The organism is Streptococcus sp. HMSC034E12 (assembly GCF_001835915.1).
GTDB lineage: Bacteria > Bacillota > Bacilli > Lactobacillales > Streptococcaceae > Streptococcus > Streptococcus vaginalis.
The window spans coordinates 1-42,111 of record NZ_KV826433.1; the positions used below are offsets into that span (position 1 = coordinate 1).

Annotated in this window: 37 protein-coding genes and 4 pseudogenes; 35 read left to right on the forward strand and 6 right to left on the reverse strand. The window is 37.6% G+C overall.

Annotated features, from left to right (window positions below; translation table 11 throughout):
- Both HMPREF2574_RS02940 and HMPREF2574_RS02945 read left to right on the forward strand, forming a co-directional pair.
- The coding region (locus HMPREF2574_RS02940) for an LPXTG cell wall anchor domain-containing protein (protein WP_257374151.1) at positions 1 to 221 on the forward strand (221 nt) is incomplete at its 5' end.
- A 111-nt stretch (positions 222 to 332) separates the two neighbouring features.
- Positions 333 to 1,916 (forward strand): annotated as a pseudogene (locus HMPREF2574_RS02945) (heavy metal translocating P-type ATPase); the annotation flags it as partial.
- Positions 1,917 to 2,190: 274 nt separating this feature from the next.
- On the opposite strand, the pseudogene HMPREF2574_RS02950 reads toward HMPREF2574_RS02945, so the two are convergent.
- A pseudogene (locus tag HMPREF2574_RS02950) lies at positions 2,191 to 2,628 on the reverse strand (IS3 family transposase); the annotation flags it as partial.
- A gap of 718 nt (positions 2,629 to 3,346) precedes the next feature.
- Between HMPREF2574_RS02950 and HMPREF2574_RS02955 the strand changes: the two are divergent.
- The 15 genes from HMPREF2574_RS02955 (at position 3,347) to HMPREF2574_RS03025 (ending at position 17,310) form a co-directional block, all read left to right on the forward strand.
- Positions 3,347 to 3,709: an SAG1252 family conjugative relaxosome accessory protein gene (locus HMPREF2574_RS02955; RefSeq protein ID WP_000527641.1), complete on the forward strand. Its 363-nt coding sequence runs from the start codon at positions 3,347 to 3,349 to the stop codon at positions 3,707 to 3,709.
- Between the two features lie 6 nt (positions 3,710 to 3,715).
- The gene (locus tag HMPREF2574_RS02960; RefSeq protein ID WP_000431642.1) at positions 3,716 to 4,081 is read left to right on the forward strand and encodes a MobC family plasmid mobilization relaxosome protein; all 366 of its coding nucleotides are present in this window, start codon (positions 3,716 to 3,718) and stop codon (positions 4,079 to 4,081) included.
- Positions 4,068 to 5,933, forward strand: coding sequence for an SAG1250 family conjugative relaxase (locus HMPREF2574_RS02965; RefSeq protein WP_057485401.1), 1,866 nt, complete (start codon positions 4,068 to 4,070; stop codon positions 5,931 to 5,933). The genes HMPREF2574_RS02960 and HMPREF2574_RS02965 overlap by 14 nt, the downstream gene beginning before the upstream one ends.
- A 180-nt stretch (positions 5,934 to 6,113) precedes the next feature.
- A complete protein-coding gene (locus tag HMPREF2574_RS02970) occupies positions 6,114 to 6,338 on the forward strand; it encodes a helix-turn-helix domain-containing protein (protein ID WP_000286254.1) in 225 nt (74 codons plus the stop codon).
- A 278-nt stretch (positions 6,339 to 6,616) separates the two neighbouring features.
- On the forward strand, positions 6,617 to 6,844 hold the full coding sequence (locus tag HMPREF2574_RS02975) for a DUF3173 domain-containing protein (RefSeq protein ID WP_001258319.1): 228 nt from the start codon (positions 6,617 to 6,619) through the stop codon (positions 6,842 to 6,844).
- Positions 6,845 to 6,866: 22 nt separating this feature from the next.
- Positions 6,867 to 8,066, forward strand: a complete 1,200-nt coding sequence (locus HMPREF2574_RS02980; RefSeq protein WP_000201988.1) for a tyrosine-type recombinase/integrase — start codon at positions 6,867 to 6,869, stop codon at positions 8,064 to 8,066.
- 255 nt (positions 8,067 to 8,321) lie between these two features.
- Positions 8,322 to 8,840: a ribosome maturation factor RimM gene (gene rimM, locus HMPREF2574_RS02985; RefSeq protein WP_024053092.1), complete on the forward strand. Its 519-nt coding sequence runs from the start codon at positions 8,322 to 8,324 to the stop codon at positions 8,838 to 8,840.
- Positions 8,830 to 9,564, forward strand: a complete 735-nt coding sequence (gene trmD / locus HMPREF2574_RS02990; protein WP_024053093.1) for a tRNA (guanosine(37)-N1)-methyltransferase TrmD — start codon at positions 8,830 to 8,832, stop codon at positions 9,562 to 9,564. The genes rimM and trmD overlap by 11 nt, the downstream gene beginning before the upstream one ends.
- A gap of 131 nt (positions 9,565 to 9,695) precedes the next feature.
- On the forward strand, positions 9,696 to 10,619 hold the full coding sequence (locus HMPREF2574_RS02995; protein WP_024053094.1) for a metal ABC transporter solute-binding protein, Zn/Mn family: 924 nt from the start codon (positions 9,696 to 9,698) through the stop codon (positions 10,617 to 10,619).
- 8 nt (positions 10,620 to 10,627) lie between these two features.
- Complete coding sequence (locus HMPREF2574_RS03000; protein WP_070812177.1) at positions 10,628 to 13,189, forward strand: pneumococcal-type histidine triad protein; 2,562 nt, start codon at positions 10,628 to 10,630, stop codon at positions 13,187 to 13,189.
- Positions 13,190 to 13,578: 389 nt separating this feature from the next.
- Positions 13,579 to 14,202, forward strand: a complete 624-nt coding sequence (locus tag HMPREF2574_RS03005; protein ID WP_070812182.1) for an SAP domain-containing protein — start codon at positions 13,579 to 13,581, stop codon at positions 14,200 to 14,202.
- A gap of 65 nt (positions 14,203 to 14,267) precedes the next feature.
- The gene (locus HMPREF2574_RS03010) at positions 14,268 to 14,765 is read left to right on the forward strand and encodes a GAF domain-containing protein (protein ID WP_042754202.1); all 498 of its coding nucleotides are present in this window, start codon (positions 14,268 to 14,270) and stop codon (positions 14,763 to 14,765) included.
- Positions 14,765 to 16,429 carry a DNA polymerase III subunit gamma/tau gene (gene dnaX, locus HMPREF2574_RS03015; protein ID WP_024053098.1) on the forward strand — a complete coding sequence of 555 codons (1,665 nt, stop codon included), beginning with the start codon at positions 14,765 to 14,767 and terminating at the stop codon, positions 16,427 to 16,429. The genes HMPREF2574_RS03010 and dnaX overlap by 1 nt, the downstream gene beginning before the upstream one ends.
- A 38-nt stretch (positions 16,430 to 16,467) precedes the next feature.
- Positions 16,468 to 16,662, forward strand: a complete 195-nt coding sequence (locus tag HMPREF2574_RS03020) for a DUF3272 family protein (protein ID WP_003024260.1) — start codon at positions 16,468 to 16,470, stop codon at positions 16,660 to 16,662.
- A gap of 231 nt (positions 16,663 to 16,893) precedes the next feature.
- Positions 16,894 to 17,310 carry a YjdF family protein gene (locus HMPREF2574_RS03025; RefSeq protein ID WP_024053099.1) on the forward strand — a complete coding sequence of 139 codons (417 nt, stop codon included), beginning with the start codon at positions 16,894 to 16,896 and terminating at the stop codon, positions 17,308 to 17,310.
- A gap of 61 nt (positions 17,311 to 17,371) precedes the next feature.
- On the opposite strand, the gene birA is transcribed toward HMPREF2574_RS03025, so the two are convergent.
- Positions 17,372 to 18,307 carry a bifunctional biotin--[acetyl-CoA-carboxylase] ligase/biotin operon repressor BirA gene (gene birA / locus HMPREF2574_RS03030; RefSeq protein WP_070812178.1) on the reverse strand — a complete coding sequence of 312 codons (936 nt, stop codon included), beginning with the start codon at positions 18,305 to 18,307 and terminating at the stop codon, positions 17,372 to 17,374.
- Between the two features lie 2 nt (positions 18,308 to 18,309).
- Positions 18,310 to 19,311, reverse strand: coding sequence for a LacI family DNA-binding transcriptional regulator (locus HMPREF2574_RS03035; RefSeq protein WP_070812179.1), 1,002 nt, complete (start codon positions 19,309 to 19,311; stop codon positions 18,310 to 18,312).
- A gap of 237 nt (positions 19,312 to 19,548) precedes the next feature.
- Between HMPREF2574_RS03035 and HMPREF2574_RS03040 the strand changes: the two genes are divergently transcribed.
- From HMPREF2574_RS03040 to HMPREF2574_RS10375, 5 genes are all read left to right on the forward strand, one after another.
- Entirely contained in the window at positions 19,549 to 20,727 is a 1,179-nt protein-coding gene (locus HMPREF2574_RS03040; protein ID WP_070812180.1) for a galactokinase, read from the forward strand.
- A 72-nt stretch (positions 20,728 to 20,799) separates the two neighbouring features.
- Positions 20,800 to 22,281 carry a UDP-glucose--hexose-1-phosphate uridylyltransferase gene (galT, locus tag HMPREF2574_RS03045; RefSeq protein WP_070812181.1) on the forward strand — a complete coding sequence of 494 codons (1,482 nt, stop codon included), beginning with the start codon at positions 20,800 to 20,802 and terminating at the stop codon, positions 22,279 to 22,281.
- Between the two features lie 230 nt (positions 22,282 to 22,511).
- A complete protein-coding gene (locus HMPREF2574_RS03050; protein ID WP_003024272.1) occupies positions 22,512 to 22,646 on the forward strand; it encodes a DUF4044 domain-containing protein in 135 nt (44 codons plus the stop codon).
- A 57-nt stretch (positions 22,647 to 22,703) separates the two neighbouring features.
- The gene (obgE, locus tag HMPREF2574_RS03055) at positions 22,704 to 24,014 is read left to right on the forward strand and encodes a GTPase ObgE (RefSeq protein ID WP_024053106.1); all 1,311 of its coding nucleotides are present in this window, start codon (positions 22,704 to 22,706) and stop codon (positions 24,012 to 24,014) included.
- A gap of 14 nt (positions 24,015 to 24,028) precedes the next feature.
- A complete protein-coding gene (locus HMPREF2574_RS10375) occupies positions 24,029 to 24,190 on the forward strand; it encodes a hypothetical protein (protein WP_003033070.1) in 162 nt (53 codons plus the stop codon).
- Between the two features lie 32 nt (positions 24,191 to 24,222).
- On the opposite strand, the gene HMPREF2574_RS03060 is transcribed toward HMPREF2574_RS10375, so the two are convergent.
- Positions 24,223 to 25,173: a polysaccharide deacetylase family protein gene (locus HMPREF2574_RS03060; protein WP_070241705.1), complete on the reverse strand. Its 951-nt coding sequence runs from the start codon at positions 25,171 to 25,173 to the stop codon at positions 24,223 to 24,225.
- A gap of 178 nt (positions 25,174 to 25,351) precedes the next feature.
- On the opposite strand from HMPREF2574_RS03060, the gene HMPREF2574_RS03065 reads away from it, so the two are divergent.
- The 5 genes and pseudogenes from HMPREF2574_RS03065 (at position 25,352) to HMPREF2574_RS03085 (ending at position 30,979) form a co-directional block, all read left to right on the forward strand.
- Positions 25,352 to 26,638: a homoserine dehydrogenase gene (locus tag HMPREF2574_RS03065; protein ID WP_024053108.1), complete on the forward strand. Its 1,287-nt coding sequence runs from the start codon at positions 25,352 to 25,354 to the stop codon at positions 26,636 to 26,638.
- A 1-nt stretch (position 26,639) separates the two neighbouring features.
- Positions 26,640 to 27,506: a homoserine kinase gene (thrB, locus tag HMPREF2574_RS03070; RefSeq protein WP_024053109.1), complete on the forward strand. Its 867-nt coding sequence runs from the start codon at positions 26,640 to 26,642 to the stop codon at positions 27,504 to 27,506.
- A 316-nt stretch (positions 27,507 to 27,822) separates the two neighbouring features.
- Positions 27,823 to 29,092 (forward strand): annotated as a pseudogene (locus HMPREF2574_RS03075) (PTS sugar transporter subunit IIC).
- Positions 29,085 to 29,927: an alpha/beta hydrolase gene (locus HMPREF2574_RS03080; RefSeq protein WP_024053112.1), complete on the forward strand. Its 843-nt coding sequence runs from the start codon at positions 29,085 to 29,087 to the stop codon at positions 29,925 to 29,927. Before HMPREF2574_RS03075 ends, HMPREF2574_RS03080 begins: the two are co-directional and overlap by 8 nt.
- 263 nt (positions 29,928 to 30,190) lie before the next feature.
- Positions 30,191 to 30,979, forward strand: a complete 789-nt coding sequence (locus tag HMPREF2574_RS03085) for an aldo/keto reductase (protein WP_224783667.1) — start codon at positions 30,191 to 30,193, stop codon at positions 30,977 to 30,979.
- A gap of 509 nt (positions 30,980 to 31,488) precedes the next feature.
- Here the strand turns inward: HMPREF2574_RS03085 and HMPREF2574_RS10080 are convergent.
- A complete protein-coding gene (locus HMPREF2574_RS10080; RefSeq protein ID WP_081333914.1) occupies positions 31,489 to 32,280 on the reverse strand; it encodes a LysR family transcriptional regulator in 792 nt (263 codons plus the stop codon).
- A 422-nt stretch (positions 32,281 to 32,702) separates the two neighbouring features.
- On the opposite strand from HMPREF2574_RS10080, the gene HMPREF2574_RS03100 reads away from it, so the two are divergent.
- The 6 genes and pseudogenes from HMPREF2574_RS03100 (at position 32,703) to HMPREF2574_RS03125 (ending at position 38,984) form a co-directional block, all read left to right on the forward strand.
- Entirely contained in the window at positions 32,703 to 33,941 is a 1,239-nt protein-coding gene (locus HMPREF2574_RS03100) for an MFS transporter (RefSeq protein ID WP_070241702.1), read from the forward strand.
- A gap of 186 nt (positions 33,942 to 34,127) precedes the next feature.
- Positions 34,128 to 34,250 carry a helix-turn-helix domain-containing protein gene (locus tag HMPREF2574_RS10805; RefSeq protein WP_003042193.1) on the forward strand — a complete coding sequence of 41 codons (123 nt, stop codon included), beginning with the start codon at positions 34,128 to 34,130 and terminating at the stop codon, positions 34,248 to 34,250.
- Positions 34,244 to 34,450 (forward strand): type 2 periplasmic-binding domain-containing protein, encoded by a 207-nt coding sequence (locus HMPREF2574_RS10810; RefSeq protein ID WP_024053117.1) that lies wholly within the window; start codon positions 34,244 to 34,246, stop codon positions 34,448 to 34,450. Before HMPREF2574_RS10805 ends, HMPREF2574_RS10810 begins: the two co-directional genes overlap by 7 nt.
- 143 nt (positions 34,451 to 34,593) lie before the next feature.
- Entirely contained in the window at positions 34,594 to 37,893 is a 3,300-nt protein-coding gene (locus HMPREF2574_RS10525; protein ID WP_180363982.1) for a Cna B-type domain-containing protein, read from the forward strand.
- Between the two features lie 383 nt (positions 37,894 to 38,276).
- Positions 38,277 to 38,483 (forward strand): annotated as a pseudogene (locus HMPREF2574_RS03120) (cupin domain-containing protein); the annotation flags it as partial.
- A gap of 15 nt (positions 38,484 to 38,498) precedes the next feature.
- Entirely contained in the window at positions 38,499 to 38,984 is a 486-nt protein-coding gene (locus HMPREF2574_RS03125) for an NAD(P)H-binding protein (protein WP_070584475.1), read from the forward strand.
- 236 nt (positions 38,985 to 39,220) lie between these two features.
- Here HMPREF2574_RS03125 and HMPREF2574_RS03130 read toward each other — a convergent pair whose 3' ends face one another.
- Entirely contained in the window at positions 39,221 to 40,129 is a 909-nt protein-coding gene (locus HMPREF2574_RS03130; RefSeq protein WP_004224921.1) for a LysR family transcriptional regulator, read from the reverse strand.
- 194 nt (positions 40,130 to 40,323) lie between these two features.
- Here HMPREF2574_RS03130 and HMPREF2574_RS03135 point away from each other — a divergent pair, with 194 nt between their 5' ends.
- Both HMPREF2574_RS03135 and HMPREF2574_RS03140 read left to right on the forward strand, forming a co-directional pair.
- On the forward strand, positions 40,324 to 41,130 hold the full coding sequence (locus HMPREF2574_RS03135; RefSeq protein WP_024051633.1) for a dihydroorotate dehydrogenase electron transfer subunit: 807 nt from the start codon (positions 40,324 to 40,326) through the stop codon (positions 41,128 to 41,130).
- 9 nt (positions 41,131 to 41,139) lie between these two features.
- Positions 41,140 to 42,078, forward strand: coding sequence for a dihydroorotate dehydrogenase (locus HMPREF2574_RS03140; protein WP_024051632.1), 939 nt, complete (start codon positions 41,140 to 41,142; stop codon positions 42,076 to 42,078).
- Positions 42,079 to 42,111 lie beyond the last annotated feature (33 nt).

A 42,111-nucleotide genomic window follows, 5' to 3' on the forward strand; every position in this document is an offset into this window, starting at 1 on the left:
GAAAAGACAAAGCTAAAGCAGCAGTAGATGCAGCTACTACTCAAGCAGCATCTAATGCTAGCCAAACAGTATCAGCACAAGCAAATGCGCGTAAAGCAGCTAAAGAATTGCCAAATACAGGTACAGTGGATTCTACTGTGGCTATGGTAGCAGCAGCTGCAAGTGCATTACTTGGTCTCGGTCTTGCAGGACGTCGTCGTAAAGAAGACGAAGAAGCTTAATTGGTAGATTGTTTGATAAACATCAGATGATAAATCCGATTTTCAAAGCTTAAGCAAGTACCTCTCGTAAAAAATCTCCTAGCAGGTTTTCCTGCTAGGAGATTTTTGATATTAGAGCGTTATTCAATGGATAAAGCACGTCAATCTATTGAATCTTTAATGGATATTGCCCCAAAAGAAGCGTTAATTCGACGAGGCAATGAAGAAATGATGATTCATGTTGATGAGATTCAAGTTGGAGACATCATGATAGTTAAGCCCGGTCAAAAGTTAGCAATGGATGGAATAGTGGTTAAAGGTACATCGACATTAAATCAGGCTGCGATTACAGGTGAAAGTGTTCCAGTAACGAAAATCACAAATGATGAAGTATTTGCAGGAACCTTGAATGAAGAAGGGTTACTTGAGGTTAAAGTAACAAAACGAGTTGAAGATACCACTCTTTCAAAAATCATTCACTTGGTAGAAGAAGCCCAAGCAGAACGGGCCCCCTCTCAAGCGTTTGTCGATAAATTTGCAAAATACTATACACCAGCTATTGTCATACTAGCTCTTTTAATTGCAGTAGTTCCACCATTATTTGGCGGAGACTGGAGCCAATGGATTTATCAAGGATTAGCTGTATTAGTGGTTGGTTGTCCTTGTTCCTTAGTAGTCTCAACTCCAGTTGCTGTGGTTACAGCAATAGGAAATGCAGCGAAAAATGGTGTATTAATTAAAGGTGGTATCCATTTAGAAGCAGCAGGACACTTAAAAGCGATAGCCTTTGATAAAACAGGAACATTAACCAAAGGGATTCCAGCTGTAACAGACATTGTGACATATGGTAGAAATGAAAATGAATTAATAACCATAACATCAGCCATTGAAAAAGGATCGCAGCACCCTCTTGCTTCAGCGATTATGCGAAAAGCAGAAGAAAATGGATTAAAATTCAATGAAGTAACAGTAGAGGATTTTCAATCCATTACAGGTAAAGGCGTTAAAGCCAAAATAAATAATGAAATGTATTATGTGGGAAGTCAAAATCTTTTTGAGAAATTACACGGAAGCATTTCAAGCGATAAAAAAGAAAAAATTGCCGATATGCAAACTCAAGGTAAAACGGTGATGGTGTTAGGAACAGAAAAAGAAATTCTTTCGTTTATTGCCGTAGCCGATGAAATGAGGGAATCGTCTAAAGAAGTTATCGGCAAGTTGAACAATATGGGAATCGAAACAGTGATGCTAACAGGCGATAACCAAATAACGGCAACAGCCATCGGAAAACAAGTTGGTGTTTCGGATATTAAAGCTGACTTACTTCCAGAAGATAAGCTTAATTTTATTAAAGAACTTCGAGAAAAACATCAAAGTGTGGGGATGGTCGGAGATGGCGTGAATGATGCTCCAGCCCTTGCGGCATCTACCGTTGGTGTAGCAATGGGTGGTGCTGGAACTGATACAGCTTTAGAAACGGCTGACATCGCCTTAATGTCTGATGATTTGAGTAAATTGCCATATACAATAAAATTAAGCCGTAAGGCTTTAGCAATCATCAAGCAAAACATTACCTTCTCTTTGGCGGTTAAATTAGTGGCATTACTTTTGGTCATGCCCGGTTGGTTAACACTTTGGATAGCGATATTTGCTGATATGGGAGCAACTTTACTTGTAACATTAAACAGTTTACGCTTATTGAAAATCAAAGAATAGGTTCTAAAATGGGTGTCAACAATTGGGTGCGATCATTGAAAACAATGTTATGCTTCAAAAGGGATATTAACAGGAAATATACAACTAAAGGACGCTTTAACTGAGCAACGGAAAAAGCCAAATTTCTCAATTGATGTTGAGAAATTTGGAGAATGTTTATACGATTAGTAAAGTTGGCTAAAATAATAAAGTTATTAATCTCATGGAGTATTTGAACTTGCAAAAAAATATTTATGAGTCATTGTACTGACCCCAAAAAGTTAGACAAAAAATATTATTGAAAGGATTTAATTCTATACTGAACAGGACTAAGTCCTTTTAGTTTTTCTTTAATGCATTTATTGTTGTAGTAAAAAATATACTCGGTGATAGCTTGCTCCAGTTGATCCAGAGACTTGAAAGTCTTCTCAAAGCCATAAAACATCTCTTTCTTCAAGACACCAAAGAAGGATTCCATCATACCATTATCCGTGCTGGTCCCTTTGCGAGACATGGAAGGATGTATGCCTTTACTTGCAAGAAAGCGGTGATAGACTTCATGTTGGTATTGCCAACCTTGGTCACTATGGAGAATGGTATTTGGGTAAGTTTCCTCAGGGAAGACCTTCTCAAGCATGGTCTTGACTTGTATGAGGTTTGGAGAGCGGGATAAGGTAAAATCAATAATTTCGCTATTATAGCCATCCAGAACAGGAGCAAGATATCTTCTTTTTTCTTAATTCTTTTTTTCTTGTCACTAGCTGGCAATACGTTCTTAATGACTTTTGGTGTTAGTGAAGCATAAGTGACAGTAGGACTAACGTCTTTCGAGTACACTACAAAGTAGAGCACACCACCTTCAGTTAGATAATGCTCCAAATTAATCCTGCTTAGAGGGTATCCAACATTTTCGTTATAATAATCATCACAACCTTTAAACTGAACAGGAATTCGCTCCAAAAAATCAATATTTCGTCTTTCTATATTTTTGTAAAAGTATATGTGACCATCCCAGATTGGTTATTTATCTCCCTCAGAAATTTCTCTGTTAATATGTTTTGATTTTTTTAACGCCATTTTTAAATAATCGACAGCATCTTCTTCAATTTGTTTAGATGATTTGGACATAATGCACCTCTTTGAAAATATTCCTATAAAAGTATTATATCAATTTTGTGATACCTTTTCCAAATCATCCCTGTTATCCTAATACCATTCCTAAGAAAATCAATCCTTGATTTTTCACTGGGGGTTTGGGGGGCGGAGCCACCAAGTTATCTTATCGTTGGCTGTCAAAACTGGAAGGTTTTGGTCAGCTGGCGATATGATTTTTGGGATATTGTGGACACAATATCTGAGCTCGCAAAGACCTGAAAGGAAGATATTATGCAGTGCCGTGTCTAATACGAGGGCGGGGATATACCGATATTAAAGAATGAGGAGGATACAGGATGGGAAATCTAGTTAGAGAGATACGTAAGGAAGTCAATTTCTCAATAGAAGAGTATCAACAGATACAAAATTTTATGGAACAGGAGGGATATGAACAATTTTCCCCTTTTGCTAGAGGTAAATTATTGAAAATAGACCACCAACCATCTCAGCAGCTTGAAGAATGGATAAAATATTTACAGCACCAAAAAGTAGAACAGATTTACCGGGATGTACATGAAATACTTGTTCTGGCAAAGTTGTCTCAATCAGTTACTATGGAACATCTTGAAATCATCCTGACTTGTATCAAAGACTTGATGAAGGAAATTGAGGTAACTATTCCATTAAGCTATTCATTCAAAGACAAGTACATGGGGTAAGTTATTATGGAAAATCGTTATCGAACCAATTTGAAAAAGGTGTATTTGAGTGATCAAGAATTAATTATCCTCAATAAAAATCTTGCTCAGAGTCAGTGTCCAAACTTTTCGCATTATGCCAGAAAAACCTTACTCAATCCTCGTATGAATTTTATCACAATCGATACAAGAGGTTTTCAAGACCTGATTTTTGAAATTCGTAGGATTGGAAATAATATAAACCAGATTGCACGTTCGGTAAATCAAAGCCACCTACTTAGTCTTCAACAAGTCAAAGAATTGCAGCTCGGTATAGCAGAGTTAGAAACACAGTTACAACAAGATTTTGACATAAAGTGTCAGCGATTGAGAGAATTTTATGGTCATCACTAAGCATTATGCTGTTCATGGGAAAAAATACCGCCGTCAATTGATTAAGTATATTCTTGATCCTAAGAAAACCAGGAATTTATCATTGATTTCAGATTTTGGGATGAGTAATTATCTTGATTTTCCTGACTATATAGAGCTAGTAAAGATGTATCAAAATAATTTCCTATCAAATGACCAACTATACGATTCACGGTTTGATAGACAAGAGAAAAAGCAACAGAAAATACATGCTCATCATATCATTCAGTCTTTCTCACCTGAAGATAAATTAAGCCCAGAGGGAATCAATCGTATTGGCTATGAAACGATAAAAGAGTTGATAGGTGGTCAATATAAATTCATTGTTGCCACTCATGTTGATCAGGACCATTGTCATAATCACATTATTATCAACTCAATCAATAGCCAATCTCAAAAAAAGTTGAAGTGGGACTACGCTCTTGAAAGAAATTTACAAATGATTTCGGATAGAATTTCTAAAGTAGCGGGTGCTAAAATCATTCCACCTAAACGTTATTCTCATAGAGATTATGAGGTCTATCGACGTTCTAATCACAAATACGAATTGAAGCAGCGGTTATTTTTTCTCATGGAACATTCAATTGATTTCAATGATTTTATGCAAAAAGCTGAGCAACTAAATGTCAAAATAGATTTCTCAAGGAAACATAGCCGATTTTTTATGACAGATAGAAATATGAAGCAAGTCATCCAAGGAGATAAGCTGAATAAGAGAGAACCCTATTCAAAAGAATATTTTCAACGTTACTTTGCCAAGAAAAAGATTGAACTGATTTTAGAATTTTTATTGCTAAGATCCAACTCATTTGATGATTTAGTTGAGAAAGCTCGGTTACTGGGATTAGAATTGAAGAGCAAGAAAAAAACGATAGATTTTGTTCTTTCTGATGGAAAAAGCTGCATTTCCATACCAAATAAGTCATTAAGAAAGAAAAATCTTTATGATACTACGTATTTTGATAGTTATTTCAAGGAACATGATGTGTTTGAAGTGCTTCATAATAATGAAGTAAAAATAGAATTTGAAAAGTTTGAGACACAACAGCTTTCAGAAATATTGACTGTAGAAGAAATAACCGAAGCTTATGAAACGTATAAAACTAAGAGAGATGCTGTACATGAGTTTGAAGTTGAGATCACGGAGGAGCAAATTGAAAAAATTGTGCTAGATGGTCTATTTGTTAAAGTTTGGATGGGTATTGGACAAGAAGGACTAATCTTCATTCCAAATCATCAACTTAATATCTTAGAACAAGAAAATAAGAAGCAGTATCAGGTGTTTATTCGAGAAACATCTTCTTATTTCATTTATCATAAAGAGGACTCAGAAATGAATCGATTTATGAAAGGAAGGGACTTGATTCGCCAACTAACGTTTGACAATAAGTCTTTACCTTATAAGAGACGAATAAGTCTGGTCAGTCTTCAACAAAAAATTGAAGAAATCAATTTATTGATGACATTAAACATTCAAAATAAATCCTTTCTAGAATTAAAAGATGAATTGGTTGGAGACATCGCACAGCTAGATATTGAATTGACAAATCTTCAAGACAAAAACACCACCTTAAACAAGATGGCAGAAGTAGTTGTTAACCTACAAAGTGATAATCAAGATACCAAGCAATTAGCTAAGTATGAATGTTCCAAGATGAATTTATCGCAGAATGTAACAATTGGACAGATTGAATCTGAGATTGAAATGATACAGAATCAGCTAGACAATAAAATCGAAGAATACGAAAATGCGGTTAGAAAGTTGGATGAATATGTAAGAGTTTTAAATATGGATAAATACAAGACAGACGATTTTTCCATTCATATTGAATAAATGTTCAAATTTCCAACATATTCTTGTTTATTTTTGTATAATGTATAATAAAGCTACTCTCAAACCGTCTAATTTGTAAAGAAATAAACGGTTTGGGAGTTTTATTTCTATTGTCCAATTAGGACAATATATCAAATTTCTCCTAGTTATCCTCTATACTTTTCCTTAGGAGAAAGATTGATGTACCGACGTTTAAGGGATTTGAGAGAAGACAATGATTTCACTCAAAAATACGTTGCCGAAAAGCTTTCGTTTACCCACTCTGCTTATTCAAAAATTGAGAGAGGAGAACGTATTTTATCGGCAGATGTAATAATAAAACTTTCAAATCTATATAACGTTAGTACAGATTATTTGTTGGGGCAAACTGACTTTCCCCACCGAATAAAGAATAATTTAAAATAGTCCCTCCTGATTTGTTCATTGACAATTGAATAATTCTAGGTGGGACTTTATTTATTTGTTGAGCAATAGAATGTAATGCGCCAGGAAATGAGCGAAAATCATTTATTCAAAAATAGGATGGTGACCTATCTGCCATAACACAAATAATGATAATGATACTTCTGACCGTTCAGGCTGCCATCGAAAAAGGACAGCGGGTGAAATTCCCATGATTGAACTAACCATTCAAATCCCATCTAGCGTGTAAAATAACTTAGTGATTTGAAGGAGGAAAGTGTATGAGAACTGCTACATATAAAGATTTAATGAACTTAGGATTTCCTGAACATACCTCTAGAGACATTATTCGTGAAGCTAAAAAAATTGCTGTAAAAAAGTTTGAAGAAGCTCGCAAAGTTGACCATAATGCGGTACAATTAAGTAAATCGCCCTTTGACAATCGAAGACTAGGTATCGCACCAGCAGAAATTGTGGAACAATTAATAGGGATTCCACTATCTAAATAACATTTAGAAAGTGAGAATCCAAATGGCAACAAAAAGTAGTAAAAAATACAAAGGTGTTTATTGTGATAATAAGGGAAAGATATTTTATCAGATTGATCTTGGAATCGACCCAGTAACTGGCAAAAGGGTACAAAAGAAAGCTAGAAAAAATCAATATGGTAAAACCTTTGAAACAATGAAAGAAGCATATGACGAATTAGTTCGTATAAAATATGAATTTGCCAACAAAGTCAGTTTAGAAAATTACAATATGACTTTTGAAAACTATATGAACAAAATTTATTTAAGAGCATATAAGCAAAAGGTTCAGTCTGTGACATATAAGACGGCTCTTCCTCATCATAAACTTTTTATTCAATATTTTGGTTTAAAGCCATTAAAAGCAATAACTCCTAGAGATTGCGAAGCTTTTAGATTGCATATCATAGAGAATTATTCTGAAAACTATGCGAAAAATTTATGGTCAAGGTTTAAAGCTTGTATGGGTTATGCAGAAAGACTTGGCTATATTTCAAATATGCCTTGTAAAGCATTAGATAATCCTAGAGGTAAACATCCAGAAACTCCATTTTGGACCTATGCGGAGTTTCAGACATTTATCAAATCATTTGACTTACATGATTATGAAGAATTGCAACGATTTACTGCCATCTGGTTATATTATATGACAGGTGTACGAGTGAGCGAAGGTTTATCTTTATGTTGGGAGGATATTGATTTTGATAAAAAATTTCTAAAGGTACATACAACCTTAGAGAAAGATGAAAATGGTAATTGGTATCGTAAAGACCAAACAAAGACTCCAGCAGGTGAACGACTTATTGAATTGGATGATATTACTATTGAAGTACTTCAAGTTTGGCGAAAAAATCAGTTTGCAAATCAAGATACAGATTTTATCATTTCAAGATTTGGAGATCCTTTTTGCAAATCAACCATTTGTCGCATCATCAAACGGAAAGCTCAACAGGTAGGAGTTCCAGTAATTACAGGAAAAGGTCTCAGACATAGCCATGCATCCTATCTAATCAATGTCTTGAAAAAAGATATTTTATATGTAGCCAGACGTATGGGACATGCCGATAAATCAACAACTTTGAATACTTACAGTCACTGGTTTAATGCTTTAGATAAAACAGTTTCTGAAGAAATCACACAAAATATCAAAAGTGCAGGATTGGATTCAATTTTATGCCAAAATTCCTGCCAAACTTCAAATTAAGAACTCAAACCCCTTGATATTGCACATTTAACAGGTTGTGCAATTGTTACTCTTAAATAATAGAGTATCGCAAGAAATTGCGGAAGCCTAATAAATCAAGGTTTTAGAGTTGCTTAAGGCGATTTAAAATCAGAGGAATGATGTCATTCCCCAATTACCCCACTAAGGATTTATCTTGGTGGGGTTTTTGTTTTCTTGAGAATTCCCTTTATTCATGATAGAATAGATAGAATAATGCTAGTATTTGGAGAGAAAATGAACTATTATAATGTTGGAAAAATTGTGAATACGCAAGGTTTGCAGGGTGAAATGCGTGTTATGTCTGTGACGGATTTTGCAGAGGAGCGTTTCAAAAAAGGAAGTGTTTTAGCTCTTTTTGACAAGAAGGATAATTTTGTCATGAATGTGGAAATTGCCAGTCATCGCAAGATGAAAAATTTTGATATTGTCAAATTCAAAGGAATGTATCATATCAATGACATTGAAAAATATCGTGATTTTACCTTGAAAGTGGCTGAGAAAGACTTATCGGATTTAGATGAGGGCGAATTTTATTATCATGAAATCATCGGCATGAATGTTTATGAACAGGATGTTTTGATTGGAGCTATTAAAGAAATTTTGCAACCGGGTGCCAACGATGTTTGGGTGGTAAAGCGAAAAGGCAAGCGTGATTTACTGTTACCTTATATTCCGCCTGTTGTGTTGAATATTGATCTTGAAAATAGTCGAGTAGATGTGGAAATTCCGGAAGGACTGGATGATGAAGATTGATATTTTAACATTATTTCCGGAGATGTTTGCTCCGCTGGAGCATTCAATAGTTGGCAAGGCGCGTGAAAAAGGATTGTTAGAGATTCACTATCATAACTTTCGGGAAAATGCAGAGAAATCACGACATGTTGATGATGAGCCTTATGGAGGCGGTCAAGGAATGTTGCTCAGAGCGCAACCAATTTTTGATGCTTATGATGCGATTGAAAAAAAACAGCCACGGGTTATTTTGTTAGATCCCGCTGGTCGAACGTTTAATCAAGCCTATGCGGAAGAACTTTCTCAAGAAGAAGAATTAATCTTTATCTGCGGGCATTATGAAGGTTATGATGAGCGGATTAAAAGTTTGGTGACAGACGAGGTTTCTCTTGGAGATTATGTTTTGACCGGTGGAGAGTTGCCTGCTATGACGATGATCGATGCAACAGTACGACTGATTCCTGAAGTTCTTGGTAAGGAAGTTAGTCATACTGATGACAGTTTTTCATCAGGTCTTTTAGAATATCCTCAATATACTCGTCCTTATGATTTTCGTGGAATGGTTGTGCCAGATATTTTGATGAGCGGTCATCATGAAAATATTCGAAAATGGCGTCTGTATGAGAGTTTGAAAAAGACTTATGAACGTCGTCCAGATTTATTAGAAAAATATGAATTAACAGCCGAAGAAGCAGGAATGCTAGAAGAGATTCGTAGAGAAAAGAGCAATGATATAAAAGATTAAAAGTTTTCTAATTTAGAGGACTTTTTCTTATTGTTAAAAAAATAGATAAAAAATTCTTGACAGTTAATTTCTATCGTGGTATCATATTAACCAGTTAATAAACTGGTTAAACACTAGTTGAGGAGTGATATATGAAATTAAAGAAATATATATTTTCTATTTTTGTGGTAGGGTTGACTTTGTTGTTGACAGCGTGTGGAACAAGTACAAAAAAACAGAGTAAAGGTCTGAAAATTGTAACAAGTTTTTATCCGATTTATGCTATGGTCAAAGAAGTATCAGGCGATTTAAATGATGTTCGGATGATTCAGTCAAGTAGCGGTATTCATTCTTTTGAACCATCAGCCAACGATGTAGCAGCTATCTATGATGCAGATGTCTTTGTTTATCATTCTCATACCTTGGAGTCGTGGGCAGGAAAACTAGATCCAAACTTGAAAAAATCCAAAGTAAAAGTTCTTGAAGCGTCAGAAGGTATGAAGCTGGAGCGTGTGCCGGGATTAGAAGATGTTGCTGCTGGTGAGGGAGTGGATGAAAAAACTCTATACGATCCGCATACTTGGTTAGATCCAGAAAAAGTGGCAGAAGAAGCGCAAATTATCGCGGATAAACTTTCGAAGATTGATAGTAAAAATAAAGAAACCTATCAAAAAAATGTGAAAGAGCTGGTAGCTAAGGCAAAAGAGTTGACTAAAAAATATCAACCGATTTTTAAAGCGGCGAAACAAAAAACATTTGTGACGCAGCATACGGCCTTTTCTTACTTAGCGAAACGATTTGGTTTAACTCAGTTGGGAATTGCTGGGATTTCACCAGAGCAAGAGCCTAGTCCACGTCAGCTGACGGAAATTGAAGAGTTTGTGAAACAATACAAGGTCAAGACAATTTTTGTGGAAAGCAATGCTTCTTCAAAAGTTGCTAAAACCTTGGTCAAATCTACAGGAGTGAAATTAAAAGAATTGAATCCTTTGGAGGCTGACCCACAAAATAATAAAACTTATCTTGAAAATCTAGACGCCAATTTAGCGGTATTGGCAAAAGAATTAAAAAAATGAGGAGAAATATGAAGAAAAAATATATCATTGGTTCTATTGCAGTTCTTGCATTGAGTATTTGTGCGTATGAGCTGGGGCGTTATCAGAGTGTTTCTAGCAAAGCAGACAATCGTGTGGCTTATGTTGATAGTAAGTCCAAAGAAAAAGGGAAAAAGGCTGAGAATTTAACTCCAGATGAAATAAGTGCCAAAGAAGGAATCAATGCAGAGCAGATTGTCGTTAAGATTACAGACCAAGGCTATGTAACTTCTCACGGGGATCATTATCACTATTACAATGGGAAAGTTCCTTACGATGCCATTATCAGTGAAGAACTGATCATGCGCGATCCAAACTACACTTTGCAGCAGTCTGATATTGTCAACGAAGTAAAAGACGGTTACATTATCAAGGTGAATGGCAAGTATTATCTTTATCTGAAAGATCCAAATCATACCAGCAATGTTCGGACAAAAGAAGAAATTGCTCGTCAAAGGGAAGAATACAGTAGGAAAGGGCATAAGGGCTCAAAAGGAACTGTAACAACAGCTGTCAAAGAAGCTCGTGCGCAAGGTCGTTATACGACAGACGATGGCTATGTCTTCAATCCAACTGATGTCATTGAGGATACAGGTGATGCTTTTATCGTGCCGCATGGCAATCATTTCCACTACATTCCAAAGAGCGATTTGTCTCCTAGTGAGTTAGCTGCTGCTCAAAACTATTGGGACAATAAAACAGGCAAAAGTCGTCCACAATATCCGTCCAATTCAGGTCAAATTCCTCGGTCAAACAGAGGAATGAACCATCCATCGTTGGACTATCGTCCTGCTAATCTGGGAACGTCTAATCATATAGGAAATCAGCAAACTCAGCCTTCTCAACCAGCTCCAAAACAAACTGAAACGAAGCGCGGAAATAAAGCTGAAATCATTAAATTACTGCGGCAATTGTATGCGACTCCTTTGAGTTATCGGCATGTAGAATCAGACGGTCTGGTATTTGACCCAGCACAGATTACAAAGCGGACTTCTAATGGAGTGGCTGTTCCGCACGGCAATCATTATCATTTTATCTATTACAATAAAATGTCTGACTTGGAACGAAAGATTGCGCAGATGATAACGCCGGGTGCGGATTATTCTGAAGCTAAGCAGTCGGATCAAGCGCAACAAGATCATCAAGCAACACCAGATAAAAATCAGCAAGATACTGGCAAAACTTCTGATAAAAACGAGAAGAAAGAAGAATCTGCTGAAACGGAAATTAGCGATGAGCAAATCAAAACTTTCCTTGCTAAAGCAGAAGCTTTGTTAGAGAAGGTTTCAGATGCACGTCAAAAAGCAAACTTTGAAGAGCAAATAAATGGTCTCGACTCAAATCTGTTATTAGGTATAGAAGAGAAAGAGAGCCTGCTTGCGAAAGCAAAAGCTTTGTTAGCTGAAATGGTGAAAGCAACTGGTTCAGATAATGATTCTGCTGGTCAAAACACAGAATTTGCAAAGAAAGCGAAAGTTGTGTTGATGTCTATCCGAAAAGCACTGGAAGAAAAGGGAAATGCAAGTGATAAACTGGCTCAAGTGAATGATTTGCTCCAAAAAGTGGCAGACAAGAATGCGGATAAATTGGCTTTGCTAGACCAAGTCTTGAAACTTTCCGCCGAAGTGCACCCTGATCGTGCAGGCAAAGCAAATTCGCAAATTGCTTATACGGCTGATGAAGTAGCATTAGCTAAAGCTGTAGGTCGTTATGCAACATCGGACGGTTATATCTTTGATCCACATGATGTGATTAAAGATGAAGGAGATGGCTATACTGCTCCACACATGACACACAGCCACTATATTCCTAAGAATGATTTGTCAGAATCTGAGCGTAAAGCGACGGAAGAGTATCTGAAAACGAAAACTCCGGAAAAGAAAGAGGAGAAGCCAAGTACGGATCCAAAACAACCTCAAAAAGAGACTGCACAAGCAATCTATGAGCGTGTGACACCAGCTAAAAAAGTGCCGGTTGAGGCAATGCCATATCATACGGCTTATGTTGTGGATTACAAGAATGGGCAATTGATTATTCCGCACCATGATCATTATCACAATATTTCTCTCTCTTGGTTTGACGAAGGTCTTTACAACGCGCCAGAGGGTTATAGCATGGAAGATTTCCTTGCTACGGTGAAATATTATGTGCAAAATCCAAACGATCGTCCTCACTCTGATGATGGCTTTGGTAATGACAGCGACCATGGTAAGCAAAACCAATCAGATGATGGCAAGAATTATGCACCAAATGAAGAGCCAGAAGATAAGAAAGACGACTCTGCAAGTAAAGAGGTAGATGATGAAAAGGAAAATTCAGAAGGGACTGAAAAACCAACAGTTAATGCTGAAGAAGAAGCTGAAAAGGCACGCGCAGCAAGCTATGGATTGTCTCTGCAAGATTTCCGAGCAAAAATGATTAAAATTGCTTTTAAATATGGTTTGAGCTTAGAAAAGTTTACCTATCATCCTGAAAACAAGACGGTCAGCTATACTGATACAACAGGTGCTGTCAAGTCTATCAATGTACTGACAGGAGAAATGGTTTCTTAACAACACACCCCTTAAGAGTTGGAAATTTATTTTCCAGCTTTTTTGTTGTTCTATGTTTATAAAGGGAAGTTTATCTTGTCCGCCGGGCGGATAAGACAAACCAAAATGATTTCACTTTGTCCTCCGGGCGGATAAGATAAACTAAAAGAGATTCACACCGTCCGCCGAGCGGACAAGCAAAACCAAAAGGAATTCATTCTGTCCGCCGAGCGAATAGAACAAACCAAAACTAATTTATCCTGTCCGAGGGTCGGCTTGTCTCAACCAAAATTGATTCACTTCGTCCGACCCTCGAACGACTTTTTATAAACTAACAAATCTATCATTTTTGAGGAATGACTTTATTGGTGGTATAATAGGTTATGAAAAAGAGGGAAGGGAAACACATCATGCGGGATAGACCGGATTTTACAACGATAAAAACTTATCAAGAGTTTTCTCAATATTATTGGTATCGTGCAGAATTGGCAGACATTTGCAAACGATTGGGGAAGGAGCATTCAGGGGTCAAAAAAGAGCTAGAAGCACAAATCAAACAATATTTTGCAGGGAATGTTGCTCAAAAGAAAGTCCGTTTAAAGACTAAGAAAGAGAAAGATGTAGAGCTTACTTTAGACACGCCCTTACTTACTTGTGGTTTTGCATTTAATACCCGATTTCGGGAGTTTTTCGCTCAGCAGACGGGTAGCAGTTCATTCAAGTTTACAGCGGACATGGCGGCAGCTTGGCGAAAGGTAAAAGCTGAGGGGAATGACCGATTTACTCTGCGAGACATGTTAGCCATTTATCAGGGACAATCAACTTACGCAAAATACGATAATGCTAGTTGCCAATGGAATCAGTTTCTCAAAGACTTTTGTGCTGATGAGAATAATGCTGCTTTTCAGCCAAAACTAAAAGTTGCTGCTATTCTTTGGCAGAAAGTGAAACATTCAACCGCTCCTAAAGTCTATCACCAGCAGCTAGTAAAGAACTTTTGGGATGATATTTCTATGTATTGGAAAAGGAAATAAGAAGAATGATTTGTCCACTTGCGAAAAAACAGTCACGAGGCTGTTTTTTTGATATAATAGAAAATATGAATCAATCAGAAAAAATTTCAAATTATCAATTACTTTTAGCGCAGCTTGAAGCATTACTAGAGGGCGAAAGCAATGCGTTGGCGAATCTCTCAAACAGCTCTGCTCTGCTTAACCAAGCCTTGCCACATTCCGTTTTTACTGGCTTTTATCTTTATGACGGAAACGAGTTGGTGTTAGGACCTTTTCAAGGTGGTGTCTCCTGTGTACATATTGGGCTGGGAAAAGGAGTCTGCGGAGAAGCCGCCGCCAAACGGCAGACGGTGATCGTCGAAGATGTTACTCAGTATGGTAACTACATTTCCTGTGATAGCAGAGCTCGCAGCGAGATTGTAGTACCAATGGTCAAAAACGACCGCTTAGTAGGAGTGCTGGATTTGGATTCTCATCTGGTAGCAGATTATGATGAGATTGACCGAGAATATCTGGAAAATTTTGTGGCTCTCCTGCTAGAGAAAACAAGTTGGAATTTTGAAATGTTTGGAGACAAAGCCTAATGTATCAAGCTTTATATCGAAAATACAGAAGCCAAACCTTCGGTCAGCTAGTTGGGCAGGAGGTTGTGGCGACAACCTTGCGGCAGGCAGTTGAACAGGATAAAATCAGTCATGCCTATCTCTTTTCAGGTCCCAGAGGGACAGGAAAGACCAGCGTAGCCAAGATTTTTGCTAAGGCAATGAATTGCCCCAACCAAAAGGATGGAGAGCCTTGCAATGACTGTTATATTTGCCAAGCCATTACCGAAGGAAGCCTAGAAGATGTCATTGAGATTGACGCGGCTTCTAATAATGGTGTGGATGAAATCCGAGATATTCGTGACAAATCTACTTATGCTCCCAGTCTAGCGAAGCACAAGGTTTATATCATTGATGAGGTTCACATGCTCTCAACAGGCGCTTTTAATGCGCTTCTTAAGACTTTGGAAGAGCCGACAGAGAATGTTGTCTTTATTTTAGCAACGACAGAACTGCATAAAATACCAGCAACCATCCTTTCGCGTGTTCAGCGCTTTGAGTTCAAGTCGATTAAAACCAAAGATATTGTAGAGCACATTGAGTGGATTTTGCAGCAAGAAAATATTGACTTTGAAAATGAAGCGGTGCAGATTATTGCAAGACGAGCAGAAGGCGGTATGCGAGACGCTCTATCTATCTTAGATCAAGCTCTCAGCCTAACCCAAGACAATCAGCTGACAACGGCTATTTCTGAAGAAATCACGGGTTCTATTAGTCTAGGGGCGCTAGACGCTTATGTAGCAGCTGTATTAGCGCATGATACGTCAGTGGCATTAAAAAATCTTGATGTCATATTCGACAGCGGCAAAAATATGGCTCGCTTTGTCACAGACCTGCTGCAATATTTCAGAGATTTGCTCATCGTTAAAACGGGTGGAGAAAATACGCATACGAGTGAAAGCTTTTTAGAAAACCTCAAGACTCCGCAGGAAAGATTGTTTGAGTTGATTGAGATTGCAACGAAGAGCCTTGCGGAAATCAAGAACAGCTTGCAACCCAAGATTTATACAGAAATGATGACCATTCGACTGGCAGAAGGGCAAGATAAAGCAGAATTACCCTCCAATATAGCAGGCGAGATAGAAACGCTCAAAGAAGAAATCAGCCAGCTTAAAAATCAATTGGCAAGTTTGCAGTCAAGTTCCGCACCTAGTAAGCCAGTACAGGAAACACGCTCAGCCAAAACAAGCAAGGGTTATCGAGTAGACCGCCATAAAGTGAATGCCATTCTGCAAGAAGCAGTTGAAAATCCTAGCCTGGCTCGCAGTAATTTAACCAAGTTGCAGAATGCTTGGGGAGAAATTATTGAAAGTTTAGCCGGAGCAGATAAGGCACTTTTAGTCGGCTCACAACCCGTCGCAGCTAACGAAAACCACGCTATTCTTGCATTTGAGTCAAGCTTTAATGCAGAACAGACCATGAAACGGGAAAATCTCAACACCATGTTTGGGAATTTATTAAGCAATGCTGCTGGATTTTCACCAGACATCTTGGCGGTTTCTATGACAGATTGGACAGAGATTCGGGCTGAATTTTCGGCTAAAGCGCGTGGAGAAAATGCACCACAAGCTGAAGAAAAAGAGAATACGGTCATTCCAGAAGGATTTGATTTCTTAGCGGAAAAAATTACCGTTCAAGAGGACTGAATTTAGATTTTTCTGCTGTTTCGTGCTATAATAGAATCATGACAAGACAACAATTTCTTACAACAGCTTTTTTCACAGCAATTGAAACGTATTTTTTTAACGAAGCAATGATGTCAGGACACTATTTATTTGCCGTTTTCTGGGCGCTTCTAGTGATTCGCAATTTACAGGTGAGCTATGTCATGGGTAAAATAGTGGACGAAATTGACAAACATATCAAACGTAAAAAATAACAAGAAAGGTTGGGGTGAAAATCCTCAACCTTTTCTTTTCAATTTGAAAAAATATTCTGCTTGCTGTAAAATAAAAGTGCAAAGATAAAAACACAGTTTCGGTTGGTAGTCCGAACATATTCGTGACAGGCTAGATTTGTTTTTCTAATGACAATTGAAGTAGGTCACGACTATCAGTAACCCTCCTCCTTGGTTGTCCCTTCTTTGTAATGTATTTAAGGAGGATGCTGTATGGAACATGTTTCATTAGAATTGACCATATACTTTGAAAATGGCTTTTATTATGGCCTATTTGAGCAAGAAAATGCTCAAGGTTTGTCCGTTTGTCGGGTGACATTTGGAGTTGAGCCCCAAATGAACGAGGTTTTGGAATTTGTTAATCAGAAGTTTTCACAACTACAATTTAGCCCGGCTGTTGCACTAAAGAAAAAAAGACATTGTGCAAATCCCAAACGCTTGCAGCGATTAGCAAAAAAAGAAATGAAGCGTGAAAAACGCTCAACGAAATCACAAGATGCACTAAAACTGCAACAAGAGTTAGATAAACAAGCTAAACGTTCCAGATTGAAAGATCAAAAAGAATATATGCAAAATAGAAAATTCCAATTAAAACAGCAAAAACGCAAAGAAAAGCACAAAGGTCATTGATTTTGTGCCGAAAAAAGAAGGAGACAAGTTGATGTTTATTCAATTTATCTCCTTCTTTTATTTACCAACTTGTTAAAGAAACTTCACCGCTGTTTAGCCACATTTCTTGTCCGGTATCTAATTGGATCAATAGCTGCCCGGTATCTGATATTTCCTTGGCAACTCCTTTGTAGTCTTTGTCATTTTGGCAAAAAGTGACCGTCCGACCTAAGACAAGGGAGTGTTGTTTGTAAAGGTAAACCAGCTCGTCTGGATCACATTCATAAAAATCTTTCCAAATTTCAGCAATGAGTTCATTGCGTGTGATAGGTTGCTTTTCGTGGAAGAGAGAGGCAGCCCTATTTTTTAACTCTTTCGGAAAATCAGAGATTGCGAAATTGATGCCCACTCCAATAATCACATCAGTGACTAAGCCCGTCTCGACAGAAGTAATAGCTTCGGTTAAAATGCCTGCTATTTTCTTGCCCTTGTAGTAAATGTCATTGACCCATTTAATGTCCATTTCCATTAAAGTGAGATCTTTAATAGCCTTATAAATGGCCCCAGCAGTCAGGATAGTATAGGCGGGAATTTGTGGGAAAGGCAGATTGGGCTTCAAGTGAAGCGTCATATAAATTCCTCCTTGTTCTGGAGCAAAATAACTTCTGCCAAAGCGTCCACGACCAGCTGTCTGAGAAGAAGCAAGATAGAGCGTATTGGCAGGCTTACCAGCTTCAATTCCTTCTTTGGCATCAAGTTGAGTGGATTTGCAGTTTGGATTGAAGGAAACTTGAATGGGAGCAGTTTTTTCGATTTTCTCAGCAATCAATAAATCGCCTGAAAGGAGCTTATAGCCTTTATTTTTTATCGATTCAACATGAACGCCTTCTTTTTCCAAATGTTGAATAGCTTTCCAGATAGAAGTGCGTGAAATTCCTAACTCCTGTGCTAATTTTTCACCACTGACATAGTCAGACTCTTGACTAAGAATGTCAAATAAAATTTCGTATGTTTTCATGTCTATAAACTGCTCTTTCTTAGGGTTAGTTTGGTGGCGAGTGTTACCATACGTGGAATGGTTGAGCTAGGATGTTGAAATTTCTCATGCAGCAGTTGTAGTCCTTGTCTGCCCATTTCCTCTGTAAAGACAGTAACCGTGCTGAGTGGCGGATAGACGTACTTGGCAATAGACGTATCGTTAAAAGCAATTACATTAACACGATCTGGCACAGGAATATCTGCTTCTTGCAGTGCTCGAAGTACACCCACAGCTAAAGCATCACTTGCTATGAAAAATGCAGTCGGAAGTTGTTTGCCTAAATTTTCAATCAATTCTTTCATCATAGAATAACCTGATTCAGATGAAAAGTTTCCTATTTTGACATATTTTTCTTGATAGAGTTGTTTGTTAGTTAGGTAATTTTTAAATGCTAGCAAGCGTGGATCGGATAGAGTAGTGGTTTTGTCAGAAGTTTGTTCTTGACCAATCAGCAGTCCAATTTGTTGGTGTTGCTTTTCTAAAAAGTGATTAAGAACAGCTATAACAGAATTTTCAAAGTCAGCCATCACACAGCTATGTCCATAGGCAAGTGTATTGCTATCAATAAAAACAAGGTGTTTTGTATAGAGTTCTAGTTCTTTAATTTTTTGAGTGCTAAATTTTCCAATCGCGATGATGCCGTCAACTTGATCGAGATGATTTAATTCTTCGTTATTGAAAAAGCGCATAACATCATAGCCCAATTCTTGGGCCTTTTTCTCTACCCCAAGACGAATGGCATAGTAGTAGAGGTCGTCTAGTTCCTCCTCTTCTGTGTACCATTCTACAATCGCAATTCTGCGGTTGTGGGAATTTCGCTTGCTTCCTCTTTTTGTTTTTTTATATTCTAATTTCTCTGCAATATCAAATATCTTTTGGCGAGTCTCATCACTCACAGACATGGATTGGTCATGATTTAAAACGCGTGATACAGTTGCCGGAGAGACACCAGCACTTTTTGCAATATCTTTAATCGTTGCCATGATTGTTTCCTAATTTCTTTAAAGAATATGTCTATTATATCTTAAAAATTAGTAAAATACAAAAATATTTAGTAAATTTTCTAAAGTCTAGTATGAAAGCTTGACGAGTATTATTTTTTACAACTTAATTGATAAATTTTTTGGTAAAATTTTACTAAAATACTTGAAGTTTTACTAATGATGTTTTATAATAAAGATAATAAAACGGTTACAATACCAAATAAAAAGGAGACTTTTATGTCAACGACTCTTTCAATTCAACAATTGCGTTCAGACTTTGCAACAGTTTTTGGAACAGAAGCAGATCATACATTCTTTTCACCGGGTCGCATTAACCTAATTGGTGAGCATACAGACTACAATGGTGGTCACGTTTTTCCTGCAGCTATTTCGCTAGGAACTTACGGAGTGGCGCGCAAGCGTGACGATAATTTACTTCGTTTTTACTCAGCAAATTTTGAAGACAAAGGGATTATTGAGGTGCCGCTAGAAGATCTTCGTTTTGAAAAAGAGCATAATTGGACGAATTATCCGAAAGGGGTGCTTCATTTCTTGCAAAAAGCAGGACATGTCATTGATAAAGGGATGGATGTCTATGTTTTTGGAAATATCCCAAATGGTTCAGGTCTCTCTTCATCGGCTTCTTTAGAGCTACTAACAGGAATAATTGCAGAGAGACTATTTGATTTAAAATTAGAGCGTTTAGATTTAGTAAAAATTGGTAAACAAACAGAAAATGAATTTATCGGTGTTAATTCTGGAATCATGGATCAGTTTGCCATTGGCATGGGAGCATATCAACGGGCAATTTACTTAGATACGAACACGCTCGAATACGAGTTGGTACCGCTTGATCTCAAAGACACTGTGGTTGTCATCATGAATACAAACAAGCGTCGTGAACTAGCAGACTCCAAGTACAATGAACGCTGTGCAGAGTGTGAAAAAGCAGTCGAGGAATTAAAGCAAAAACTCTCTATTGCAACCTTGGGTGAATTAAATGAGTGGGATTTTGATGAATACAGCTACTTAATTCAAGATGAAAATCGACTCAAACGTGCTCGTCACGCTGTATTGGAAAATCAACGGACACTTCAAGCTCAAGCTGCTTTGCAAGCTGGCAATCTGGAAAAATTCGGTCGCTTAATGAATGCGTCTCATGTCTCACTTGAACATGATTATGAAGTCACAGGATTAGAGTTAGATACCTTGGCTCATACTGCATGGGAGCAAGAAGGAGTGCTGGGCGCTCGCATGACAGGAGCAGGATTTGGCGGTTGTGCCATTGCTTTGGTTCGCAAAGATGCAGTGGAAGCTTTTCAAAAAAATGTTGGGCAAAAATATGAAGAAGTCGTAGGTTATGCACCGAGCTTCTATATTGCTGAAATCGCTGGTGGCAGCCGTGTGTTGGATTAAGCAAGCGTTTTACATAATAGTAATAAGGGCTGACGAGGATTTCAGCCCTTTCTATAAAAGAAAGGAAAATCAATGGCACGAAATTTACTGAATGCCTTTGTAACAGAGGTCATAGCAAATAGCTCTTTTACAGAAATCGACCGAATTTATTTGACAAATCGCGTCATGAGTCTGGTTGGAGAAGAAGCTGCAAAGCAAGAGACAGCAGCAACCAGCTTAATTGATCTCAAAGATGATTTACTAGAAGTTGCTTTAGCAGTTGGAAAAATCGGCTCAACTCTTGCAGAACAGGATATTCTTGGGGCAGAGTTGATGAATTTAGTCACGCCAGCACCTAGTCAGCTCAATCAGCAATTTTGGCAAACTTATGAACAAGATCCTGAACGAGCTATTGCTGATTTTTATGAGCTTAGTAAGCGCAATGATTATATCAAGGTCAAAGCTATTGCTAAGAATATTGCCTATCAAACACCGACTGAATATGGTGATTTGGAGATTACGATCAACCTTTCTAAACCAGAAAAAGATCCCAAGGAAATTGCAGCAGCTAAGAAAGCCAAGACGAGCCACTATCCAGCTTGCCAGCTTTGTTTTGAAAATGAAGGGTATCAAGGGCGACTAGATCATCCAGCGCGAGCGAATCATCGAATTATCCGCTTTGATTTAGTCGGACGAGAATGGGGCTTTCAGTATTCTCCCTATGCTTATTTTAATGAGCATTGTATCTTTTTAGATAGCAAACATACTCCTATGGCTGTCAGCCGTGGTACTTTTGCGCGTCTTTTGGATATTGTAGAGACTTTTCCGAGTTATTTTGCGGGATCCAATGCTGACCTTCCTATCGTAGGAGGTTCCATTCTCACTCATGACCATTATCAAGGTGGACGACATACTTTTCCTATGGAAAAGGCAGAGCTGAACGACACTTTCACCTTTGCAGGTTTTGAAAATGTAGAAGCCGGTATTGTCAATTGGCCCATGTCGGTTTTAAGGTTGCAATCAACTGATAAATTCGCATTGGTAGATTTGGCGGATAAAATTTTACAGAAATGGCGCAGTTACTCCGATCCGACTGTTCAGATTTTAGCTGAGTCAAATGGTGAACTACATCATACGATTACTCCAATAGCACGTCAAAAAAATGGTAAGTTTGAATTAGATTTGGTTCTTCGGGACAATCAAACGTCAAAAGAATATCCAGATGGTATTTATCATCCGCATAAAGATGTTCAACACATCAAGAAAGAAAATATCGGCTTGATTGAGGTCATGGGCTTGGCAATTCTCCCACCTCGTTTGAAAAATGAGATAAAAGAAGTTGAAGAATTTCTTTTGGGGCAAAGAAAAGAAGTGGCTCCTTATCATCAAGCGTGGGCTGAACAGTTAAAAGCTAGCCATTCAAATATAACGGCAGAATCAGCTCAATCAATTGTACGTGCTTCGGTTGGTCAGATTTTCAAACGTGTCTTGGAAGATGCAGGTGTTTACAAGTACACAAAAGAAGGTCAAATCGCCTTCATGCGTTTTATTGAATCGATTGGTCTAGTGAAATAACCTATTAAAAAATTGCTATTTTCGGAGATGACTATCGAGACAGCTTGGAAATGGCATTCGACACATCCAAACGGTTACACTGATTGACATTGAAATCCAGCAGGAAGCCTGTTGGATTTTTACTTTGTGGGGATTTTCAGTTGTAATCTTTTTATTTCAGCTATCATTTGAAAAACTATCTTCTTCATGTTACAATTAGAAGAGTAAATTAAATACATAGAGGTAATATCGTGGCTTTTGGTGATAATGGACAACGGAAAAAAACAGGATTTGAAAAATTGACTTTGATTGTAGTTGTTATCATGTTATTGGTAACGGTTGGAGCAATCTTTGCAAGTGCACTTGGTGCTTTGAGCAATTTCTAATCCTCAAACGCTTGAAAGAGCGTTTTTTTAGAGTGAAAAACGAGAGAAGAGAAAAATATGAGTATGTTTTTGGATACAGCTAAGATAAAAGTCAAGGCTGGCAATGGCGGTGATGGCATGGTAGCTTTCCGCCGTGAAAAGTATGTCCCAAATGGTGGACCTTGGGGCGGTGACGGTGGTCGTGGCGGCAATGTTGTTTTTGTCGTAGATGAAGGGCTTCGCACTTTGATGGATTTTCGCTACAATCGTCATTTTAAGGCTCAGTCTGGTGAAAAGGGAATGACCAAGGGAATGCACGGTCGTGGTGCAGAAGATTTGATTGTTCATGTACCACAAGGGACAACCGTTCGTGATGCTGAAACAGGGAAAATCCTGACAGACTTGATTGAAAATGAGCAAAAGTTCGTCGTAGCTCGTGGCGGTCGTGGCGGTCGTGGCAATATTCGCTTTGCGACGCCTAAAAATCCAGCACCAGAAATTTCTGAAAACGGTGAACCAGGTCAAGAACGTGAACTCCAGTTGGAATTGAAAATTTTGGCAGATGTCGGTTTAGTCGGATTTCCGTCTGTTGGGAAATCAACTCTTTTGAGTGTGATTACTTCTGCTAAGCCGAAAATTGGCGCTTATCATTTCACAACTATTGTACCTAATCTTGGAATGGTTCGGACGCAGTCCGGTGAATCCTTTGCTGTGGCAGACCTGCCTGGCTTGATTGAAGGAGCCAGCCAAGGTGTAGGACTTGGAACACAATTCCTTCGCCATATTGAGCGAACTCGTGTCATCTTGCATGTCATTGATATGTCAGCTAGTGAAGGACGTGATCCTTACGAAGATTATCTTGCTATCAATAAGGAATTGGAATCCTACAATCTTCGCTTAATGGAACGTCCACAGATTATTGTTGCTAATAAAATGGACATGTCTGAGAGTACAGAGAATCTAAAAGTCTTTAAAGAAAAATTAGTAGCAAATTATGATGAATTTGATGAACTGCCACAGATTTTTCCAATTTCAAGTTTGACGAAACAAGGCTTGTCAACGCTTTTGGATGCAACTGCAGAATTGCTTGATAAAACACCTGAATTTCTGCTTTATGATGAGTCCGAAATGGAAGAAGAAGCCTACTATGGCTTTGATGAAGATACTCCAGCATTTGAAATCTCACGCGATGATGACGCTGTCTGGGTTTTATCTGGTGATAAGTTGGAAAAACTCTTTACCATGACAAACTTTGACCGTGAGGAGGCTGTCATGAAATTTGCACGGCAACTACGTGGTATGGGGGTAGACGAAGCATTACGGTCGCGTGGTGCTAAAGATGGTGACTTGGTTCGTATCGGCAAATTTGAATTTGAATTTGTAGACTAAAAAGGAGCGATTTTATGGGTGATAAACCAATATCCTTTCGTGATAAAAATGGCAATTTCGTTTCTGCAGCTGACGTTTGGAATGAAGAAAAACTCGAAAAACTTTTTAACAAACTCAATCCGAACCGAAAATTTCGCTTGGAACGTGAGAAATTAGCACAAAAGAAAAAAGAATAGGACTTGCTCATTTTTGAGCCAAGTCCTATTCTTTAATTTGTAGCAATTTCATTTAATAAGTCTTGTGCAGTCGTTGTTGGATTGACACGGACACGGTTGAGGGTTAGAAGTCCGTCATTAAGAAAAGCTAGTCCATTGTTGGTTGTTAACCCCATTTTATAGCCAAGGCTTTCAGCAATCTGTGTCGTTGTTTCACTATAACGTCCAGAAGGATAAGCAACCGTCGTTGTGTTTTGTGACAGGTTGCTGTCTAGATATTGCTTAGAAGCTTGCAATTCTGTCGTTTGTGTTTCTGCACTTGAAAGGGATAAATCCGGATGATTAACGGTATGATCTTCAAAAGACATTCCCTTTTGCTTCATTTCCTTGATTTGCTCAAGCGTCAGCATATCCTCGCGCCCATTTTCGACAAAACCAGTAATGACATTATTGGTTGCCCGCATTTGGTATTTTTGAAGAAGTGGGAAAGCATTGGTGTAAAAATCTCTCAAACTATCATCAAAGGTCAACCAAACGACTTTTTTATTTTTCGGAAGGACATTTTCAGTCAAAACTTTATAGGCTTCCTTTGGCGTGAGAGTATAATAGCCAGCGTCTTTTAGAGCTTTCAAATGACTTTCAAACGTTTCAGGAGAGACAATCAAACCAGCATTTGCTGCTTCAGAAGGATCCATATTGTGAATCGCATGGTACATCAAAATAGGGAATTTAACAGGCTGATCTTGCTTTATCCATTTCACTTTGCTTACTTTTTCACTAGATCCAGATGTTTCTTCAGTAGTTGCTTGAGAAGTAGAAGATTTGCTCACTTTTGAAGTGGCAGTTCTGGTATGGTTATTAGCCAGATTTGTTCCAGAGCGTTTCCACATAAATGTTCCTGCAATAACCAGAACAACCAATAAGATGAAGCTTATAATAGCACGCCGTTGTCTCCTCTTACGAATACGATTTCGTACAGAACGATTACCAGAATGTTTTCCCATTATGTGGAACTCCTTTTACTTTTAAATCACTATGTATATTTTACCATATTTCTGACTAACCGTTCACAATTTTTTAAAATAGATTTCTATTATTTTTATAAAAATCCTGAAGTCTGCTTACTAGAAAAAAACAAGTTTATTTGCTATAATAAAAAGCATAAAATCTCAAGGAGTAGTCATGTCTATTAAAATTGCTTTACTTGGTTTTGGGACAGTTGCTAGTGGTGTTCCATTTTTATTGAAAGAAAATAGTGAAAAGATTGTGCAAGCAGCTCATTCAGAAATTGAAATTGCGAAAGTATTGGTAAAAGATGATGCTGAAAAAGAACGCTTGTTAGCAGCAGGAAATCATTTTAATTTTGTCACGACGATTGATGAAATTGTAAATGATAATGAAGTAACGATTGTCGTTGAATTGATGGGGCGTATTGAACCTGCAAAAACTTTCATCACTCAAGCGTTAGAAGCAGGTAAGCATGTTATCACTGCAAATAAAGACTTGCTGGCAGTTCATGGCGCTGAGTTGCTTGAGATTGCTGCAAAACATAAGGTAGCTCTTTACTATGAAGCGGCAGTAGCGGGAGGAATTCCGATTTTACGCACGCTTGTTAATTCCCTAGCTTCTGATAAAATTACACGTATTCTTGGTGTGGTCAATGGGACATCCAACTTCATGATGACCAAAATGGTAGAAGAGGGCTGGTCTTATGAGGCGGCACTTGCTGAAGCACAACGACTTGGATTTGCAGAAAGTGACCCAACCAATGATGTGGATGGGATTGATGCTGCATATAAAATGGTTATTTTGAGTCAATTTGCCTTTGGAATGACGGTTAAATTTGAAGATGTCACCCACCAAGGCATTCGCAATATTACACCAGAAGATGTAGCAGTTGCGCAGCAATTAGGCTATGTTGTCAAATTAGTTGGTTTCATTGAAGAAACGGAATCGGGCCTCGCTGCAGAAGTCACACCGACCTTTTTACCAAAATCTCATCCTATTGCTAGTGTAAATGGCGTGATGAATGCAATCTTTGTAGACTCTATCGGTATTGGTGAGTCGATGTATTACGGTCCAGGTGCGGGACAAAAACCCACTGCAACAAGTGTTGTTGCAGATATTATTCGGATTGTTCGACGGATTAATGAAGGAACTGTTGGAAAAGCCTTTAATGAGTTTCAGCGTGAATTAGTTCTGGCTAAACCAGAAGATCGTAAGAGCCCGTATTACTTTTCGATATTAGCACCTGATGCGAAAGAACAAGTTTTACGCTTAGCAGAAATTTTTAATGCTGAAAATGTCTCCTTTAAGCAAATTCTGCAACAAGGAACAGACGGAAATACTGCACGTGTTGTGATTATTACCCATGCTGTCAACAAAACGCAGCTAGAAAATGTCACTCGAAAATTGCAGGCAACTTCTGATTTTAAATTATTGAACACCTTCAAAGTATTAGGAGACTAACATGAAAATTATTGTACCTGCAACGAGCGCAAATATTGGTCCGGGATTTGACTCGGTTGGTGTAGCTGTCAGTAAATATCTAACCATTGAAGTTTTGGGAGAAAGCGACCGTTGGCTAATTGAGCATGATTTGGAGCGGCGTATTCCTTCAAATGAACGGAATTTATTGATTAAAGTGGCGCGCAGAATTGCTCCAGCTATTCAACCTCATCATTTAAAAATGACAAGTGATATTCCTTTAGCGCGTGGTCTGGGTTCTTCTAGTTCCGTTATTGTTGCAGGAATTGAACTTGCAAATCAATTGGCAAATTTGCAGTTGTCAAATGCTGAAAAATTGAATTTTGCGACGAAAATTGAGGGACATCCAGATAATGTGGCACCTGCTATTTATGGTAATTTGACGATTTCTAGTTATTTAAACGAGAAAGTTTCAACTGTGGTGACGGAGTTTCCAGAAGTAAGCTTTATTGCCTATGTTCCAAATTATGAATTGCGTACTAAAGACAGCCGTGGGGTTCTTCCAAAAGGTTTATCTTATTGTGAAGCTGTCACTGCAAGCTCTGTAGCGAATGTGGCTATTGCCGCTTTAATGAAGGGCGATATGGTAACAGCGGGGCGTGCTATTGAGTCCGACCGTTTTCATGAGCATTTTCGCCAAGGTTTGATTAAGGAATTTCCAAAAATCAAGATGTTGGCAAAGAAAAACGGTGCGTATGCGACTTATCTATCAGGAGCAGGACCTACTGTGATGGTTCTAGCACCAAAAGACCAGTCGAATATGATAAAAGAGAAAATAGAAGAGCAACAATTTAAAGGACAAGTTTTTGACCTTCAGGTTGATTGCCGAGGCGTTCGAGTAGAAAAATGAGAAGAGAGTGAAGAGGGTGGAACAGAACTAATGAAACGAAAATTTAGTTCGTAATCCTACCTTGTGGCTCTTCCGAGCTTGAAAGGTGTTAATTGCTTGGAAAGCTCTATCTGCCACCTCAAGGCAGTACTTTGAACAATCAGTCGCTGCGTTGTTGATTTATTACATAGTATGCTTTTAGGTTGGGAATTTTTGTCCTAACCTCTTTTAATATTCTTACGAAAAATTCCCTCTTGTCTATTTATTCAAATGTATGCTATATGATGTTCAATAAATTAACCAGAAAAAGTCGTATAGATCAATACTTAATAAAAAAATGATTGCCTTTCGGCAAATGAGTTTCATTAAAATTACACAAGAAACATTGGTATCGCTCTTTCCGTTTTTTTGCTGACGACGATAACGATGGTTTTTTCTGAATCCATTTTTGGTATAAATGGCTATATCAACAATCTTTTTGCGATTCGGCATTGGTTTCCTCATTTTTCAACTATTAGCTTAGTTACGAAAAATTTCACCTATCTGATAGGGGATTGGCAGGCCCTTTAGCGACTTATTTTAGCGCAAAATACACAGCTGGTTATTATGGTCGTAGTACGGGGACAGCTGGGATTACAGCCTTTATTTTTAGCTTATTAGTTAATTCGCGCGAATTATTTTCGGTGGTTTTAAATGACGGCGCTTTGACGAAAATCAATCTTCCTGTCAATATCAATCTAATTGTTGCGATATTGATTGGTTATGTGGTGGGACAAATTTTTCAATTTTCAAGTCCGAATGATGATCACATTGTAGATGAGCATTTTATTTATTACCCTAAAACGTTGTGTCCTATCTTTTGCTCGTTTGCTCTGGCTGTCTTGGTTAGTTTTCTCATTAATCTAGGCAATCGATACAATGTTTTTTCAACAATTATAACTTTTTTGTCAGGCTTAATTGTCAATCGAAATAATATCTTTGTCATTGAAATGAATACCGCCTTACGGACTTTTAGCGCTTGGATTGGAAATAGTAATCCATTTAATGACCTGCCATTTATCAATGACTCCTTTGCCTTGGATAATCTTAATTATGCTTTGAAACATCATACTACAACAGGGGTACCTTATCTCTTTTCAACGACCAATCTGTATGATGCCTATGGAACATTTGCGGGACTGGGCGGAGTTTTAGCCCTTCTCGTAGCTATTCTCTGGAAATCTCGGAGCGACAAAGACCGAGATGTGAGTTTGAAAAGTATTTTCCCTTCCCTTTTTAACCATGGTGTAGCCTTTATGGTTGGGATTCCTATATTTTTCAACTTTCTATTTTTAATCCCTTTTATCCTCGTACCAATGCTGAATGTCTTTGCAGCTAGTATTTTTCTATACTTTAGAATAATGCCTCCGGCTGTCTATCCAGTTCCTAGCGGAGCGCCAAGTGTACTTTATGCTTTTATTGGAACAGGTGGAAGTTTGCGAGCATTAGCAGTAGGAATTTTCATTTTTATTATCGATATTCTCATTTATATCCCTTTTGTGAGATTTAATGACCGGATTCATGAGGAACTCAGACAAATGGATCAGAAAGGAGGCGAACATGACTAAAAAGGTAAAAATAGTGTTACTAATTGTTCTAATTTTTTTGATAGGACTAGCAGTTCCCTCTTATAGTTGGACGAGAAAAAACATTGATCAAATTGCTAAATTTTATAATGCTCGGATGTCGCCAATCATTATGATACCAGGTAGTTCTGCTACGGAGAACCGCTTTGACGGCTTGGTCCAAAAGCTCAATCAAAGACGTCGCGGCGTGAAGCATAGCTTGCTCAAAGTTAAGGTCTGGAATGACGGACGAATTACATATAGCGGATCTATCGCAGCGAATGATAACGAGCCAATTATTGTAATTGGTTTTGAAAATAATAAAGATGGCTATAGTAACATCAAAAAACAAGCCAAAATGGTTGACGTTGCCTTTGAAAATCTCCAAGGAAAATACAATTTCAATAATTTTAAGGGCTTGGGTCACTCGAATGGTGGTTTAATTTACACAGCTTTTATTGAAAATTACCTCGACAGCTATGATGTGGAATTGAAGAAGTTGATGACAATCGGAACGCCTTATAACTTTACTGAAACCAATATCAACAATAAAACTGAGATGTTAGCTGATTTCATTAAAAATCGTGAAAATATTCCGACCACTTTAGCTATGTATTCTGTTGCAGGAACCATTACTTATGATTCAGACGAATTGGTACCAGATACGAGCGTGAGTGCAGGGAAATATATTTATCAAGGACAAGCAGCTCACTATACAGAAACTACTGTCACAGGAGAAGATGCACAACACTCTGACTTGCCAACAAATGATGAGGTTGTCTCCTTAGTCCAAGAGCGCCTTGTAGATAGACAAAACCAGCGAAATCAAAGAAATTGAGAAGGAGTAGGACAGACGACTAGGGGTGTTGACACAATCTTGTTCGTCTATCTTAGTCTCCTTTTTTGTATTGTTATAAATTTTGAATTAAGTGATGATTTGCTATTCATTTTTTGCATACTGCTCTGCAATTTTGCTATTGTACTTTTTCTGAAAAGAGCGTTATACTTATAATAAAAATTGTGAAAAGAGGAAATTACATGCAAAATATAACCTTAAACAACGGTGTAGAAATTCCAATTTTAGGTTTTGGAGTGTACTAAATTGCTCCCAAAGATACCAAGAGTGCTGTGCTAAATGCTATCAAGGCAGGTTATCGTCATTTTGATATTGCTCAAGCCTATGCCAATGAAAAGGAAGTAGGCGAGGCGATTCGAGAGTCTGGGATTGACCGCAAAGAGTTTTTCATCACTAGTAAAGTCTGGCTATCCAACTATAGCTGCGACAAGGCTTATGCCTCGGTTTTAGAATCTCTTGACAGAATGGAGTTAGATTATCTGGATCTTATGTTGCTCCACCAACCTTTTGGTGACTATTATGGTGCCTACCGTGCTTTGGAAAAACTTTACAAAGAAGGAAAACTTCGAGCGATTGGTGTGTCTAACTTTTATCCAGATTGTCTCAGCGACATTGTAGCTTTCAATGAGATTACACCACAAGTCAATCAAGTGGAAACTCACCCACTAAATCAACAGATATTCGCACAAGAAAATATGATAAAAAATAAGGTGCAAATTGAATCTTGGGCTACTTTTGCAGAAGGTCGTGGTGACATTTTCAACAATCCAATTCTCAAAAGTATTGCTGATAAACATGGTAAATCCACTGCACAAGTCATCATGGTTCGCTGGCAAGTTCAACGGGGAATTGTTTGCTTGACTAAGTCTTCACGTTTTGAGCGAATGAAGGAAAATATTGATGTTTTTGATTTTGAACTCAGTGCAGAAGATATGACAAAGATTGCAAGTATGGACACCCAAACCAGCCTTTTCTTTAATCATCAAGAAGCCAGCACAGTAGATCTCTTTTTAGGATTTCTGGGGAGAAAATGAGAACAGGATTTTCGTTTGATTTCAGAAAATAACTATGTTACTTTTTATTCAGATAATATTTTAATAACAATTGGGTATAATTACTTGATTTTCGTTTGAAAAAGATTATTATATATGTAAGTAATCGGATGTAAAGAATGCTTTATTATAATTTTTGAAAGGTTATCTAATGTTAACTCCAAAATTTATTCTATTTGTTCTTGCTAGCTATTTTATCTTACCAATTATTGCATTGTTATTTCCAAACAAATATGTTAAATTAATCGTATTTGTGATATTTCTATTAGAAAATATTTTGGTGATAGGTCTGTATATAAAGGGCAAGTATTTTAACTAATCATCTTATTTTACAATACAATAGTAACAATAGTACCAAGAAAAAGCCTAACTTTTTATTTTGATTGAGTTGGGCTTTTTCATCTTATTCAGTTTTAATATTAGAACGATATTGAGTTGATTAATAATCTTATTTTATAGTGAATATATCTTGTTTTTTTCATGAGCATGGACTATTTAGTTTTCACCAACTCCTGTAAAATAGCTTTGTTCTTCTTCAAAACGGAAATGTAGAAAGTCTTGGTAGCTTCTTTGTCCGAGATAGGAATCTGGATACGTTGGCTATTTACAGTGGATTCTTCAGTGTTTTGTTGAGTAATATTGGTAGAAAAAGTTGGTAATGCAGAAGCATTTACTAAATCAACAAAGGCTGCCCGATCTTTTTGAACAATAAACTTTGTTTGCGTCAGTTGATTGACTAATGGCTGCCAAATGCCTAGATCCGAGCGCAGCAGCATAGTCAAATTAGCCAATTCTGCAAGCTTTATCTCTTTTCGTGTGGCATACGGGTGAGTCAAGGGAACGGATAAGTAAAGTTGCTCCATGAAAAGATCCATGGAAAGAATATGCTCTTTTTTGATAGGATAGTCTGTTACAATGAAGTGAACGTTTTCATCGTCCAGAGCTTTCTCCAATTCGTCATTCGTCTTTTGCTCAATTTGAATGTGTTGCTCCAAGCCCTTTTCTTTTATACGACTTTCCAGTTCAAAGATGGCTCCCGGTGCATTAACACCACCAAAAATAATACTTTCTTTTAATGCAAAATGTTGTACATCATCGAGAAATTTTTGTTTTTGTTTCAGGAATTTTTGGGTTAGTTTAACTGTTTGATGACCGGTTTCCGTGAAACTTAATTTATTTTTTCTTCGCTCAAAAAGAATAACTCCCAATTCATCTTCAAGCATTTGCATATTTCGAGTTAAGGATGGCTGAGAGATGAGTAGGACGTCGGCTGCTTTAGACAAGGTTCCCTCCTATGATAAAACAATGAGTTGCTCCAAGTGTTGTAAATTCAGCATGATGTCTCCTTTTTGAACAATGAGTTGGACAGCTTTGACTATAGGTAAAATGAATACTAGTATCATCTATCGTTATTGTACAATTTTTTATTTATCTTGTAAAATGAGAGTAGAGAGCAGTACAAGTCGTTCAAAACTATTTTTTAAAAGCTCTTGACAAATCTATTTATCTATCTTATACTTAATACAATTAAATACAACTTTAATCATGTCCTGTGAGGCATAAAAGTAATCGTTAAAATGGATTAGTGCGCTAATCTACTATTTTGCTGTAAACTTTTGGCTCAGGATTTCCTGAGCTTTTTGATTTTTAAGGCTGTATTCAATTAATAAATGTAGTCTGTGAGCTACGATTAAGGAGAATGTGCATGTCTTTAGACAAAAATAATAAGCGAGCATTAGTTGCTGCAATTGTTGCATCAGGAACAGACGACTTAAATGTCATGTTCTTAGCTTTTTCGATGTCGTCTATCATTTCAGAATTGGGCGTTACAGGAGCCCAAGGGGGCTGGATTGCAACGATTACCAATCTAGGAATGTTGGTTGGTGGTTTGCTCTTTGGCATACTGGCTGACCGTTATCACAAGTTCAAAGTCTTTAAATGGACGATTGTTATTTTTTCATTGGCGACAGGACTGATTTACTTTACACAAAATATTTATTATCTCTATCTCATGCGTTTCATTGCTGGGATAGGTGTTGGCGGAGAGTATGGAGTTGCCATTGCGATCATGGCAGGAATTGTTCCTGTTGGAAAAATGGGACGCATTTCATCTCTGAATGGAATTGCAGGTCAGATTGGTTCTATCACTTCAGCACTTTTAGCAGGTTGGTTAGCGCCGGCACTTGGCTGGAAAGGCCTTTTCCTCTTTGGACTTGCGCCTATTGCTTTGGTTTTGTGGATGATGCTAGCGATTGACGATGATCATATCCGAGATAATGGGAATGTGAAATTAAAAGCAGAAGGCCGCCAGTCTGTTAAAATGAGTGAATTGTTTAAAACACCAGCTCTAACAGCTCAGACGGTAGCACTGATGGTCATGACGACGGTACAAATTGCTGGGTATTTTGGGATGATGAACTGGCTTCCGACCATTATCCAAACAAGCCTGCATATTTCTGTAAAAGATTCCTCACTTTGGATGGTCTCAACGATTTTGGGAATGTGTCTGGGAATGCTCACTTTCGGTCAAATCCTTGATAAATGGGGACCAAGATTTGTTTATTCAATCTTTCTTTTAGCTTCTTCTATGTGTGTTTACCTCTTCCAATTTGCCAATTCAATGCCGGCCATGATTATCGGCGGTGCGATTGTCGGTTTCTTTGTAAATGGAATGTTTGCGGGCTATGGCGCGATGATTACGAGATTGTATCCAGCTCATATTCGCTCCACGGCTAATAATGTCATCTTAAATGTCGGACGAGCAATTGGAGGCTTTTCATCTGTGATTATTGGGAAAATTTTAGATGTTTCAAGTGTCTCAATGGTTATGATTTTCCTAGCAAGTCTTTATTTGATTAGCTTTGCTGCCTTGTGGACGATTAGGAACTTAAAAGCAGAACGTTACACACAATTAGGAGAAGAATTAGTCGTAAAAGAAGCGTAATATACCAAGTTTTAATGAAAGTCTGTTCATTTGAATGACAGGCTTTTTGCATTTCATGATATAATGAAATCAGGCAAGTATAGGAGGAAATGGGATGAATTTTAAACAGCTGTCGTATTTTCAGGATATTGTTCGTACAGGAGTTTTACAGAAGCAGCAGAAGAAAATTTTATTTCGCAATCGGTCATGTCCCAACAGATGAAGTCGCTGGAAGAGGAGCTTGGGGTGATCCTTTTTGAACGCAAAAATCGCGGATTTCATTTAACGAGAGCTGAGAAATTTTTTATCAAAAAAGTCAACGGTTGCTAGAAGATTATAATGGCTTGGTAGCTGATACACAAGTTTTGACAGGAACACAGCCAGTTTCCATGCGGATAGGTCTATTGTGGGGAATGACAGAAAGCGTACTGCCCCAGATTTTAGCTGAATTCAAAGAGCGTTTTCCAAGTGTTCAGTTGGAGATCATGGTAGGAAGTCATGAAGAGATTGGCACGGAGATGGATGTTTAAGTCTATTAGATTATTTTGCGAAATATTAAAAAGTTTGTATTGTATTAATGACATATGGGGCTTGTAATAAAGTGATTTATGTCATATAATATATTCGTATAATTACATTAAATAAGTTGATATGTAATGGAAAAGAGGCAATTATGGTTAAAAGAAACAGAAAAATGGGATTCCTTTTATCTATCATGTTGGTGTCACTGCTATTTTTAGGGCATCTGGTTTCAGGATATACAACATTTGCGGATAATCAAGGCGAAAACAATTCTGAGGATAATGAATACAGTCTTAATCTCAGATTGTTTCGTCCTGATTTTTCCGATTTTGATAGCATATTTGCAACATACACAAATTATTGGTTGAATGACCCTGAACAAAAGGTTTTTGACCGAGATGAATGGGCATTAAAAGATTTTCTTGTTGAGCATGAGCTTCATATAGAGGGAGAAGCAAATACAGTTGTAAAAAATATGACATATACGGCAGAGAGCTACAACTGGGATGGAAATATATCCTTTGAAGATATAAAGATTCCATACAACAAGGTAGAAGTAGAATATTATAATAAAGATGACGGAAATCCGGTGGAGCCATATCTACTTCATTATGATTTATATCTTAAAAAAGCCGATGGAAAAATGATTCTGAAAATTCCAAGACTTGCACCAAAGGCAACATATACAGGTTCAATCGAAGATGCAAAATTGATTACTGTAAAAGAAATTAAAATTGGCGAAGCTGATCCTGAAAGGAACAATGTATATTTAGATGGTGTTTCAGGCGATGATAGCTTAGACGGGAAATTGGGCAGAGCTGTCAAATCTTTTGCTCGGGCAAAGGAAATAGCTACTAACAATCAGAAAATAAAGAGAATTATCGTAGTTGGAACAACATCTATTGCGGGGGATATATCTCTAGCTGGAACAAATGCAAAAATACTAAGAGGAAAAGACTTCAACAAATATTTGTTGAAGGTGGGAGCTGGTAAAAAGGCAACCTTAACTGATATAACAATTGATGGAAATTCTGACGAAAATATTGGTATCGAAAATTCCCTTGTAAGCCTTGAGGATAAATCAGAGCTGAATATTGGTAACAATGCTATATTAAGAAATAACAAAATAAAGGACATTCAGAATACTGCAACACGAGGTGGCGCAGTTAATGCTTCAAGTGCAACCATAAATATGACTGGTGGAAGCGTTGAAAACAATCAAGCAACATATGGTGGAGGAATTTATTTATATAGGTCCATAATGAATTTTTCCGGTGGAACTGTTCAAAATAATAAATCGAATTTAGTCATAGACTATGATTATGGTGAACAAAAATATTCGGCAGGTGGTGGAATACTTGCAAATGAGGGATCTACTATAAATATGTCCGCTGACGCAAAGGTATTAAATAATTATGCGAACGAAATTGGTGGTGGAATAAGTTTGGGTTCAAATCAATGGGGAGCTTCAAATATCTTAAAAATGAGTGGTGGAACAATTGATGGTAATACAGCAGGTTCAGCTGGTGGTGGAATTTTTGTTCAAGCAAAGTATTATAGTGGGGGTGCTTCCAAGGCTTATATTGCTGGAGGAAGAATTACCAATAACCAAATGGATGCCAGTGGAGTTACCGACAAAATGTTCGGCGGTGGTGGAATTTATGTAAATGGTGCGAATAATAATTATAATGTTCAAGGCGCTAACGGTGAGCTTTATTTAACTAATGTAGTAATTACTGACAATGAATCCAAATATGAGGGAGCGGGATATGCTTCTTGTCCAATATCAAAAACTAAAATTTATGTGACAAATGGTGCTGCTATATATGGAAATAAGACTGAATCAAATGTTAATGAAATTTATATTTTATGTAATAAGTATCTAGGGCTTCATGGGGGTGATCCAGAATATGATATTTCCAAAAGGATGTTAGGAGGAGTAGCATACAATTGGAAAAATAAGGACAATTCTCCTTTAGCTGAAAGTAAGCATAAAGGTATTCTAAGTAAGAATAATGAATATATAGCTTTACACACAGATGAAAAAGGTAATGAATTAACTTCAAATCTCGAAAAAGTATTAATTAGTGGCAACAAATCAAATACCCGAGGTGGAGGTATTGGTAGCAATGGTACTGTTACTATAGGTACAGAAGGAACGACAAGTGTGTCGGTAGAAAAGAAATGGATAGATGATAATAACGTTAATCAAAAGCACCCAGAATCAGTTACGGTTAAATTAATTGCCAATATCGAAAATAAAGAATATGAAATTGAAAACAGACAATTAAGTGAAAAAAACAATTGGAAAACGACTTTTACTGATTTACCTACTAAAGCGGGTGAAAAAGATATAACTTACTCTATAAAGGAAGTTAAAGTAGATGGGTATACTGGGAAAATCACAGGAACAGCTAAAGATGGATTTATAGTTACTAACACTAGAATACCCGAAAAGACAAGTATACAGGTAACAAAGGCTTGGGAAGATGGAAATAACCAAGACGGAAAAAGACCAAACAGTGTAAAAATCAAGTTACTAGCCGATGGAAAAGAAGTAAGTGGAAAGACATTAACTTTAACAAAGGCAAACAGCTGGACAGGATCGTTTACAGACCTTGATGAGTATAAGGACGGAAAAAAGATTGAGTATACAATCAAAGAAGACTCTGTCGGAAAAGGTTATGTAAGTGTAATTACTGGAAGTATGAAAGAAGGCTATAAGGTAACAAATACAAGAGAACCTGAAAAGATAAAAGTAGAAGGTAAAAAGACTTGGAATGATAAAAACAATCAAGACGGAAAGAGACCTGAAGAAATCACAATCAATCTGTTAAAGAACGGAACAAAGATAGATTCAAAGGTTGTTAAGAAGTCAGATGATTGGAAATGGAAGTTTGAAGGACTTGATAAGTACGAAAACGGACAAGAAATAACCTATACCATTTCAGAAGAAGCAGTAGAAGGATACTCAACTGAAATCAACGGATATGATGTAAAGAACTCTTACACACCCGAAAAGACAAGTATACAGGTAACAAAGGCTTGGGAAGATGGAAATAACCAAGACGGAAAAAGACCAAACAGTGTAAAAATCAAGTTACTAGCCGATGGAAAAGAAGTAAGTGGAAAGACATTAACTTTAACAAAGGCAAACAGCTGGACAGGAACTTTCACAGACCTTGATGAATACAAGGCAGGCAAAAAGATTGAATACACAGTCAAGGAAGAAGCTGTAGGAAATGGTTATACAAGTGTTGTTACAGGAACAGCTCAAGACGGTTATGTAGTAACTAATGTTAGAACACCAAATGTACCGCCTGAAAAACCAAATAAAGAATTACCAAAAACAGGAGATGGAATGAATTTATCTTTATATGGGTGGCTTGTGTTAATATCAGGTTCTTTGCTGTTACTTATTGGATATATACGCAAAAAATATATAAAGTAGCAGAAGAAATGATAATAACTATTAAATAAACATACTTTAAAATTAAATAAAACACACAATAAATATAGATTTTATTATTGTTGTCGGAGGACTTTTTACGGAGTATCCAAAATTTTTGAGGGTTTTCCCAACAACAATGAGGGGCTGACCTAAAATTATCCAAAATTAATTAGGGGACAATCTGAGGGGCGACTATATGTAAAATAAAAACCACTAGTTCAACTAGTGGTTTTTATTAATACTTATTTACAGACTTTTTATCATACTCTCTTAATAATTAATAAATATTTTAAGAGACTTTAGTCAAGTCTCTTTTTTATTACCTTAAAGGTGGGTGCATTTTTATTTGTATTGTGTAATTGTATCCATTTCATAGTCCGAATGAAGGTTGGTACCAAGAAGAAGGAAAAGAAGCCGTTAGTTTATCTGAAGGCTCTGTGGTTGTTATTCCAGCTAATGTAAAACATTGGCATGGTGCGAAAAAAGATTTTTGGTTCAGTCATATAGCGCTTGGTGTTCCTGGGGAAGATTTATCAAATGAATGGTGTGAAGCCGTCTCAGACGAGGAATATCATCAATTAAAAGATTAGAAAGTTACTAATAGCATGAAGAAAGTTCTTATTTTAGGAGCCAATGGGCAAATTGCTCGTTTGGTGATTTCAAGATTATTACAGGAAACAGATGTACATTTGACGCTTTATTTGCGAAAAAGTGCTCGTTTACAGTCACTTGCAGGTGAACGAGTGGATGTTCTTGAAGGGGATGTCAATGATTTTGCAGCCTTGACAAAAGCTATGAAAGGTCAAGATATTGTCTATGCCAATCTCGGTGGAAAGTTTGAGCCTATGGCAGCAAATATTGTTAAAGCAATGGAAGAAAATCAAGTTTCTCGTTTGATTTATTTGTCTAACAATGATTTTGCTAAGGTGGGAGAATTAACAGAAAAAGGGGAGTTTTACAAGGGAACAATCATTTCAAGAGTAAGTATTGCGGATTTGATTGTTCGTATCATAAAAGAACCGTCTTTACACAGTTATGCTAGTCTAGGCATTTCAAAGCCAAGAACAGACGGCGATAGACCTATGTATTGAAGAAAATAGCATAAACCTATGGTAAGAAAGTTTGTGCTATTTTTAATTGCATGATTTTATTCCATTTTAAATGATAGGATAACAGTTTATCGCTACACAGAGAAATGAAAATGCTAGAAAAACTCCCAACGCGATACAATAAAGGTGTTCAAGCCTATTGTAAAGCGACAGGAGAAAATATAGCATAAAAAATTTCATTGTTTATCACATATAAGAGTGGAACATATGATTATGATTTACTTATCAAATTGAACTTCTTCTAACAGGTACTCAATGAATTTATCCCCCATTTTAGACAAGCTAGCTTTTTCGTGTTTGATATAAACTAGCTCAATAGGGTCATCAATATCTAGCGGAATGGAAACAATATTGTCACCGTTGAGATTGCTGTTGAGAATACCAGTTGCGATAGTGTAACCGTCAAGACCGATTAAAAGATTGAAAAGGGTTGCTCGGTCACTGACAACGATGGATTTTTTATGGTGTTCTTGGGATAGGATTTCTTCTGAAAAGTAAAAGGAATTGTGGGTGCCTTGGTCATAGCTCAGATAAGGAAAATCTTCTAGATCAGCTAATTGCACCAGTTTTTTCTTTGCTAGAGGATTGCTCTTGCTGACAAAGATATGGGGCTGTGCGGTAAAGAGATGAGTGGCAATCAAGTGATTGTCATCTAGCATTTTGGAGAGGACATCGCGGTTGTAGCTGTTGAGAAATAGAACACCAATTTCACTACGGAAATTTTTGACGTCATCAATGATTTCCCAAGTTCGGGTTTCCCGCAGGAAGAGCTCGTACTTTTCCATGTCACTCTTTTTGAGCAGAGATACGAAAGCATTGACCACAAAGGCGTAGTGTTGTGAGGAAACGCTGAAAAGTTCTCGGTTAGCAACGGGATTTTTATAACGTTCTTCCAGCAGCTGGGTTTGCTCTACTACCTGACGAGCATAGGAAAGAAATTCCATGCCGTCCTTAGTTAAGGTAATGCCCTTGGGATTGCGGATGAAAATCTCAATACCCATTTCATTTTCCAAATCACGCACAGCATTAGACAGACTTGGCTGGGTGATGAATAATTGTTTGGCAGCTTCGTTCATACTGCCCGTTTCGACGATTTTGATAATATAATGTAATTGCTGAATTCTCATAAGCCTATTTTATCACATTAGCATTGACAAAACACTTGTTAAGTTGTAAAATATGTTAAATTTAACCTTTAAGAAAGTCCAGCGAGGCTTCCAAGGTTTCAGGTGAAGGAAGAGTGGGAACAAGTCTGCTCTCTATTTTCGTGAGGCCTTGCGTGTGTATGCGAGGTCTTTTTTGGTAAAGAAATGAGGTAGAAATGGTAAGTAGTTCGTGTAAGAAAAGATTCGGAAAAATCATGTTGGAGAAGATGAGCATTGTGCATCAAGAGGAAATTGCTCCGCGAATTTTTGCTATGGATTTAAAAGGGGAAATGGTTATCCAGATGAAGGCTGGGCAGTTTCTACATATTCGAGTCCCAGATGATACGAAGCTTCTACGGCGACCTATTTCAATTTCAGAGATTGATAAAGAGAGAAAAATCTGTCGGATTATTTACAGGATAGAAGGAGCAGGCACAGAAATTTTTTCTAAATTGAAGAAGGGTTTTCAGTTGGATGTCATGGGTCCTCAAGGAAATGGGTTTGATTTATCTGGTTTGGACATTGAAGATACAGCCTTAATCATAGGAGGCGGTATTGGTGTTCCGCCTTTACTACAAGTAACAAAAGAATTACATAGTAAAGGGGTCAAGGTCACTTCGGTTTTTGGATTTGCAACAAAAGCCGCCGTTATTTTGGAAGAAGAGATGAAAAAATACGGTCGTGTCATCGTAACAACAGATGACGGTTCTTATGGTCGCAAAGGCTATGTTTCCTCTGTTGTGAATGAGTTGCCAGAAAGTTTTACAGCGGTTTATGCTTGCGGTGCCCCTGGTATGCTCAAATATGTTGATGAAACATTTCGTAGTCATCCGCGAGCTTACATTTCTATGGAGTCACGAATGGCTTGTGGAATGGGGGCTTGCTATGCTTGCGTACTTCATGTGGCTGGTGAGGATCAATCAGTCAATAAGCGTGTCTGTGAAGACGGTCCAGTTTTTGCGACTGGCACAGTCTTGATGTAGGAGGTGAACATGTCGAAAAATCGTTTAGCAGTTTCTCTTCCGGGATTGGAACTGAAAAATCCAATCATTCCAGCTTCGGGCTGTTTTGGTTTTGGTCAGGAATATGCCAAATATTATGACCTAGATGTGCTTGGCTCAATCATGATTAAAGCAAGCACGCAGAATCCTCGTTTTGGCAATCCGACACCGCGCGTGGCGGAAACACAAGCTGGTATGCTCAATGCTATTGGTTTGCAAAATCCTGGTGTAGATGTGGTGTTAGCAGAAAAGCTTCCTTGGTTGGCTCAACATTATCCTAATCTGCCGATTATTGCTAATGTTGCTGGATTTTCTAATGAAGAATATGCTTTTGTTGCGGGAAAAATTTCTCAAGCACCAAACGTTAAAGCAATCGAACTCAATATTTCTTGCCCTAATGTGGATCATGGCAATGGAGGATTATTGATTGGGCAGGTGCCGGATTTGGCATACGAGGCTGCGAAGGCAGCAGTAGATGTATCGGAAGTGCCGGTCTATGTGAAATTGACACCTAGTGTAGCAGATATTACGCAGATAGCTATAGCAGTTGAAGCTGCAGGAGCAACGGGCTTTACTATGATTAACACCTTGGTTGGCATGCGGTTTGACTTAAAAAGCAGAAAACCCATTATTGCAAATGGAACGGGTGGGATGTCAGGTCCTGCTGTTTTTCCCGTTGCCTTAAAGTTAATTCGTCAGGTAGCCCAATCCAGCAGTTTGCCAATCATTGGTATGGGTGGAGTAGATTCAGCAGAAGCAGCCATTGAAATGTTTATTGCGGGAGCATCAGCTATTGGTGTTGGCACGGCAAATTTCACTGACCCTTATGCTTGTCCTAATATCATTGATAACCTACCTAAAGTTATGGATAAGTATGGCATTGAAAGTTTGGAAAGTCTGCGAGCAGAAGTCAAGGGAAATTTATTTTAGTTTGATCTAAGTGGTAAGAGTTTGTAGAATTAG

Excerpts from the sequence above, each read along its gene's own strand:
- HMPREF2574_RS03080 (WP_024053112.1), top strand. The coding sequence starts at position 29,085 with ATGACTAAAAAGGTAAAAATAGTGTTACTAATTGTTCTAATTTTTTTG.
- HMPREF2574_RS03100 (WP_070241702.1), top strand. The coding sequence starts at position 32,703 with ATGTCTTTAGACAAAAATAATAAGCGAGCATTAGTTGCTGCAATTGTT.
- HMPREF2574_RS02965 (WP_057485401.1), top strand. The coding sequence starts at position 4,068 with ATGGTCATCACTAAGCATTATGCTGTTCATGGGAAAAAATACCGCCGT.
- HMPREF2574_RS10525 (WP_180363982.1), top strand. The coding sequence starts at position 34,594 with ATGGTTAAAAGAAACAGAAAAATGGGATTCCTTTTATCTATCATGTTG.
- HMPREF2574_RS03020 (WP_003024260.1), top strand. The coding sequence starts at position 16,468 with ATGACAAGACAACAATTTCTTACAACAGCTTTTTTCACAGCAATTGAA.
- HMPREF2574_RS03040 (WP_070812180.1), top strand. The coding sequence starts at position 19,549 with ATGTCAACGACTCTTTCAATTCAACAATTGCGTTCAGACTTTGCAACA.
- HMPREF2574_RS02970 (WP_000286254.1), top strand. The coding sequence starts at position 6,114 with ATGTACCGACGTTTAAGGGATTTGAGAGAAGACAATGATTTCACTCAA.
- HMPREF2574_RS03135 (WP_024051633.1), top strand. The coding sequence starts at position 40,324 with ATGGTAAGTAGTTCGTGTAAGAAAAGATTCGGAAAAATCATGTTGGAG.
- HMPREF2574_RS02960 (WP_000431642.1), top strand. The coding sequence starts at position 3,716 with ATGGAAAATCGTTATCGAACCAATTTGAAAAAGGTGTATTTGAGTGAT.
- thrB (WP_024053109.1), top strand. The coding sequence starts at position 26,640 with ATGAAAATTATTGTACCTGCAACGAGCGCAAATATTGGTCCGGGATTT.
- dnaX (WP_024053098.1), top strand. The coding sequence starts at position 14,765 with ATGTATCAAGCTTTATATCGAAAATACAGAAGCCAAACCTTCGGTCAG.
- HMPREF2574_RS02955 (WP_000527641.1), top strand. The coding sequence starts at position 3,347 with ATGGGAAATCTAGTTAGAGAGATACGTAAGGAAGTCAATTTCTCAATA.
- HMPREF2574_RS03010 (WP_042754202.1), top strand. The coding sequence starts at position 14,268 with ATGAATCAATCAGAAAAAATTTCAAATTATCAATTACTTTTAGCGCAG.
- HMPREF2574_RS03140 (WP_024051632.1), top strand. The coding sequence starts at position 41,140 with ATGTCGAAAAATCGTTTAGCAGTTTCTCTTCCGGGATTGGAACTGAAA.
- HMPREF2574_RS03035 (WP_070812179.1), bottom strand. The coding sequence starts at position 19,311 with ATGGCAACGATTAAAGATATTGCAAAAAGTGCTGGTGTCTCTCCGGCA.
- HMPREF2574_RS02995 (WP_024053094.1), top strand. The coding sequence starts at position 9,696 with ATGAAATTAAAGAAATATATATTTTCTATTTTTGTGGTAGGGTTGACT.
- birA (WP_070812178.1), bottom strand. The coding sequence starts at position 18,307 with ATGAAAACATACGAAATTTTATTTGACATTCTTAGTCAAGAGTCTGAC.
- HMPREF2574_RS10375 (WP_003033070.1), top strand. The coding sequence starts at position 24,029 with ATGGGTGATAAACCAATATCCTTTCGTGATAAAAATGGCAATTTCGTT.
- HMPREF2574_RS03005 (WP_070812182.1), top strand. The coding sequence starts at position 13,579 with ATGCGGGATAGACCGGATTTTACAACGATAAAAACTTATCAAGAGTTT.
- rimM (WP_024053092.1), top strand. The coding sequence starts at position 8,322 with ATGAACTATTATAATGTTGGAAAAATTGTGAATACGCAAGGTTTGCAG.
- HMPREF2574_RS03130 (WP_004224921.1), bottom strand. The coding sequence starts at position 40,129 with ATGAGAATTCAGCAATTACATTATATTATCAAAATCGTCGAAACGGGC.
- HMPREF2574_RS02980 (WP_000201988.1), top strand. The coding sequence starts at position 6,867 with ATGGCAACAAAAAGTAGTAAAAAATACAAAGGTGTTTATTGTGATAAT.
- trmD (WP_024053093.1), top strand. The coding sequence starts at position 8,830 with ATGAAGATTGATATTTTAACATTATTTCCGGAGATGTTTGCTCCGCTG.
- HMPREF2574_RS03060 (WP_070241705.1), bottom strand. The coding sequence starts at position 25,173 with ATGGGAAAACATTCTGGTAATCGTTCTGTACGAAATCGTATTCGTAAG.
- obgE (WP_024053106.1), top strand. The coding sequence starts at position 22,704 with ATGAGTATGTTTTTGGATACAGCTAAGATAAAAGTCAAGGCTGGCAAT.
- HMPREF2574_RS03125 (WP_070584475.1), top strand. The coding sequence starts at position 38,499 with ATGAAGAAAGTTCTTATTTTAGGAGCCAATGGGCAAATTGCTCGTTTG.
- HMPREF2574_RS03065 (WP_024053108.1), top strand. The coding sequence starts at position 25,352 with ATGTCTATTAAAATTGCTTTACTTGGTTTTGGGACAGTTGCTAGTGGT.
- galT (WP_070812181.1), top strand. The coding sequence starts at position 20,800 with ATGGCACGAAATTTACTGAATGCCTTTGTAACAGAGGTCATAGCAAAT.
- HMPREF2574_RS03025 (WP_024053099.1), top strand. The coding sequence starts at position 16,894 with ATGGAACATGTTTCATTAGAATTGACCATATACTTTGAAAATGGCTTT.
- HMPREF2574_RS10805 (WP_003042193.1), top strand. The coding sequence starts at position 34,128 with ATGTCCCAACAGATGAAGTCGCTGGAAGAGGAGCTTGGGGTGATCCTT.
- HMPREF2574_RS03000 (WP_070812177.1), top strand. The coding sequence starts at position 10,628 with ATGAAGAAAAAATATATCATTGGTTCTATTGCAGTTCTTGCATTGAGT.
- HMPREF2574_RS02975 (WP_001258319.1), top strand. The coding sequence starts at position 6,617 with ATGAGAACTGCTACATATAAAGATTTAATGAACTTAGGATTTCCTGAA.